Annotated in this window: 57 protein-coding genes (2 of these 57 cut by a window edge); 38 read left to right on the plus strand and 19 right to left on the minus strand. The window is 41.1% G+C overall.

Annotated features, from left to right (window positions below; genetic code table 11):
* The 4 genes from RF53_RS17075 to greB form a co-directional block, all read right to left on the minus strand.
* Positions 1-561 carry the 5' end (the start) of a Tex family protein gene (locus RF53_RS17075; protein WP_039038369.1) on the minus strand. Its footprint begins 1,764 nt before the window's first position, so the window shows 561 of its 2,325 coding nt (coding positions 1-561); its start codon is at positions 559-561; the stop codon falls past the left edge of the window.
* 166 nt (positions 562-727) lie between these two features.
* The gene (locus tag RF53_RS17080; protein WP_039038370.1) at positions 728-1,309 is read right to left on the minus strand and encodes a CBS domain-containing protein; all 582 of its coding nucleotides are present in this window, start codon (positions 1,307-1,309) and stop codon (positions 728-730) included.
* 52 nt (positions 1,310-1,361) lie between these two features.
* Positions 1,362-1,667, minus strand: coding sequence for a hypothetical protein (locus RF53_RS17085; protein ID WP_039038401.1), 306 nt, complete (start codon positions 1,665-1,667; stop codon positions 1,362-1,364).
* 110 nt (positions 1,668-1,777) lie between these two features.
* Positions 1,778-2,260, minus strand: coding sequence for a transcription elongation factor GreB (greB, locus tag RF53_RS17090; RefSeq protein ID WP_006793804.1), 483 nt, complete (start codon positions 2,258-2,260; stop codon positions 1,778-1,780).
* Between the two features lie 194 nt (positions 2,261-2,454).
* Here greB and ompR point away from each other — a divergent pair, with 194 nt between their 5' ends.
* Entirely contained in the window at positions 2,455-3,174 is a 720-nt protein-coding gene (gene ompR / locus RF53_RS17095) for an osmolarity response regulator transcription factor OmpR (RefSeq protein WP_006793806.1), read from the plus strand.
* 5 nt (positions 3,175-3,179) lie between these two features.
* Positions 3,180-4,496: a two-component system sensor histidine kinase EnvZ gene (gene envZ, locus RF53_RS17100; RefSeq protein WP_006793807.1), complete on the plus strand. Its 1,317-nt coding sequence runs from the start codon at positions 3,180-3,182 to the stop codon at positions 4,494-4,496.
* A gap of 62 nt (positions 4,497-4,558) precedes the next feature.
* Here envZ and RF53_RS17105 read toward each other — a convergent pair whose 3' ends face one another.
* Entirely contained in the window at positions 4,559-6,595 is a 2,037-nt protein-coding gene (locus RF53_RS17105; RefSeq protein ID WP_039038371.1) for a glycoside hydrolase family 97 protein, read from the minus strand.
* Positions 6,596-6,757: 162 nt separating this feature from the next.
* Between RF53_RS17105 and RF53_RS17110 the strand changes: the two genes are divergently transcribed.
* The 3 genes from RF53_RS17110 to RF53_RS17120 all read left to right on the plus strand — a co-directional run bounded on the left by RF53_RS17110 (position 6,758) and on the right by RF53_RS17120 (position 10,277).
* Positions 6,758-7,384 (plus strand): methylamine utilization protein, encoded by a 627-nt coding sequence (locus RF53_RS17110; protein WP_039038402.1) that lies wholly within the window; start codon positions 6,758-6,760, stop codon positions 7,382-7,384.
* Positions 7,374-8,606, plus strand: coding sequence for a hypothetical protein (locus RF53_RS17115; RefSeq protein WP_039038372.1), 1,233 nt, complete (start codon positions 7,374-7,376; stop codon positions 8,604-8,606). Before RF53_RS17110 ends, RF53_RS17115 begins: the two co-directional genes overlap by 11 nt.
* A 69-nt stretch (positions 8,607-8,675) precedes the next feature.
* The gene (locus RF53_RS17120; RefSeq protein ID WP_039038373.1) at positions 8,676-10,277 is read left to right on the plus strand and encodes a methyl-accepting chemotaxis protein; all 1,602 of its coding nucleotides are present in this window, start codon (positions 8,676-8,678) and stop codon (positions 10,275-10,277) included.
* Positions 10,278-10,328: 51 nt separating this feature from the next.
* Here RF53_RS17120 and speE read toward each other — a convergent pair whose 3' ends face one another.
* Positions 10,329-11,192 (minus strand): polyamine aminopropyltransferase, encoded by an 864-nt coding sequence (speE, locus tag RF53_RS17125; protein ID WP_039038374.1) that lies wholly within the window; start codon positions 11,190-11,192, stop codon positions 10,329-10,331.
* A 197-nt stretch (positions 11,193-11,389) separates the two neighbouring features.
* Here speE and speA point away from each other — a divergent pair, with 197 nt between their 5' ends.
* From speA to RF53_RS17145, 4 genes are read left to right on the plus strand one after another with little or no spacing between them, the layout of a single operon-like run.
* Positions 11,390-13,270 (plus strand): biosynthetic arginine decarboxylase, encoded by a 1,881-nt coding sequence (gene speA / locus RF53_RS17130; protein ID WP_039038375.1) that lies wholly within the window; start codon positions 11,390-11,392, stop codon positions 13,268-13,270.
* 57 nt (positions 13,271-13,327) lie between these two features.
* Positions 13,328-14,212 (plus strand): acyltransferase, encoded by an 885-nt coding sequence (locus RF53_RS17135; RefSeq protein WP_039038376.1) that lies wholly within the window; start codon positions 13,328-13,330, stop codon positions 14,210-14,212.
* An 18-nt stretch (positions 14,213-14,230) separates the two neighbouring features.
* A complete protein-coding gene (locus tag RF53_RS17140) occupies positions 14,231-15,151 on the plus strand; it encodes an acetyltransferase (protein WP_039038377.1) in 921 nt (306 codons plus the stop codon).
* Positions 15,148-16,404 (plus strand): mechanosensitive ion channel family protein, encoded by a 1,257-nt coding sequence (locus RF53_RS17145; RefSeq protein WP_039038378.1) that lies wholly within the window; start codon positions 15,148-15,150, stop codon positions 16,402-16,404. The genes RF53_RS17140 and RF53_RS17145 overlap by 4 nt, the downstream gene beginning before the upstream one ends.
* Here the strand turns inward: RF53_RS17145 and chrA are convergent.
* Entirely contained in the window at positions 16,367-17,521 is a 1,155-nt protein-coding gene (gene chrA, locus RF53_RS17150; protein ID WP_039038379.1) for a chromate efflux transporter, read from the minus strand. The two genes, RF53_RS17145 and chrA, sit on opposite strands and share 38 nt — an antisense overlap.
* Before the next feature lie 178 nt (positions 17,522-17,699).
* Here chrA and RF53_RS17155 point away from each other — a divergent pair, with 178 nt between their 5' ends.
* The gene (locus RF53_RS17155) at positions 17,700-18,332 is read left to right on the plus strand and encodes an OmpA family protein (RefSeq protein WP_008129859.1); all 633 of its coding nucleotides are present in this window, start codon (positions 17,700-17,702) and stop codon (positions 18,330-18,332) included.
* 35 nt (positions 18,333-18,367) lie between these two features.
* Here RF53_RS17155 and RF53_RS17160 read toward each other — a convergent pair whose 3' ends face one another.
* The gene (locus RF53_RS17160; protein ID WP_006794215.1) at positions 18,368-20,146 is read right to left on the minus strand and encodes an ABC transporter transmembrane domain-containing protein; all 1,779 of its coding nucleotides are present in this window, start codon (positions 20,144-20,146) and stop codon (positions 18,368-18,370) included.
* An 88-nt stretch (positions 20,147-20,234) separates the two neighbouring features.
* Here RF53_RS17160 and RF53_RS17165 point away from each other — a divergent pair, with 88 nt between their 5' ends.
* From RF53_RS17165 to RF53_RS17195, 7 genes are all read left to right on the plus strand, one after another.
* Complete coding sequence (locus RF53_RS17165; protein ID WP_039038380.1) at positions 20,235-20,633, plus strand: DUF3224 domain-containing protein; 399 nt, start codon at positions 20,235-20,237, stop codon at positions 20,631-20,633.
* Between the two features lie 17 nt (positions 20,634-20,650).
* Positions 20,651-20,833 carry a hypothetical protein gene (locus tag RF53_RS17170; RefSeq protein WP_006794217.1) on the plus strand — a complete coding sequence of 61 codons (183 nt, stop codon included), beginning with the start codon at positions 20,651-20,653 and terminating at the stop codon, positions 20,831-20,833.
* A complete protein-coding gene (locus RF53_RS17175) occupies positions 20,834-21,451 on the plus strand; it encodes a LysE family translocator (RefSeq protein WP_039038381.1) in 618 nt (205 codons plus the stop codon).
* Between the two features lie 156 nt (positions 21,452-21,607).
* Positions 21,608-24,487 (plus strand): TonB-dependent receptor, encoded by a 2,880-nt coding sequence (locus RF53_RS17180; protein WP_039038382.1) that lies wholly within the window; start codon positions 21,608-21,610, stop codon positions 24,485-24,487.
* Positions 24,488-24,509: 22 nt separating this feature from the next.
* Positions 24,510-28,814, plus strand: coding sequence for an alpha-1,6-glucosidase domain-containing protein (locus RF53_RS17185; RefSeq protein WP_039038383.1), 4,305 nt, complete (start codon positions 24,510-24,512; stop codon positions 28,812-28,814).
* Positions 28,815-29,160: 346 nt separating this feature from the next.
* Complete coding sequence (locus RF53_RS17190; protein WP_039038384.1) at positions 29,161-29,706, plus strand: PH domain-containing protein; 546 nt, start codon at positions 29,161-29,163, stop codon at positions 29,704-29,706.
* Entirely contained in the window at positions 29,693-30,574 is an 882-nt protein-coding gene (locus RF53_RS17195; RefSeq protein ID WP_235420637.1) for a hypothetical protein, read from the plus strand. The genes RF53_RS17190 and RF53_RS17195 overlap by 14 nt, the downstream gene beginning before the upstream one ends.
* An 81-nt stretch (positions 30,575-30,655) precedes the next feature.
* Here the strand turns inward: RF53_RS17195 and RF53_RS17200 are convergent, their stop codons facing one another.
* Positions 30,656-31,000 (minus strand): rhodanese-like domain-containing protein, encoded by a 345-nt coding sequence (locus RF53_RS17200; protein ID WP_039038386.1) that lies wholly within the window; start codon positions 30,998-31,000, stop codon positions 30,656-30,658.
* Positions 31,001-31,005: 5 nt separating this feature from the next.
* Complete coding sequence (locus RF53_RS19320) at positions 31,006-31,194, minus strand: YgaP family membrane protein (protein WP_006794224.1); 189 nt, start codon at positions 31,192-31,194, stop codon at positions 31,006-31,008.
* 131 nt (positions 31,195-31,325) lie between these two features.
* Here RF53_RS19320 and RF53_RS17205 point away from each other — a divergent pair, with 131 nt between their 5' ends.
* Genes RF53_RS17205 through RF53_RS17215 form a run of 3 tightly spaced genes read left to right on the plus strand, consistent with a single transcriptional unit; the run spans position 31,326 to position 35,972 of the window.
* On the plus strand, positions 31,326-31,628 hold the full coding sequence (locus RF53_RS17205; RefSeq protein WP_039038387.1) for an ArsR/SmtB family transcription factor: 303 nt from the start codon (positions 31,326-31,328) through the stop codon (positions 31,626-31,628).
* A 5-nt stretch (positions 31,629-31,633) separates the two neighbouring features.
* Complete coding sequence (locus RF53_RS17210) at positions 31,634-34,909, plus strand: efflux RND transporter permease subunit (protein ID WP_039038388.1); 3,276 nt, start codon at positions 31,634-31,636, stop codon at positions 34,907-34,909.
* Positions 34,899-35,972, plus strand: coding sequence for an efflux RND transporter periplasmic adaptor subunit (locus RF53_RS17215; RefSeq protein ID WP_039038389.1), 1,074 nt, complete (start codon positions 34,899-34,901; stop codon positions 35,970-35,972). Before RF53_RS17210 ends, RF53_RS17215 begins: the two co-directional genes overlap by 11 nt.
* Here the strand turns inward: RF53_RS17215 and RF53_RS17220 are convergent.
* Positions 35,965-36,642 carry a nitroreductase family protein gene (locus tag RF53_RS17220; RefSeq protein ID WP_039038390.1) on the minus strand — a complete coding sequence of 226 codons (678 nt, stop codon included), beginning with the start codon at positions 36,640-36,642 and terminating at the stop codon, positions 35,965-35,967. The two genes, RF53_RS17215 and RF53_RS17220, sit on opposite strands and share 8 nt — an antisense overlap.
* Positions 36,643-36,829: 187 nt before the next feature.
* On the opposite strand from RF53_RS17220, the gene RF53_RS17225 reads away from it, so the two are divergent.
* From RF53_RS17225 to RF53_RS17240, 4 genes are all read left to right on the plus strand, one after another.
* Complete coding sequence (locus RF53_RS17225) at positions 36,830-37,711, plus strand: ABC transporter ATP-binding protein (RefSeq protein ID WP_008130025.1); 882 nt, start codon at positions 36,830-36,832, stop codon at positions 37,709-37,711.
* A gap of 9 nt (positions 37,712-37,720) precedes the next feature.
* Entirely contained in the window at positions 37,721-41,299 is a 3,579-nt protein-coding gene (locus RF53_RS17230) for an ABC transporter permease/M1 family aminopeptidase (RefSeq protein WP_039038391.1), read from the plus strand.
* 170 nt (positions 41,300-41,469) lie between these two features.
* Complete coding sequence (locus tag RF53_RS17235) at positions 41,470-41,781, plus strand: Bor family protein (protein ID WP_010557717.1); 312 nt, start codon at positions 41,470-41,472, stop codon at positions 41,779-41,781.
* A complete protein-coding gene (locus tag RF53_RS17240; protein WP_039038392.1) occupies positions 41,778-42,107 on the plus strand; it encodes a Bor/Iss family lipoprotein in 330 nt (109 codons plus the stop codon). Before RF53_RS17235 ends, RF53_RS17240 begins: the two co-directional genes overlap by 4 nt.
* Positions 42,108-42,120: 13 nt before the next feature.
* Here RF53_RS17240 and RF53_RS17245 read toward each other — a convergent pair whose 3' ends face one another.
* From RF53_RS17245 to RF53_RS17280, 8 genes are all read right to left on the minus strand, one after another.
* On the minus strand, positions 42,121-43,359 hold the full coding sequence (locus RF53_RS17245) for an ABC transporter permease (RefSeq protein ID WP_006794233.1): 1,239 nt from the start codon (positions 43,357-43,359) through the stop codon (positions 42,121-42,123).
* The gene (locus RF53_RS17250; protein WP_006794234.1) at positions 43,352-44,059 is read right to left on the minus strand and encodes an ABC transporter ATP-binding protein; all 708 of its coding nucleotides are present in this window, start codon (positions 44,057-44,059) and stop codon (positions 43,352-43,354) included. The genes RF53_RS17245 and RF53_RS17250 overlap by 8 nt, the downstream gene beginning before the upstream one ends.
* Positions 44,059-45,225, minus strand: coding sequence for an efflux RND transporter periplasmic adaptor subunit (locus tag RF53_RS17255; RefSeq protein ID WP_039038393.1), 1,167 nt, complete (start codon positions 45,223-45,225; stop codon positions 44,059-44,061). The genes RF53_RS17250 and RF53_RS17255 overlap by 1 nt, the downstream gene beginning before the upstream one ends.
* 55 nt (positions 45,226-45,280) lie before the next feature.
* On the minus strand, positions 45,281-45,994 hold the full coding sequence (locus RF53_RS17260; protein WP_039038394.1) for a YIP1 family protein: 714 nt from the start codon (positions 45,992-45,994) through the stop codon (positions 45,281-45,283).
* A 521-nt stretch (positions 45,995-46,515) separates the two neighbouring features.
* Complete coding sequence (locus tag RF53_RS17265) at positions 46,516-47,202, minus strand: TorF family putative porin (protein ID WP_006794238.1); 687 nt, start codon at positions 47,200-47,202, stop codon at positions 46,516-46,518.
* A gap of 282 nt (positions 47,203-47,484) precedes the next feature.
* A complete protein-coding gene (locus tag RF53_RS17270) occupies positions 47,485-48,648 on the minus strand; it encodes a hypothetical protein (protein ID WP_010557712.1) in 1,164 nt (387 codons plus the stop codon).
* A gap of 139 nt (positions 48,649-48,787) precedes the next feature.
* Entirely contained in the window at positions 48,788-48,988 is a 201-nt protein-coding gene (locus RF53_RS17275) for a helix-turn-helix transcriptional regulator (RefSeq protein ID WP_008127823.1), read from the minus strand.
* A gap of 8 nt (positions 48,989-48,996) precedes the next feature.
* A complete protein-coding gene (locus tag RF53_RS17280; protein WP_039038395.1) occupies positions 48,997-49,422 on the minus strand; it encodes a hypothetical protein in 426 nt (141 codons plus the stop codon).
* 177 nt (positions 49,423-49,599) lie between these two features.
* Between RF53_RS17280 and RF53_RS17285 the strand changes: the two genes are divergently transcribed.
* The 14 genes from RF53_RS17285 to rpsM all read left to right on the plus strand — a co-directional run.
* Positions 49,600-51,570 (plus strand): AsmA family protein, encoded by a 1,971-nt coding sequence (locus RF53_RS17285; protein ID WP_039038396.1) that lies wholly within the window; start codon positions 49,600-49,602, stop codon positions 51,568-51,570.
* Positions 51,571-51,842: 272 nt separating this feature from the next.
* Entirely contained in the window at positions 51,843-52,211 is a 369-nt protein-coding gene (gene rplN, locus RF53_RS17290; protein ID WP_002959498.1) for a 50S ribosomal protein L14, read from the plus strand.
* 10 nt (positions 52,212-52,221) lie between these two features.
* Complete coding sequence (rplX, locus tag RF53_RS17295) at positions 52,222-52,536, plus strand: 50S ribosomal protein L24 (protein ID WP_006794243.1); 315 nt, start codon at positions 52,222-52,224, stop codon at positions 52,534-52,536.
* Positions 52,537-52,552: 16 nt separating this feature from the next.
* Positions 52,553-53,092 carry a 50S ribosomal protein L5 gene (gene rplE / locus RF53_RS17300; RefSeq protein WP_006794244.1) on the plus strand — a complete coding sequence of 180 codons (540 nt, stop codon included), beginning with the start codon at positions 52,553-52,555 and terminating at the stop codon, positions 53,090-53,092.
* A gap of 10 nt (positions 53,093-53,102) precedes the next feature.
* Positions 53,103-53,408, plus strand: coding sequence for a 30S ribosomal protein S14 (gene rpsN / locus RF53_RS17305; RefSeq protein ID WP_006794245.1), 306 nt, complete (start codon positions 53,103-53,105; stop codon positions 53,406-53,408).
* Between the two features lie 21 nt (positions 53,409-53,429).
* Positions 53,430-53,822, plus strand: coding sequence for a 30S ribosomal protein S8 (rpsH, locus tag RF53_RS17310; RefSeq protein ID WP_006794246.1), 393 nt, complete (start codon positions 53,430-53,432; stop codon positions 53,820-53,822).
* A 13-nt stretch (positions 53,823-53,835) separates the two neighbouring features.
* On the plus strand, positions 53,836-54,369 hold the full coding sequence (rplF, locus tag RF53_RS17315) for a 50S ribosomal protein L6 (RefSeq protein WP_006794247.1): 534 nt from the start codon (positions 53,836-53,838) through the stop codon (positions 54,367-54,369).
* Between the two features lie 9 nt (positions 54,370-54,378).
* Positions 54,379-54,729, plus strand: coding sequence for a 50S ribosomal protein L18 (rplR, locus tag RF53_RS17320; protein WP_006794248.1), 351 nt, complete (start codon positions 54,379-54,381; stop codon positions 54,727-54,729).
* A gap of 9 nt (positions 54,730-54,738) precedes the next feature.
* Positions 54,739-55,245 carry a 30S ribosomal protein S5 gene (gene rpsE, locus RF53_RS17325; RefSeq protein WP_006794249.1) on the plus strand — a complete coding sequence of 169 codons (507 nt, stop codon included), beginning with the start codon at positions 54,739-54,741 and terminating at the stop codon, positions 55,243-55,245.
* A 2-nt stretch (positions 55,246-55,247) separates the two neighbouring features.
* A complete protein-coding gene (gene rpmD, locus RF53_RS17330) occupies positions 55,248-55,430 on the plus strand; it encodes a 50S ribosomal protein L30 (RefSeq protein WP_002959482.1) in 183 nt (60 codons plus the stop codon).
* A gap of 4 nt (positions 55,431-55,434) precedes the next feature.
* Positions 55,435-55,869, plus strand: a complete 435-nt coding sequence (gene rplO, locus RF53_RS17335) for a 50S ribosomal protein L15 (protein ID WP_006794250.1) — start codon at positions 55,435-55,437, stop codon at positions 55,867-55,869.
* Positions 55,870-55,879: 10 nt separating this feature from the next.
* Positions 55,880-57,208 (plus strand): preprotein translocase subunit SecY, encoded by a 1,329-nt coding sequence (gene secY / locus RF53_RS17340; protein ID WP_006794251.1) that lies wholly within the window; start codon positions 55,880-55,882, stop codon positions 57,206-57,208.
* A 22-nt stretch (positions 57,209-57,230) separates the two neighbouring features.
* Positions 57,231-57,344, plus strand: coding sequence for a 50S ribosomal protein L36 (gene rpmJ, locus RF53_RS19325; protein WP_002959476.1), 114 nt, complete (start codon positions 57,231-57,233; stop codon positions 57,342-57,344).
* A 125-nt stretch (positions 57,345-57,469) separates the two neighbouring features.
* Positions 57,470-57,671: the 5' portion of a 30S ribosomal protein S13 gene (gene rpsM, locus RF53_RS17345; protein ID WP_006794252.1), read on the plus strand. 155 nt of this gene lie beyond the right edge of the window; the window shows 202 of its 357 coding nt (coding positions 1-202); its start codon is at positions 57,470-57,472; its stop codon lies off the right edge, out of view.

Below are 57,671 nucleotides of genomic sequence, written 5' to 3' on the forward strand. Positions count from 1 at the left end.
TGCACCGTTTTGGCTTATGTGACTTCTTAATTTAGCGAGTAATTTTGCATCTTCGGAAAAACGCTCCATTAAAATAAATTTAGCACCATCAAGCACGGCTTTTGTGTCATTAAAGCCTTTATCAGCATTAATGTACTGCTCAGCGTGTTGCTCAGGATTTAAACTCGCGTCGGTAAATAACGCATCGGCTAGGGGCTCTATGCCTGCTTCTATGGCTATTTGGCCTTTGGTGCGGCGTTTTGCTTTATATGGAAGATATAAATCTTCGAGTTCTGTTTTACTTTGCGCGCTAGTGATATCGGCTTTGAGCTCTGCGGTAAGCTTCTTTTGAGATTCGATAGTCGACAAAATAAAGCTACGACGCTCTTCAAGTTCTCGAAGGTAAGATAAACGCTGCTCTAGCAAGCGCAATTGAGTGTCATCTAAACCGCCGGTGACTTCTTTTCTGTAGCGGGCAATAAAGGGAACAGTTGCGCCTTCATCAAGTAATTTTGTTGCAGCAACAACTTGTTGTTGTTGTGCATTTAGCTCACTGGCTAAACGTGCAGAGATATCGCTCATGCAAAAACCTTTTTAAACAAAAAATAAGACCAGAAATAAATATCTGGGTCGGCTAATTGCTTGAATAATATCACATGAAGTTGTAATAAAAAGCTCTTAAAGCAAGCTATTTAACTTGCTTTAAGACGGTTGCTTTGGTTGAGATAGTTAAGCGATAAAACAACCTCTAATGAGGGTGGTCTACGCTTTCAAGTACGTCGCTAAACGAAGTGGCAATTGGGCTAATGTGCAGCGGAATATGTAATGTTTTAGCAATTTGGCGAGCAGAAATTAATCCACATATTTCGTTGTTGGCTGTTGTTACTAATAAAAACATCGCCCCTTGATGCTCCATTGTTTGTAAAGCATCGCCCACACAGGCATAACTTAAGCTTTGCATGCTGACACCCATTAGCTGGTTTATTGGGGTCATTACATGGCGAAGGCTCACTTCATTTCGCGGTGTATTTAAACGTTGAGCAATAATAGTAATTTTAGCACTTTGTAAATCAGCACTTGAAACAATACCTATTAGCTTGTGGTCGTCATCCATTACTAATACAAAGTCAGACTGCTGGCTGCTCGTTTGTTTTAGGGCATCAGCGATTGTTGTTTCGTGCTGTGCTCGAACAGGTTTTTTTTGTGTAAAGTTATTCACCATTTTTAAAGCGGGTGAGGCCAAATCGATTAACGGTTGATTGTCAGCAAATGATTTTGCAATAACACCATGAGAGATATTTTGGGTACGTAATTCTTTAAAGTTAGACATAATATCCACCTATTAGTTAAAAATTTAATTAAATTGAAAGTAATAAATTAAATTAAATAACAGGGGGCCCACGTTGGTACGCAGTGCTAAACGGTCTGCTAAAAGATGAACTCTTGTAAAAAGAGTGAGCGCCTTTAGGGAGTGGTTGAGCTGCCTTAAAGGAAGTGACATCAACAAATGAATCTTCGTCAAAGTCAGGAGTTGCCTGATCGGGAATATCTAAGGCAATTAAATTATTTAAAACGGTTGGGTGTTCAAGGTTGGTGTTTTGGTTGCTGGCATGCAAAGTCAAACTCACACTCATAAAAAGTGCAAACAATACGGCATTACTAAATATGCGCTGTACTACGTTTGACATAACCATTACAACCTTTGCTAATCTCACATTAAAATTATGTGCGAGCTATTTATATATAGCCTAATGAGATAATTTAAACAATCAAAAGTTAATATGATCTGAATCAAATACTACTTAGCCGTTTTTTGATACTCAATTGAGTTTATGTACCATTCTTTTTTTCCCTGCGGTGTCATTACTTCAAAATCGTCATCAACTTGTTTTTTAATAAGCGCCCGAGCCATGGGTGAGTCGATAGAAATATAGTCTTTTCTGTCGTAAATTTCGTCTGGGCCCACAATTCTGAACTTTTTTATGTCGCCTTGCTCATTTTCTATTTCGACCCACGCACCAAAAAATACTTTTCCGTCTTGTACAGGGGAGTAATCAATAATATTTAAATCGGGAATACGCTTTCGCAAATAGCGAACACGTCGGTCTATTTGGCGCAGCAGTCGCTTATTATATTGATAGTCGGCGTTTTCAGAACGATCGCCTAAGCTTGCTGCCCAGCTGACTATTTTTGTTACTTCAGGGCGTTTTACATTCCACAGGTGGTCGTGTTCTTGTTGCAGTTGCAAGTAGCCTTCACGGGTAATTAAATTTGTTTTCATCGACTTTTAATTATTAGCTCTAATGATGGGCACGGTAATAAACTTAGAAAAATTTGTCGAGCTTAAAGTGTTTAAAGCAGCCATTATTGTTGTTTGAAATGTTCAGTAACAATCTAAGGCCGTAATTAGTTTTTGATTATTTGGTTTTTCATTTATATTAATACTTAATTGGATATAAAAATAAGAAACAGGTAATGGGACACGAAACGACAAAAGTATTGGTTGTAGACGACGATATGCGCTTACGCAGCTTATTGGAGCGTTATTTAGTAGAGCAAGGTTTTATTGTAAGAACCGCCGCAAACTCAGAGCAAATGGACCGGCTTTTAGAGCGCGAAAACTTTCACTTAATGGTACTCGACTTAATGCTTCCCGGTGAAGATGGCTTATCTATTTGCCGTAGGTTACGCCAAAAAGAAAACGAAATCCCTATTGTTATGCTCACCGCTAAAGGCGACGAAGTCGATCGCATCATAGGTTTAGAGCTTGGCGCAGATGATTACATTCCAAAGCCATTTAATCCTCGTGAGTTACTTGCGCGCATTAAAGCCATATTACGCCGCCGCGCTAAAGAAGTGCCAGGTGCGCCCGCCGCAGAAGAAAACCTAATTGCCTTTGGTAAATTTACACTTAATTTAGCCACTCGTGAAATGAGCGAAGGCGATAAAACAATATCGCTAACCAGTGGCGAGTTTGCCGTACTTAAAGCGCTTGTGTCACACCCAAGAGAGCCGCTTAGCCGCGATAAACTCATGAACTTAGCGCGTGGTCGAGATTACAGTGCTCTAGAGCGCAGTATTGATGTGCAAGTGTCGCGCCTTCGCCGCATGATTGAAATTGATGCGGCTAACCCGCGTTATATTCAAACTGTGTGGGGCTTAGGGTACGTGTTTGTTCCTGACGGTGAAAAGTAGTTTTTATGGGATTTTTTCCACGTAGCGCGTTTGGGCAAACTGTATTTTTGGTGGCGGCGTTATTACTTATAAACCAAGTTGTGTCTTATGTAACAGTCAGTTTATATGTTGTAAAACCGACCATAGAGCAAGTGAACTTAATGCTTGCTAAGCAAGTTAAAACTGTTTTTATTGACTGGGAAGACGGTATAGAAATAAACGACGACTTATCAGAAAAGTTTTTTGAAATAACCGGTATTGATGTCATGACCCAGCGCGAAGCCATGCGCCAAGGGCTTGGTCAAACCCGTGAATACCCGATGCTTTCACGTAGTATGTCTGCGCAGTTAAATGGCTCGGCGCGGGTGCGTATTACGCAAACTGGCCCACTCGTTTATTGGATAGAGGCTCCGCAAGCGCCTGGCTACTGGGTTAAAATTCCGCTTTCAGGGTATCAAGAAAACAACCTCGAATTTTTAACGTTTTACTTATCAAGTATCGGCTTTTTAAGTGTTTTAGGTGGTTGGTTATTTGCGCGGCACTTAAACCGCCCGCTTAAAGCACTGCAACAAGCCGCTGTAAAAGTGGGTAAAGGCGATTTTAGCACCAAGCTAGAAGAGGAAGGCTCTACTGAAGTAATAGAAGTAACGCGTGCGTTTAACCAAATGTCGCGCGGTATAGCGGCCCTTGAAAACGACCGCCGCTTACTTATGGCAGGTGTGTCTCACGATTTACGCACACCACTTACTCGCATTCGTTTAGCAACCGAGATGATGAGCGACCAAGACGAGTATCTTCGCGAAGGGATTATTTACGATATTGAAGATATGAACGGTATTATCGATCAATTTATTGAATATTTACGTCACCACAAACGCGAAGAACTCAGTTGTGAAGATATAAACGCGTTAGTGGGTGAGGTCGTTAATTGCGAGTTAAAGCATCAGCGCTCTATTACCTTTAAAAGTAACCCAAGTATAGAGAGTATTCCGCTCAGCAGTGTGGCTATAAAGCGTGTTGTAACTAACATGATTGAAAATGCCATTCGTTATTCTGACGGCGATATAGAGGTACTTAGTTATTATAACTCCAATAAAAAATACGTGGTCATCGCTGTAAACGATAATGGCCCAGGTATTCCTGAAAGTGAATTAGAGTCGGTATTTGAACCGTTTAAGCAAGGTGATGCTGCACGAGGCAGTGAGGGCAGTGGCCTAGGCCTTGCTATTATTAAGCGCATTGTTGATATGCACGACGGCAAAGTAAAACTAGAAAACCGGCCTGAAGGCGGCTTAAGTGCACAAATTTACCTGCCTATAAAAATACAAAACTCTGCACAGTAACCTGTGCAGAGTTTGCTATTTGTAACGCTTAAATATCTGTAAAACTGATATAACCGTGAAGCCTAAAGTGCTTTAAAGCGGATGGCAGTGCCGCCGCTTGTTGCTAGTTTTAAAGTTAGCTTATCGTTTGCACTAACTACGCGCTTTTCGATATCTAAATCATACGGCCTGTTTTTCCATTCGGCGTTTTTGCCGTCTTGGTATATGTGCGCTTCAAACTTTTTACCCTTTTCTAAAAAGTCGAGTTTTACCTCAATGGTGCGGGCTTTTTCGTCAGTCACTGCACCTAAGTACCAATCGTTTCCTGAGTATTTATCGCGTTTTCGTTCTTTACGAGCGAATACAATAAAGTCGCCCACCTCGCCATCAAGCGCAATACTCTGCTGCCAATCGGTTGGTACATCTTGAATAAACTGAAAAGCATCAGGTTTAGCTAAGTAGTTTTTAGGTAGGTCGGCAGCCATTTGAATCGGGCTATACAGCACAACATAAAGTGCAAGTTGCTTGACAAGCGTTGTTTGTGGGCGGTTTGTATCATCGCCTAAGCCATTAAAGCCCATATCAAATATACCGGGAGTAAAGTCCATTGGCCCTGCCAGCATACGGGTAAACGCAAGCATAGGGATATGCTCTGGCGGGTTAGGCGGTGTGCCCCATGCATTAAACTCTTGCCCACGTGCGCCTTCGCGCGCAATCCAGTTGGGGTAGGTACGGCGCAGGCCAGTGTCTTTTATAGGTTCGTGAGTGTTAATACTAATTTTATGTTTAGCAGCGAGCTTTACGTTATAAAGGTATTCGTTAACCATAAATTGGCCATCGTGCCACTCATGGCGGGCAATGCCGTTTTCATCTATGCGTTTTATGTTTCCGCCATCGGCCACATAGCCCGTTTTAACTTGGCTTACGTTTGACTTTTCGTAAAGGGCAAAGGCATCTTTCATTTGATTGCGATAGTTAGTTACGTTGCCTGAGGTTTCGTGGTGGCCAATTAACTGCACCCCTTTTTGCTTACCGTAGCGGGTAAGCTCCTCAATATCAAAGTCGTCGTAGGGTTGTGTAAAGCTAAACACATCGCCATTAAAAAACCAGTCGCCATCCCAGCCTATGTTCCATCCTTCTACTAGCACGCCGTCAAAGCCATATTCTGCGGCAAAGTCCATGTAGTATTTGGTTGTTTGAGTTGTAGCACCGTGTTTTTCACCACTTCCCCATGTTTGCGTATTTATGTGCATACCCCACCAAATACCGACGTATTTACCCGGTTTTACCCACGAAACATCACCTAATTTGTTTGGCTCATTAAGGTTTAAAATAATATCGGAGTTAATCAGGTCGACCGCTTTGCTGCCTATTTGAATAGTACGCCAAGGTGTATTAAATGCGCCTTGCTTTTTTACTGCAATGCCGTCAGACCACGGTGTTAAATCGGCTTGAAAAACACCTGGTCGACGCTGGTTAAGGGTCATACCTGCATAATCGACAAGGGCTGCTTCGTGAATGCTAACGTGTACGCCCTCTTTATTTTTAAATGTAAAAGGGGTGTGTACTAAGGGAGCGTCGTTAACTGGGGTGGTGTTATAAACATATTCGTAACGGTTCCAGCCTCGGGCTGGGATCCACCACGCTGTTGCACTTTGGCTGTCGGCAATGGCAAATTCGGTAAGTTCTTTTGTGATTTCTATATTTTCAAAACCGGGTTGTTTAGGTATTTCGTACCTAAACCCTATACCGTTGTTAAACGCTCTAAATTTAACGGTAAATACGCCGCCTTGTGGTTTTTTAAATGTAACAGCAACTTCGTTATGATTGTCGGTAACGGTTTGTCGCTCGCCCCAGGGTTGTTGCCACTGGGTGTTTTGTGTGTTTTGTTGTGTGTGGGTTATTTTAAAACCTTCGCTAAAGGGGGCTTGTTGTTTAAATTTAAAACCAAGCGCGGAGCTATTAATAACCGGTTTGTTTTTAAAGTCGATTGAATAGCTTGGGGTCGTTAATTCGTCAGAAATAGTTATTTTAATATTGCCGTTGGGCGATTGTAATGTGGCTGTTTGTGCAAAACAGCTGCCCGAAAAAGCGAAAAGCAAAAGTGCTGATGTTCTCATTTAAGAGATCCTTACTGTGTCAGTGTGACTTATCAGAATAAAGGCTGTTGTTAACAAATACGAATATCTACATACGTATTCATTTATCAATAAAATAGAAAGAAATAAGTCACCTAATAGGTCTATACTGTAAATAATTTGAAAAATAAGAATAGTAAGATGATGTTCAAATATTTAACGTTAATTATTGTCATGTTATTAACTTGGCAGGCAAAAGCGGTTTCTATCACTGTTAACAATAATAAAAACGAGCCTATGGCTAATGCCGTGGTGTGGCTGACTTCTGAGGTGCTTTCTAGTCAATCCAGCCAAGTAGATACGCTTTATTCTATGGTGCAAAAAGATAGGGAGTTTACGCCGCGCATTTTAGTTGTACCACAAAATGCAAAAGTGGAATTTCCAAACGCCGATTCAATTTTGCATCATGTGTATTCGTTTTCTGAGGCAAAAACGTTTGAATTAAAGTTATATAAGGAACAACCCAAGGCGCCATTAGTGTTTGATCAAACCGGTGTTGTTGAGTTGGGATGTAACATTCATGACTGGATGCTTGGTTATATTGTGGTTGTTGATAGCCCTATTTTTGATATTACCGATAACAGCGGACATGTAAATTTAACCGTAGAGCCAGGTGAGTACACACTTAATGTTTGGCATTCAGGGTTTGGCGATATAAGCCATGTTGAGTCTAAAAAAGTCACCATAGGGCAAGCTCCATTTATATATAAAATTAAACAAGCGATAACTGAGCAGTTTGATTTTGCTACGGATGAATTTGATGATTATTAACCACATGCTCAAATATGCGGTTGTTAGTGGTGTGCTTTTATTTAGCGCGTCAATCAGTGCACAGGTTAAGGGGCTGCTACAAGTGCGTGCAGTTCAAGGTGATGCGCTAAAAAGTTTTCAAGACGGAGGCACCGGCTTATACCGACACGATGCTAAAAACGATAGCGTTTTATTATCGCAAGGTATTATTGACGTGCGCGCCGATTTAGCAACAAGTTGGTCTGCTCATGGGGTGTTAAACGTTAATCAGGACCCTGATGTAGGTTTAGGCTTAACACAAGCCTATTTTACATATAAACCATTAACTAGTAGCGCTTATAAGTGGCATGTACGAGTGGGTGGGTTTTATCCGCTAATGTCGTTAGAGAACCCAGATATTGGCTGGACATCTCCTTACAACTATACCAATTCAGCAATTAATAGTTGGATTGGTGAAGAGCTTAGAACCGTTGGCGCAGAGGTAACAATAAAACGCCCCGCTAAACGTTTTAATAGCCCGCATAGTTTTAGTTTAGTGGGTGCAACATTTAAAGGTAACGACCCTACAGGCACGTTACTATCTTGGCGTGGCTTTGCCATGCACGACAGGCAAACTACATTTAACGAAGGTATTAGGTTTGCACCCGTTGCAGCACTTAGCGAATATGCATTGCGTTGGCAGGCAAATCAGGTTTTACCATTTGAAGAAGTTGATGGGCGCTTTGGTTATTACCTTGGTGTTCACTGGGATTATTTAAAACAATCACAATTTAGAGTTTATTATTACGACAATAATGGCGATCCAACTAAACTGAACATTAGCTCAGGACAATATGCATGGAATACACGTTTTACCAGTGCTGCATGGTTATATAAATTTAATAATAAAACGCGTTTTATAACACAGGTACTAAGCGGTAAAACCGAAATGGGGCATAGCAAATTAATAGATAACGACTTTTATAGCCATTATTTAATGCTAAGCCATAAAGAAGGTAAGCATAGAGTATCGTTGCGGTACGATTACTTTAAAGTAACCGATAACGACACGACGGTATTTGACCCAAATGCAAGCAATGGCGAAGGGGTAACAGCCTCTTGGCGTTACGCGCTTAGCAAACATGGTCAAATTGGTATTGAAGGCTCAGCACTAAAAAGTTTTGTAGACAATAGAGCTGCAATGGGGCTGCAGCAGCGAGCTTCGCAGCAGCAAGTAATGATTAACACGCAATGGAAGTTTTAGGTTTTATCAACCTACTGCAATTTTAGGTTTAATTTGTAAGAGGCGTTTAGGGCCTTGCAGGGTGATAAAATGAATTTGCATAGTATTCGCGTTAAAGTGTCGTTTCCTATTGTTGTATTAGGACTTGCCATACTCTCGTTAATTGTGGGGTATACCTACTTAATAACCTTACAAAAAAATGCACTTGATGTGCAGTCTGAAAAGTTTATTAAGGCGCTGTCTCTTGCTTTAAACGCAGACCGCGACCTATACCAAGCTAAAGTGGCCGAATTAAATTTAGTAACTCATTCAAAAAATACAGAAAAGTACCAGGCAGAGCACGAAGAAAATGCAATGCAAGTTACTGATAAAATTAATCAGTATTTATCTTTAATGAAAGATTACCCCAGTATAGCTAAAGAGCTAAATGGCTTTGAAAACGACTTTAATGCTTGGCTTGCAGCGTCAAAAAGCTACATGGATGATAAAAATAGCCAAGCTAAACAAACGAATTCAGAGCAAGCATTTGCCACTTTAAGGATTAGGCTTGATAAAGCCGGTGAGCTGGCTGAAAAAACCTCGGAGCAAGAAATCATCACGCTTTCATCCAATATCATTTCAACAAAAATGATGATGCTGACAGTGGTTACTATTATTTTAATTGCAGCGAGTTGGTTTAGTTACAGTGTACCTAAACAACTTACTCGCCAAATTAATTATGTAACTAAGCGTATTAGTGATATTGCCTCAGGAGATGGCGATTTAACTGGCCGAATACAAGTAACGTCTAAAGATGAGTTTTCTGACTTAGCCACCGAATTTAATACTTTTTTAGATAATTTACAGCAATTAATACGCGATATATTAGAGCAATCTAAGGAGTTAAATGGTTTAGGTGTTGAGCTTAGCAAAGTGGCCACCCAAAATAACAGTGTAAACCAAGCCTTGGGGCAAGCGTCGGAATCTATTGTAAGCGCAGTACATGAAATGAGCACTGCTAGCAAAGAGGTTGCAGGGGTTGCACAGCAGTCATCAAGCGAAGCCGATAATTCGTTAAAACTAGCGCAACAAGGGCTTAGTGCGGTGGCTAATTCTAGTTCGCGAATTACCTCTCTTTCTAGCAACATGGAGCAAGCTATGGCGCGCTCTACGGAGCTGCAACAAAGTTCTGACAACATCGCCAAAGTCCTTGAGGTGATTCGTGCCATAGCAGAACAAACAAACTTATTAGCACTTAATGCAGCAATAGAGGCGGCACGTGCTGGCGAATACGGACGAGGCTTTGCGGTTGTGGCTGACGAAGTAAGGACGCTCGCTACGCGCACACAAGATAGTACCAACGATATTCAACAAATGATTGAGTTGTTTGCATCGAGTGTATCGCAGTCGATTAATGCTATAGGTGAGAGTAAGCAATTTGCAGATGATGCTGTGGAGTCGTTTTCGCAAACTAACGATATACTCAATGCTATGCAAAGTTCATCTACTAAAGTAAACGATATGGCTATGCAAACTGCGCAAGCTACCGAAGAGCAAACAACGGTTTCTGATGAAATAAGCCATAACTTATCATCACTTAACGATCAAACCTTAGAGGGTGGGTCGCTTGCGCGCACAACGCAAGATGTATCAAATAAAATGGAGCAGTTAACAGACGAGCTTAATCGATTAGTTAACCGGTTTAAGGTTTAACGTAACAAAAAGGGAGCGTGTAGAGCTCCCTTTTTAGAATATTAACACTGATTATTTTTTATCAAACGCGCGTTTCATAAAGTTAGGTGTTGCTAAAGCCCCATGGTGAATACCACTGTTGTAGTATTCACTTTGCGTTGCAACGTGTGCTGCGCCGTCTTCTCTAAAACCATTAAATGCTTCAGACTTACGAGCAAGTGTTACCGACCATAAACCACTTGGGTAAATAGGCTGTGGAAATGGCAATGTTTGTAAATCGTTAAAACCAACGCTTAACATCGCTTCACGCATTTCAACCAATAGTGGCATATGCATAAGTGGCGATTCACTTTGCTGTACTAAAATACCGCCAGGGCGAAGTGCGTTTAAACAGCTAGTGTAAAATGCATGGTTAAATAGACCTTCACCTGGACCTACTGGGTCAGTACCATCAACAATAACAACGTCGATAGACTCGCCAGCCACTTCGCGCATGTACTTAATGCCATCGTCAAACATAACTGTAGCGCGTGCATCGTTATTAGATTCGCACAGCTCTGGGAAGTATTTTAACGACATTTGTGTGACTACTTCGTCTATATCAATTTGCGTTACGCTTTCTACGCCAGGGTGTTTTAATACTTCACGTAACGTGCCGCAGTCGCCGCCGCCAATAATAACCACATTTTTAGGATTTGGGTGTGCCAAAAGTGCAGGATGGCTGATCATTTCATGATAAAAAAAGTTTTCGCGGGTTGATACCATAGTACAACCGTCGATGATCATTAAATTACCAAAGTCTGTGGTTTCGAACATTTCTACTTTTTGAAAAGGAGACTGTTTTTCATCTAACTTTTTGTTAATGCGTAATGAAAATGCGCTGCCGTCGCGGTCGCTAATTTCAGTAAACCACTTACTTTGATCTAAGTTTGCCATAGTTGCTGATACACTTTTTAGGTTAAGGTAAAAAAAGGGCAATTCTGCCAGTGCTTGGCGGTTTGCTCAATGACATTTTAACTGATTTAGCGAATAAAGTTAGTGAGGAGTGAGTGAAAGTTCAATTTTTGTTAGCCTAGGAGATAGCGACGTATTAAAATGCGCCTTTATACCTAATTGACTAAAGAAGAGTTGCCATGATCTGGGGTTTAGAAACAGCACGTGCTACTTATAATGTTGCTCATTGGAGTGATGGCTATTTTGATATTAATGCACAAGGCGAATTGGTTGCCTACCCCGACGGCGATCAAAGTAAAGCCGCAATCTCTTTAACAGACTTAACAGAGCAATTTAAACAGCAAGGGCTAACACTGCCTGTTTTAGTGCGCTTTACCGACATTTTAAAAAATCGTGTAGATACGCTTACTAATGCTTTTACCAAAGCGCGCAGTAACCGCGAATATAATGGTAAATACACCTGTGTTTATCCTATTAAAGTAAATCAGCAGCGCTCTGTGGTGAGTAAGTTATTGGCGCACCCAAGTGGTTTAGTTGGTCTTGAAGCGGGTTCAAAACCTGAGCTAATGGCTATTTTAGGTGTGGCAAAAGAGCCAATTACCATTGTATGTAACGGCTACAAAGACAGCGAATTTTTACGTTTAGCGTGCATTGGTCAGGCCATGGGGCACAGCGTAAAAATAGTGGTCGAAAAGCTATCAGAGCTAACCACCTTACTTGAAGAAATAGATAACTTAGGCATAGAGCCTGCAATTGGTATTCGCATACGCTTAAATTCGGTGGGTAAAGGTAAGTGGCAAAATACCGGTGGCGAAAAAGGTAAGTTTGGTTTAACTGCAGGGCAAGTATTAAGCGCAGTAGAAGTACTTAAAAAACACAATAAATTACACTTAATGCAAATGGTGCATTTTCATATTGGCTCTCAAATTGCCAATATTCGTGATATACACCGCGCACTTCGTGAGTGTGCGCGTCACTTTGCAGAGTTAACGCAACTAGGCGTACCACTGAATACGGTTGATGTAGGTGGCGGTTTAGGCGTTGATTATGAAGGGTCGGGCTCTCGCAGTGCGTGCTCAATGAACTACACAGTGGAAGAGTACGCCCGCAACGTAGTCAATGCGTTTGCGGAAGTGTGCGACCAACACGATTTAACCCATCCAGCTATTATTACCGAGTCAGGCCGCGCTTTAACAGCCCATCATGCGGTACTCATTACCGATGTGATTGACGTTGAAAAAGCACCTAATCATTTAAACCCTGAGCCACCGCTTGAAAACAGCGTGTTAGTGCTTGATGAAATGTGGCAATGTTTACAGCGTTTGAATCCGCGTATGGCGCTCGAAATTTATCACGATGCGATGCACTTATTTAGCGAAGCACACGATCAGTACGTACACGGTTTAGTAAGCATGCTAGAGTGGGCGAAAATAGAGCAGCTTTACTTTACTATTTTGCATCGCGTGCGTGCGTCGCTTAGCAATAACGCCCGCGCACACCGAGAAGTACTCGACGATTTAAATGAAAAGTTAGCCGATAAACTATTTGTTAATTTTTCACTGTTTCAGTCGTTACCAGATGTGTGGGGTATACAGCAGTTGTTTCCGGTTATGCCTATCGAAAACTTAACGCAACCGCTTACTCAGCGCGCCATTATTCAAGATATTACTTGTGACTCGGATGGGCAAATACGCGAATACGTTGAAGGTGCAGGTATTGAAACCAGCTTGCCAATTCCTGAATATAAGCATGGCGAACAATACCACCTTGCTATGTTTATGGTGGGCGCGTATCAAGAGATTTTAGGCGATTTACATAACCTATTTGGCGATACCGATTCAGTGCATGTTGAGCTAAACGACGACGGCTATGTATTAACCAATGCCATAAAAGGTGATAGCGTTAAGGATGTATTAAAGTTTGTTGATTACGATAGCGCTATTTTAGCCGAAAATTTTGCTTATCAAATTAATAAACTAGATGCCTCAGAGCAGTGTAAAGCGGGTTATTTAGCCGAGCTCAATGCGGGCCTTGAAGGTTATACCTATTTTGAAGATTAATTTTTAAGTATAAATGCGCAGTGTTTAATGCTGCGCACCGTTAAAGGAATAGAAGTAATGTCAGTTATTCGTAGTGTTTTTAGTCTTATTTTTTATGCATTAAACACACTTTTTTGGTTTATACCTATTTTTATTTGTGGCTTATTAAAGCTTATTCCTATTAAACCATTACAAAAGTTATTGAGCTGGATTGCCAAACAGTGCGCCACTATTTGGGTGTCGTTTAATACCTTAAACCAGCGGCTGTTTACACCAACAAAACTTAACGTGACGGGCTTGGATTCTCTTAAACTAAAAGATTGGTATTTGGTGATTGCCAATCATCAAAGCTGGGTAGACATTTTAGTATTACAGCGCGTATTTAATCGTAAAATTCCGTTTTTAAATTTCTTTTTAAAGAAAGAGCTTATTTATGTGCCTATTTTGGGCTTATGTTGGTGGGCGCTCGACTTTCCATTTATGACGCGCACGAGCAAAAGTCAGCTTAAAAAGAACCCTAAATTACGTGGCAAAGACTTAGAAACAACACGTAAAGCCTGCGAAAAATTTAAAGAAATGCCTGTAACGGTAGTTAACTTTGTTGAAGGTACGCGCTTTACACAAAGTAAACATGCAAAACAGCAAAGCCCATTTCCGCATTTATTAAAACCAAAAGCCGGTGGTATTGCCTTTGTTATGCAAGCAATGGGTGAGCAAATTTCTCAAGTAGTGAATGTTACCTTGCATTACCCTGACGGTATTCCTACGTTTATGGATTTTGCTGGCGGAAAAGTAAAGAATATTAATATACACGTGGATGTCATGCCGGTAAGTGATGAGTTAATTGGTGATTACACGGGTGATTCTGAATTTAGAGTTCGTTTTCAAAGCGAGTTAAATCGTTTATGGGAAGAAAAAGAACAAACGTTGCAATCACTTGACGCCCCAACAAGTACAAAATAACACGGTGAGCTTACAGTTATGCTAAAAAAATGGTTACCAAATTGGCTAAATGGCCTAATTGTAGGCTGCGTATTATTTACTAACCTTATAATTTTTGGCGTGTTGGTATTACTTTTGGGATTAGTGAAACTATTACTGCCTATTCATGCTGTTAATCGTTTATTACATAGCGCTTATCGGGGATGGTGTAACGGTAATCGGTTAGGTTTATGGCTAGGTTGCCCAGATATTAAAATTGATGTAAAAGGTGATTTAAACTCAAAAAGTTGGTACTTACTAATTTGTAACCATATGAGTTGGTTAGATATTACGGTGCTTAGTTCTATGCATGCGTTACCCGCTCCTAAGTTTTTTTTGAAAGATGACTTAAAGTATGTGCCATTTATTGGCACAGGTGCGTGGGCGATGGGAATGCCATTTATGAAACGTGTAAGCAAAGCGCAAATAGCTAAAAACCCAAAGCTTAAAGGGTTAGACATAGAGCGCACTAAAAACAGCTGTCGTAACTTTCGTAACCATCCAACAACTATTATCAACTTTGTTGAAGGAACGCGTTATACACCCGCTAAACATGCACAACAGCAAAGCCCGTTTAAGCACTTACTAAAACCAAAAGCAGGTGGAATTGCATTTGCACTTGAGGTACTTGGAACCCAGTTTGATGCTATGTTAAATACAAGTTTGGTCTATAGCGGTAAGTCAGATCATGTGTGCCGCAACTTATTAAAAGGTGAGCTAGACTCTATTCACGTATCAATTAATGTAATGGCTATTACCGATACTATGTTAGGTAGTTACCAAACAGATGAAGCGTTCAAAGCTAACTTTCAACAATATGTGAACGACTTATGGGTTGCAAAAGATAAGCAATTGGCAGGTATTTATGCTCAGCAAGCTATGCCAGATGCACAAATTAGTAAGGAAGCCAAAACACTATGACCAACACCCATATACAAGAGCTAATTGCCCCTTGGTTTGAAAACGTCCCCGACGCTGCTTTTTTTAGTGCACTAACGGCTACCGCCATTGGCATTTGTTCGTTACTTGTTGTGTATTTATTTACTCGCAGGCTTATGTTGCCAGGTATTCAAAAGGTGGTTACTAAGTTATCGCCTGAGCGTATTGGCGCGCTTTCTCCAATGTTAACTAAGCTTAATAAGCGTATTGCTGGGCTACTGTGTTGTGTGTTGTTTTTAGCCACCTTCGATAGTGTATATCCGGTTGGTGAGTTAGCGGCTGAAATACTTAAAACCATAGGGCAAGCCTTATTAATTATTTATACCGGTTTTATTATTAGCAGTATTGTAAGTCTTGCGGCTGCTATTTATAACCAATTAGACTTTGCTCGAGAAGTCCCCATTCAGGGCCTTGTGCAAGTTGTAAAGCTAATTACCTTTATTGTTTGTGGCATTTTAATTGTTAGTATTGTGCTTGAAAAATCACCGACGTATATTCTTTCGGGTTTTGGTGCGATTGCCGCCGTCACTTTATTAGTATTTAAAGATACGATTTTAGGGTTTGTTGCCAGTATACAAATTGCGGCTAACCGATTAGTTACTTATGGTGATTGGATACAAGTTGATAATTATGGCGCCGATGGTGAGGTAATAGACTTAGGCTTAAATACGGTAAAAGTACGTAACTGGGATAACACTATTACGACTATTCCTACGTACATGCTGGTGGCAGGTTCGTTTAAAAACTGGCGTGGTATGCAGGAGTCGGGTGGAAGGCGTATTAAGCGCTCACTCAATATTGATATGAACAGCATTTGCCTAGTAAACGACGAGTTTAGAGCGCAAATAGACGCCGCTATTCCGCTGCACGAGTATATTCGTGTATCGGCATTGCCAGAGCCTATGTCTAATTTAGGGCTGTTTCGTCGTTATGCCGAAGGGTATTTAAAGCAGCATAGTAAAATAAACTCTTCGCTTACTTTAATGGTGCGGGAGCTTCAACCTTTAAACCACGGTTTACCTATTGAGTTTTACTGCTTTAGTGAAGATAAGCGCTGGATTTCTTACGAACATTTGCAAGCCGAAATAATGGATCACTTACTTGCCGTGCTGCCTATTTTTGGATTGCGCGCTTATCAAAGTGTGAGTGGGCAGTTAAGCCCACCAACCAATGCAGGGCAAACTGAAAAGCCCAGTATTAAAGTGCCCAATAATGCTGTGCAAGACCCACACTAATAAATAATATTAATAGCCACCAAATAGGTGGCTTTTTAAGTCGTAGCCATGCAAAAGCTACAACAACTAACCCAATATGTAACCAGCTGTGCACTGCCGATGTCCAAATAGGTGAGTATAAAGCTGCGGCCAAAAAGCCCACAACGGCGGCATTAAGTGCGGCAATTGAACTAGCAAAACGCGGTTTATTAGCCAAGTTAAGCCAGCTTTTTTGAAATGCTAACATCAATAAAAAGCCGGGTGCAAAAATTAATAACGTAGCAACCAGTGCGCCAAATAAAGGCTGCGCAGTATTAAGTTGTGCACCTAAATAAGTAGCAATAGTAAACATAGGGCCAGGGATTGCTTGAGCGCTGGCATAAGCACTTAAAAATTGGTCATCACTCAGCGCAGGTACACCAGCTTGCAGTACGGGTAATACAACGTGCCCACCACCAAACACCATAGCGCCTGCTTGGTAAAAAGGCGCAAATAATGCAAATTCTTTTCCAAGCGGGGCAAAGCTAATAGCCAGTAATAATGCAAATAAGCTCAAAGCAACCCAGTTAATATTACTTTTTGTTTCGGTATTCGTATTTTGATTTGCCTCGCCTAATTTTAATAAAGGCCATATAGCACCAATAGTTGCAGCAATAACTAAAACTGCAATTTGCGTGCTTAACACGGGCAGTAGAACAAGCGCTAAGGTGCTAAACAGTGCAAGTAACTTAAGTACCGCACTTGTGCAAAAGCTTTTAGCCATAGACAGTGTGGCATCAGCTACGATGACCACGGCAAATAGTTTCAAACCTGCAATAATCGCATAGTAAACGGCATCAAATTGGTGTGCACTAATGGCCAGTATCACCATAATTAAAAAAGATGGCAGCGTAAAACCAACAAATGCGGTAATACCACCTAATATCCCTGCGCGTTCAACGCCAATAGCAAAGCTCACTTGGCTCGAACCAGGTCCCGGCAACGCTTGGCTTAAACTAATTAATTGCGCGTAGCGTGTGTTGGTGATCCAATTTAGTGTATCTACAAAGTGGCGCTTAAAATAGCCTAAGTGTGCCGCTGGGCCACCAAAGCTCATGCAGCCAAGTAAAAAAAACTGTCTAAAAATAGCAACTAGCATTGCGCTTGTATCCTTTTTTGATTTCATTAAATTGTCACAAAGGAAGATGACATATTTATTAAAACTCAATTTTTTAGGGTTAATAACAAAATTATAAGGTGATTGTTACGCACTTCATAGTTTGTTCATACAGGTAATTACATACTGTTGCTAAATTCTAAATGAATAGGACATCATCATGACATTATCAAAATCACTTTTAAGCGTTACAGTGGTAGCCGTATTACTTTCAGGTTGCGAAATGAATAACACCGGCAAAGGCGCGGCAATTGGTGCAGCTGCTGGTGGCGTGTTGGGTAAAGCAACAGGTAACCACAAAGACAAGCGTATATTTATTGGTGCTGCTATTGGCGCATTAGCTGGTGCTGCTGTAGGTGACTACATGGATAAGCAAGAAGAAGCGTTTCGTGATGAATTAGCCGGCTCGGGTGTTGAGGTGGTACGTGAAGGCGATAACTTGCGCTTGGTTATGCCCTCTAATATTACGTTTGCAACCGACCAATCATACATTTCAACAGGGTTTAACGATACCCTAAACGCCATTGCTAAAGTTATGAACAAGTATGAGAAAACCTACCTAAGCGTAGAAGGGCATACAGATAGCACAGGGCAAGATAGCTACAACATGAACTTATCGCGCGAACGTGCTCAAAGTGTAAAGGCTTACTTAGCTAACCAAGATATTATGGCAGCACGTATTAGCACTAGCGGCTTTGGTGAAACACGCCCAATTGCCACTAACGATACTGCAAATGGCCGTGCTCAAAACCGCCGTGTAGAAATTCAAATAGTGCCAAACACAGAGGGTTAACGCCTAGCCTGTGCGAATTTCAATCTGTTAAGACCCTAGTCTTTATTAAACTGTAATTCACACAGCTTTTGATACAACGGGTTGCTTGCTACTAATTCTTGGTGAGTGCCCGTTGCAATAATTTCTCCATTTTCCATGACTACAATCATATCTGCGTGGATAACTGTTGCTAGCCTATGCGCAATTATAAGCGTGGTTCTATTTTGCATTAAGTGCTCAAGCGCGGCTTGAACATGGTGCTCGCTTTGCGCATCGAGTGCGCTGGTTGCTTCATCAAGAAGGAGTATTTCTGGGTCTTTTAAAATAGCCCTAGCAAGTACAATACGCTGCTTTTGCCCACCGGATAACCTAACGCCTTGCTCGCCTAAAAAGCTGTTGTACCCTTGTGGTAATTGTTTAATAAATTCATCGGCATGAGCATGTTTTGCAGCAGCGTATACTTGTTCATCAGTGGCGTTTGGATTGCCGTAACGAATGTTATGCATTACATCTGAGCTAAATAAAATAGGGTTTTGTGCCACCATGCCCATTTTGTCGCGCAGAGTGTTTAAAGAGAGCGACTTAATATCAATATCGTGAAATTTTATTGCGCCACTAGCTGGGTCGTAAAAGCGCTGTAGTAGCTCAAATAAGGTTGTTTTACCTGCGCCAGATGGGCCAACAATAGCGACTGTTTGACCTTGCGAAATGCTTAAGCTTATTTTGTTAAGTGCACTGACATCCGGGCGAGACGGATAATTAAAGCTGATATTTTCAAGCGAGATTGCAGGTAAACTTGCGTTATTTTGTAGCTGAGCGTCTTGCGGGTTTTCAGGATTTTCAATTTCACTTTTAACGGCCAGTAATTCAAGTAAACGGGCAGCTGCACCTGCCGCTCTTTGTAGTTCACCGTACACTTCAGCAACCGTTGCCACCGACATTGCCACCATAATAGCGTAAAACACAAACGCACCCAGTTCACCCCCGGTCATAGTGCCTGCCAGTACATCACTGCCGCCAACCCAAAGCATTGCGCTAATGGCACTAAAGGTTAAAAATATTACAGCGGCAATTAAAAACGAGCGCTGTTTAATGCGGCTTTTGGCAACGTTAAAGGCTTTTTCGGTTTCAAGTGCAAAAGCATGTTGCTCTTGTGTTTCGTGGCTATAGCTTTGTACCACTTTAATATTTTGAATGATCTCGCCGGCATAGGTGCTTATATCGGCAATGGCGTCTTGACTAGAGCTTGCAAGTTTACGCACCTTTTTGCCAAATACCATCATCGGCACTAATACCAGCGGCACACACGCAACCACTACGAGCGTAAGCTTTAAGTTGGTAATTAATAACATTACTAAACCGCCAACCAGCATTAACGCGCTACGCAGCGCCATAGAAAACGATGAGCCAATAATTGATTGCAGTAAAGTGGTGTCGGTTGTTAAACGCGACATAAGCTCGCCACTGCGGTTTTCTTCAAAGTAGCTTGGGTGCAAGGTAACAATGCGATTAAACACGGCTTTACGAATATCGTTACTGACTCGCTCGCCAATCCACGACATTAGATAAAAGCGGCTAAAGGTGCCTACAGCCAATAAGCTAATTAAACCAATAAGTACCAATACAGCTTGTTGAAGTTGCGCTTGAGAGCCCGCAATAAAGCCATGATCTATAACAAACTTAACCCCTTGGCCTAACGATAAATTAACGCCAGCCGTTACTAATAAAGCGCCAAGGGCTGCTATAACCATCCATTTATAGGGTTTTATAAATGCAAAAATAGGCAATAAACTGCTAAAGGCAGCTTTTTCGGTTGCGGGGGTACTGTTTGGCATAGTGGATTCTTTTTATAAGTTGAGGTATAGATATGGCATCATTGGATTAAAAATCAATAGCTTTAAAAATCATCAATAAGGAATCGTTATGACAAGCAACATAGTAACAGGCCAATTTACGGTGGCATTAACCCCACTAGATGGCTATGCCAAAGGACAAAACGGCATTAATTTAGGGCGTATGTCGATTGATAAAACATTTACAGGCAAGCTTAATGCTTCTAGCCAAGGCGAAATGTTAAGCGCTATGACACCTGTTCAAGGCAGTGCTGGTTATGTAGCAATAGAGCAAGTAATAGGCGAACTTGAAGGCAAAAAAGGCAGCTTTGTATTACAGCATTTTGGCACTATGGATAAAGGCCAAGACAGCCTAATTTTAAATGTAATTTCCGACTCAGGCACTGATGAGCTAGAAGGATTAGCCGGTAGTATGAAAATACGCATTGAAAACGGTGTACACTACTACGATTTTCAATACACGTTATAAGATACACAGGGATTTAAATGCAAAAAGTAATCGAATTTAGAAAGACCCGCTTTATGGGTGGGGTAAATATAGCGGCGTTGAATGATCGCATACAGGAATTAAATCAAGATGGCTGGAAAGTAATTAGCGCAGTGCCAATAACCGGTTTTTATGGGCAAGTGCATGGTTATACATTATTTATTGAAATTGACGAGCTGTAAATGACACTCTCTATGTGGTTAGGCCTAGTGGCTATTTGTATGATGGGCGCAATGTCGCCGGGTCCAAGCCTTGCGGTTGTATTAAAGCATTCGCTCAACGGCAGTATGAAAAATGGCATGCTAGCGGCGCTAAGTCATGGTATTGGAGTGGGACTATATGCGGGAGCCTCATTACTTGGCTTGGGTGCGTTAATGCTGCAGTTTCCTACAGTGTATCAGGTGTTAGTGTATTTAGGCGCTGCCTATTTAGCTTACCTAGGAATTAAAATTTTATTGTCTAAACCCAACAATGATGAACTTAAAATACAAAATAGCGAAGTGAGTAGCATTAAAGCATTACAAGATGGGTTTGCCATTGCCTTTTTAAATCCCAAACTTGCTATTTTCTTTTTAGCCTTGTTTTCACAGTTTATTGATCCAGAAAATCTTACCCTAAGCATTGCAATGGTGATGTGTTTAACTGTATTTGTGATTGATACCGGTTGGTACTTACTTGTTGCCGCCGTAACAGAGTATTCTAAAAACCGTTTTGGGTTTACTAAACACAATCCATGGTTAGACAAAGTACTGGGTTTTGTATTTGTTGCCTTAGCCATTAGGGTGGTAGTGAGTATTTAAGCTATTGCTAGCTAAATTGCTCAAAATAGCTACAGCCTAAGCAGGCTATACTGCATACGTATTCATCACAAAACATTCACCTTTTGGTTACAATTTGTTGGTTGTGTTTTTACTGCACTGACACACCACACAAAACAATAACCAAAAGGCACACACATGCAAAAGTTTAAATTAAATGCGCTCATGCTGGCATTATTTGCCGCCAATAGTGCTATTGCAGCTACTGAAGAACCACCTGAAGAGACGAGTAAACCCGCTCAAGTTCAAACCGATTTAGAAGTGATTGAAGTGCGCGGCTTTAGTCGCAGCTTAATTCAATCGCTTAACCAAAAGCGATTTAGCGATACGGTGTCAGAACAAATTTCTGCTGATGACCTAGGCGCATTACCTGATATTTCAATGGCCGATGCACTGACTCGTTTACCGGGTATTTCAGCTGTGCGCACTGGCGGGCAGGCTGCACAAATTAATATACGCGGGCTGTCGGGCGGCTTTGTATTTTCAACACTTAACGGTCGTGAGCAGGTATCTACAAGTGGTAGCCGCAGTATTGAGTTTGACCAATACCCATCAGAATTAATTAGCTCTGCGGCAGTATATAAATCGCCAAAGGCATCGCTTATAGAAGGTGGTGTGGCAGGTACGGTAGAGCTTGAAACAGCCAGCCCACTCAATAATGATCAAACGCATAAATTTGTAGCTAATGTGCGTGGTATGTATAACGACCGTGCATCTGAGGTATCGGATGCCACTGAGTTTGGTGACCGAATTAGTTTTTCGTATCAAGGTAAATATTTAGACGATACATTAGGTGTAGCACTGGGGTTTGCGCGTTTATTTCAGCCAAGTGTAGCAACACAGTTTATTGGCCTTGCATACAACGATAGAAAAGATGTTGATGGCGTACCAAACGACACAAATGGCCCCATAGATAGCCCAGAAAGTGAATACATTAGCGAAGGCTTTGAGCTACAGCATTTAGGGGGTGAAGAAACCCGTAATGGCTATTTGGCTGCCATAGAGTGGGCACCGGTAGATAATTTTAAATTAAAAGGTGATGCGTTTTTATCGCGCTTTGATAAAGAGTCATTTGCCCGCGGTTTTAGGGTTAAATTAGGCGGCCCATCTGCAGCATACGCAAATGCGCAACTTGATGGTAATGCTGTAATTGGTGCTGCGGTTAATCGTACTTCACAAAGTTATACCCGTGTTGAAATAGTGAATGACGACAACCAAGATTTTGACGAAGTAGACAGCTTTGGCGTTAATGCCGATTGGCAAGTAACCGATAGACTAAATGTTAATGCTGATGTAGCGCTTTCTCGCGCAAAAAGTAATTTTAGAAACGGTTTGTTGTGGAGCTTAGTGGCTGAAGATGCCAATGCAGAAACGCCGGTATTTGATAACAACGTTGCAATTAACTATCAATTAAATGGCTTAAATTTACCTGACGTTGGGTTTAATCAGGCGGCCGCCTTTAGCGATATAGACCGAGTAATGGTCAGTAAATATGGTATTTACCCTGATCAAACCGAAGATGAAGTAACGGCATTTAGACTCGATTTTAAATACGAGCTAGAAAGCGATATTTTTAGCTCAGTAGAATTTGGTGCACGCTATTCAGATAGAGAATACAGCCGAAAGCGCTCGGTGTTTGAGTACGGTAACGACGGGGCATTTTCAACAACGCAGCCCCCTTTGCGTTTAACCGACGATATGGCATCAGTGGTTGATTGGCAGGGCGACTTTAGTTATTTCCCATCGTATTTAGCCATTGATTTAGATAAAGCACTTAATGCGTGGTTTCCAGATGGCACCCCAGAACCCGTTCAAACATGGGGCAACGCCGATGGCGTAGACGACGCGCAAGGTTACACAACGAACTATTCGTGGTCAGTGTTACAAAGCGGTTCGGTGTTTGAAGATGTGCTAGCCGCGTACGTGATGGTAAACATTAACACGCAAATTGCCGGCCTTGACCTATCAGGTAATGTGGGTGTGCGCCGTATCGAAACCGACCAATCAGCAACCGTACTTGAAAACGTAGCAGGCGATGCGCGCTTAGGTGCGCAAAATATTGTTGATGAGAACGGCATTGTTAATGACTTATACGCGCCTAATGTATTAGGCACTAAATATACAGATTACCTGCCTTCGCTAAATTTAAACCTGCAACTTAACGACAATTCACTTGTACGCTTTGCTGCGGCTAAAGTCATGTCGCGTGCACCAATTAACCGTTTAGCGGGCGATGCCAGCGCAAACGTAAGTGACGATGGTGTTATTAATGGTTCAAGTAATAACAACCCATTTTTAAAACCCTTTTATGCTGACCAGTACGACTTATCTTACGAATATTATTTTGAAGAAGGTAACGGCACTGTTGCTGCGGCGTTATTTTATAAAAATATAGACTCGTTTGTTGAAACGTTATCGATTGAGAACTTCGACTTTAAAGGTAATGGCTTTAATGTCCCTGATTCTATAGAAGATCCGGTCAGTGGTGAGCAAGTTGCTACAACAAACGGTATTTACACCACAGCAGTTAATAATGGCGAAGGTGGCTACATTAGAGGGCTAGAGCTTGCCTATACGCAAGTGTTTACCTTTTTACCAGAGCCATTTAATGGCTTAGGCGCTAATGCAAGTTACTCATACACCGAGAGTGAAATTGAATCGATCACCAGTTTAGGGGGCGATACTCTCGTTCAATCTTTACCTGGGCTATCTAATAATGTGCTTAATGCTACGTTATTTTATGCTTTAGACGATTTTGAAACCCGCCTTAATGTACGTTACCGCGATGAGTTTGTATCAGAGCAGGTTGCCATTAACGAACAAGTGGTCAATTTTGATGCTGAAACAGTCATCGATTTTCAAACGTCTTATCGCTTTAGCGATTCACTCACCATGCTTTTGCAAGTTAATAACTTAACCGATGAACCAACCCAAAGTTACTTTGGCTCAGAGCAGCGAACAGGCACTACTCAGTACTTTGGTCGTCAGTTTTATCTTGGTTTTACATACAGTCATTAATTAGCAAACGGAGCGTTTAAAAATGAAAATTATAACAATGTCTAAATATTTGCTAATAGCTTTAGGGTTAATGATATTAGCAGGATGTGGTGGGACAGATGAAGTTGAGTCGGGGCAGCAGCTTTTAACCTGTAATGTGCCACAAGTACCAAACGAAGCAGGCTCGCAATGTGTGGACCCTGAGCCTATAACGTGTGCAGCTCCTACTGTACCGGATGATAAAAACGAAAGCTGTGTAGTGGGCGCCGACTCAACATTGCCTGATCCTATTGTATTTGCTGGTGAAGGTGAGGCAGTTTTATTTTATAACCGTTTAGCCGACGATAACTACGAAGGTTACCGATTACATTCGTGGAATAACGATGTGTGTGATGCTTACGCACCTCCGTTTGACACGAGCGATTGGGCTAACGGCCATGAATACGATGGGATTGACCCAAACTACGGTGCCTACTGGATAATTGACCTCAAAGAAGGTTATAACGAGTGTGCTAACTTTATTGTGCACATTGGCACCGAAGGATCTGGTAAAGCGTTTGGTGATGTTGATTTAACCATGCCGCTTATGCAAGACGATGAAAAGTTTCAGCGTATGAACTTTACCATTCATGGTGAGCCTTCGGTGTTTGAATACCCTATTTTAAGCTTGGGCGAACGTCCGGTGGCGATAGATGGTGCATCAGCACATTGGATTGATTTAAATACAGTATTGTATAAGCCAAGTAATGAGCTTACACAAATCATTAAGTTACATTCTTCAGCAGCCGCTGACTTGGTGGTTGATTTAGACACTGGACTAAATGGTGAAACCGTTGAGCTGACTGCAAGCGAGTTAACTGATGAGCAAGCTGCAAAAGTACCACACTTAACGGATTGGACTGCTTATGAAGGTAGTTGGGATGCAGACGCTGCAAAGCAGCTTATAAAGCAACAGCTTGTTGTTGCAGGCTACGATGCCGATGGCAAGCTACTAGAAGCAACCTTTGTACAAACCGCTAAAGCACTCGATGCCCTTTACACACAAGGCGAAGACGATGCTAACGAGGCATTACTTGGCGTAAATTATGGCAATAACACGATTGATGTAGCTGTGTGGGCACCCACCGCGAATAACATGGTGCTAAACGTGTTTGATGATGCAAAAACACAAGTGCACTCCACGCCAATGACATTAAATACGCAGACAGGTATTTGGCAAGTAAGTTTAGATACGCAATATGACCGCCATTACTATCGCTTTAATTTTGATGTTTACCACCCACTGACTCAGCAAATAGAGTCGCTATGGAGTACCGACCCTTACTCACTCAATGTATCTGCCAATGGCTTATACAGCCAGCTGATTAATTTAGCCGATGAAGACACTAAACCAGAAGGCTGGGATGAGCGTATCGTGCCTACGATTACTAACCCAGAAGATGCGGTTATTTATGAAGGCCATGTACGTGATTTTAGTGTGCGTGATCAATCAGTAAGCGAAGCAAACCGTGGTAAATACCTTGCATTCACTGAACTTGAAAGCGTGCCAATGCAGCACCTTAAGCAATTAGCAGATAAAGGCTTAACACACTTTCATTTACTGCCAGTGACTGATATTGGCACCATTGAAGAAGATGCTTCACAGCGTGTGGAAATTACAGACACCTTAGGTAAATTATGTGAGCGTATTAACGATGAAGCTGATGCATGTAAAATCGAAGATAAAAACAGCACCATTGTCGATATTATGCAAAGTTACCTACCTGGCTCAGACGATGCACAAGCATTAGCCAGTGCGATGCGTGATTTAGATGGCTTTAACTGGGGTTATGATCCTCATCATTTTATTGCGCCTGAAGGCTCGTATGCATCAAGCAGCGATGGCATTGCTCGTGTAGTTGAGACACGCGCTATGGTGCAATCACTGCAAGAAGTAGGACTTCGTGTTGTACTGGATGTGGTTTATAACCATACAACATCATCGGGTATTTGGGATAAGTCGGTATTTGATAAGCTAGTACCAGGTTACTACCACCGCTATAGCGAAGTAAGTGGTGAAATAGAGCGCTCAACCTGTTGTGAAAACACAGCTACAGAGCATGTAATGATGGATAAGTTTGTTACTGATTCAATGGTTATTTTAGCGCGTGAATTTGGCTACGACAGTTTTAGATTTGATGTAATGGGGCATATGCCTAAATCATCAATATTAGCTGCGCGTGAAGCCGTGCAAGCCGTTGACCCTGACAACTATTTTTACGGTGAGGGCTGGGATTTTGGTGAAGTAGCCAACAATCGTTTATTCACACAAGCTAAACAAGCTGATATGGCAGGCTCAGAGGTAGGCACATTTAACGACCGTATTCGTGAAGCCGTGCGTGGTGGTGCAATGTTTAGCAATAACCCGACAGATGGCAACCTAGCCGAACAAGACACGTTACGGTTATCGCTGGCGGGCAACTTACAAAATTACATTTTAAAAGACTTTAAAGGTAATTCATCTAAAGGTAATAGCTTTACTTGGAACACTCAACCAACGGCGTATGCACTTGACCCTGCCGACAGCATTCATTACGTATCAAAACACGATAACGAAACGCTGTGGGATCAGTTGCAATACAAACATGCATCAAGCATGAGTATTGAGCAACGTGTGCGCGCGCACAATGTGGCATTGTCGATTCCACTTATGAGCCAAGGCATCCCATTTATGCAATTGGGCGCTGATTTACTGCGTTCTAAGTCAATGGACCGTGATAGCTATAATGCCGGTGATTGGTTTAATGCTGTTGATTTAACCAAAGAGAATAATAACTGGAACATTGGTTTACCAAACGCAGAGAAGAACCAAGAAAAATGGTCTGAAATTATGCCTATCTCTGCTAATGCAGATGCACAGGCAATGCCGCAAGACATAGCTTATGCAGGTGATGTATTTCAAGAATTCTTGGCTATCCGCAGCGCAAGCCCGTTATTTAGATTAACAACGGAACAAGATGTTATCGACCGTGTCGGATTTCACAATGTGGGTAAAAACCAGCAGCACGGCTTAATTGTAATGAGCATTGATGATGGTGAAGAACTCACAGACTTAGACCCAGCACTTGATGCGCTTGTCGTGATAATTAACGCAACCGAGCAAACTCTTAGCCATACTATTGCCACTGCAGCGGGTTTTGAATTACATGACGTATTAAAAAACAGTGTTGATGCAAGCATGGCCAGCGCCAATTTTGCCGAAGGCGATAACGAAGGCACATTCACTGTACCGCCTTATACGTTAGCTGTTTTTGCTAAAAACCAAGGTGAGAGCCAAGGTACTGGTTTAAGTGCAAATGCAACCGTAGGCGCACCTGATGTAGTACCTTATGGCAGCAACGCTGTGTTTGTTCGTGGTACGTTAAACGACTGGGGCACACGTGATGCATTTGAATATATTGGCGAAGGTGAATACCGTATAGCAATTGCACTCAGTGCTGGCGATTACGAATTTAAAATTGCCTCAGAAGATTGGTCTACGGTTGATTTTGGTGCGCTTTCTGATGCCGATAAAGACGTTGTAGAAAACCAAAGTGAGCCACTAACGCGCTCAGGTGCCAATATGACCTTTAATGCAGCCATTGATGCAACCTATGTATTTTCGCTTGATGCTTCAAACCCTGAAAATCCAACGCTTACTTTATTCAACGAAGAGCCATTTGTAGGCACCGCTATTTATGTGCGCGGTACGCTTAATGACTGGGGAGTAACCGATGAGCTAAGTTATAAAGGTAAAGGCATTTACACCTTTACTAAAACACCGAGCGCTGCAAGCTATGAATTTAAAATAGCGTCAGAAGATTGGAGCACGGTTGATTACGGCTCTGGCGAGGGGGATGCAAGTGTGATGATAGGCACAGCAGAGCAGTTATCGGTTGCGGGCGCAAATATGACCTTAGATATTGCCGAGCAAGGTGAATACCAGTTTGTATTTGATGCCAGTGATTTAAATAATGTAACGCTCAAAGTACTTAACGCTGAAATGTTTGCACAAACACCGGTGTTTATTCGCGGCAGTTTAAATGGATGGGGAACAGACAACCCACTGATGTACGAGGGTAATGCGGTTTACTCTACATCCATAGAGTTAGAAGCGGGCGACTATGAGTTTAAAGTAGCGTCTGAAGATTGGAGTACCGTTGATTATGGCGGAGCAGGTGATGCACCTGTAGCCACCATTGGTGAGCTTACTTCACTCGAAGCCATAGGTGCCAATATAGCATTAAATATTACCGAACAAGGTACTTACACATTCAAGGTAATAGGTCCAGATAGAGAAAATGTGAGCATACTTATAGATAAACAGTAGCAGTTATATTTTCCCAGACCTAAGCCGAGCATAATCCTGCTCGGCTTTTTTAATGCCTAATTAATGCCTCACTAATACATAATTAAAAGCATATTAAAAACGGGTGTTAATCCATGGTATTCGCGTTCTAATGCAAAAATAAACTTTATGTAAAGTGAAGCCAGTTCAGAACTGAGGTTGAAGATATTTTTTGTTTAAAGGGAGATTATAAAAGGAAGTGTGACAATTTATTTCAATGCAAGAAGTTAAATTGCATTAAAGTTACGGTTCACGTAACTTAAGTATCTAAAGGCGTAAAAACGACCTAGTACAGGGTATACGCTCTCATTAAATTAAGGATAAATTTATGAATAACCTCGTTTTAAAAAGCGCAACTTTCGACCCCAAAGTGCAGCAATATTGGATGCTAATGGCCGCTTTTTTTAGTGTGTTAGCACTCGTGACCATTCCGCTATTACCTATTGTTTTGGCGATTGTGTGGCTGGTGGGAGGGCGAATATTGGCGGCTATGTCGGCACAATTACTCACGCAAAAACTCGTTGTAAAACGCGGGATATTTTTTAAAGAAGAAAAATCAATACCACTTGAAAAAATAACCGATGTAGGCCTAAGTCAAGGCCCAATAATGCGCATGTTTGGGCTGTATCGTTTAAGTTTTGAAACAGCAGGGCAGTCTGGCCACGGTGCATTGGTGTCATTACTTGGTGTTGAAAATGCCAGTGACTTCAGAGAAGCCATACTTGAGCAAAAAGATAACTTAACCGCGAGCACACCAGCAATATCATCAAATGAAGAAAGCCCGCAAAGCCAACTAGAGCTAATACGTGCACTTACCTATAGCGTAAAAAACATAGAAAACATGCTTGTTACGCTAATTAATGAGAAAAAATAGCTTTTGCTATACAAAAAAGCACTTAATAAGGGCCTTAAAAAATATGCTGAGATATGGACTGTTTTTATGTTTGTTGATTAATGCGGCGGCTATTAAGGCGGGTGGTATGCCTCCTTATTTTAATGAGGATATAGACACAGAATATAGAGCATTGCTAAAGCATGCTGGAGATATATTACCTAAAAGTGATTTACCACTAGCGTATCTGCCGTTATTTTATCCTTTTAGTTTTCTTGATATTCACCCAACTAAATTTAAAAGTGAGAAAGATAAACAAGCGTTTGCAAACTTTAATTTAGGTGTTTTAGGGCGCAATTTTTTAAATATTAATAAGACACAACTCTCCAAATTACCTAATGTTACGATATGTAAAAAACAAGCATGTAAGGAAGAACGGTTAGGCTTAATTGACGACTTTTTAAGAGTAACGATAAATGAGCTTATTAAATTAAATCAGTCAAAAGATCTTAATCTTATTCAGCAAACTGACATGTTTGTTTATCGAATAAATAATACATTTTTCACGCCAGCTCAACTTGTTACTTATTATCCTTCTAAGTATGCGGGATTTGTTCCTTCAGCTAATTATAAAGTTTTTAAGTTAGGTGAAAATGAAGAGCTAATGAAGTTATCAGCAGAAACTCAGCAAGTTAGGGAGTTAATGGATGCTTATAATGTTGCTGCTATCACTAAAAATGATGACAAAAGTATGAGCATAATTTTTGGAGGAGTGAGTGATAACCATTGGGGTGTTGTTGTTAATTACAGTTCAAGCATACCAACTCAGGGTGAGTATAACCACATGGGCTTAGAGTATGACACTATTGAAAAAATAACAGAAACGCGCTTTTATTTTCAAACAAATTAAGCCCAACTTGAATCAGTAGACTCGACGATTTTTATCGTCGAGTCTACTAACTAAGGCCCTAATTATTTGGGTTTACCATAATTAAAAAGCTTCACACACTTGCGTTGCGTTACAAGTAATAACGGTGACGTTTTCATATCCTATACGTGTAATTGCTTCAGCACTTAATGTGGCGCGTGCGCCACTAGCGCAGTGCAGATAAATAGGGCGGGAAGCGTCTTTTTCTATTTCCATCAACTTCATTTCAAGTAAGCCACGCGGAATATTAATAGCGCCTACAGCAGGATTGGTAGCATGTTCTGCGGGTTCGCGCACATCAATAAGTAAGCCCTTGTTTTCGCTAATCTCTTGTTTTGCTTGTTCAGCGTCGATACGTCGTTGGTTAGGTGTAATAACTTTTAGTAAATCGGGGATAGAAGTAAGCATTATATTTATTCCTTAACGCCAAATTTGCGTAGTAGTGTAATCATAGGGCACCAGCTAGTGAAAGCCGATTGCATCAAGTTTAGGGCAATAAACACTGTAAAATATACCCACCTAGGATCGTGATAGGTTTGTAATAAAATTGAGATCACAATCATTATGCCAGCGATCAGACGAAGCGCATTATTGAGTTTCATTATAGTCGGTCACTTATCCAGTTAAATACCTAATTACTATAATCGTATTTTATATATTAGTAAATCCTAATATTAGACTTTTCTAATGTAACAATTTATACTGCGATCACATTAGATTATTAGAGCTTTATATGAATATTGATTTTACTGCTATGGCGGGGAACGTTGAGCAAGCAGAGCAGCTATTAAAAATTTTAGCTAATAAAAATCGTTTAATGATTTTATGTTCGTTGCAAGATACCGAAATGAGTGTGACACAGCTTAATGAAGCGGTGCCGTTAGCGCAGTCGGCACTTTCTCAGCATTTAGCTGCCCTTAGAAAAACGAATATTGTTGCTACTCGCCGTGATGGGCAAACTATTTATTACCGTGTGATTGATCAGAATGCTATTCATCTTTTAGGCACATTGTATGGTTTGTTTTGTAAGGGGTAGTGGTAATGAACATGATTGATAACGCAGTAAAAAGCAGTTTAACGGGTCGTATTCCGGTTATTATTTTTGTGTTATCAATTTTGTTTGGTCTGTTTGCTTTAAAACAAACGCCTCGCGAGGAAGAGCCGCAAATAGTGGTGCCTATGCTTGATATATATGTATCGGCTCCTAATGTAGAAGCGCCCGAAGTGACACGGTTGGTGACTCAGCCTCTTGAAAAGTTACTTTCCCAGCTTGGCGGTGTTGAACATATTTATTCAACCACACAAACTGGCGCTAGCGTGGTGACACTTAGGTTTGAGGTGGGGCATGATCGCGAACAAGCTATTTTAGATACCTACGCCAAGCTTAATAGTTACCAGCATACAATGCCTTCTGTTATTAAAAATTGGCAAATTCGGCCCATTGAGGTCGATGATGTTCCCATTGTTATGCTTGGGCTTTACAGCAAAGATCCACAACTCTATAGCGATTACGAATTAACACGATTTGCAAACGAAATTGTGAGTGCTTTACAACGTATTGAAAACACCAGCGAGGTAAAAGTGATTGCTGGGCGTAAACGCACGCTCACTATTAATTTAAACGCCAGCGCGTTGGCTGCTCACCAAACGACTATAAGCGATGTACTTTATGCATTAAGTGTATCTAATCAACTTACGCAATTAGGCAGTGTTGTAAATGGTCAGCAAAAAATAGCTTTGCAAGCGGGTGACGTTTTACGTAATAAGTCTGCAGTGGAGCAGCTTGTAGTGAATGTAGTAAACGGTAAGAGCGTTTACTTACTTGATATTGCAAGCGTGATTGACGGGCCTGGCGAGAGCGAACATTACCAATGGCTTGCACAATCTTCTAATGCTCAACAGTTACCCATGGTCACATTAAGTGTGGCTAAGCAAACAGGCACGAATGCCGTGGCGGTGGCAAACGATGTTCATCAAATGATGGCCGAGTTATCACGCACGCTTTTACCGCCAGAAGTGAGCTACTCGGTATTAAGAGATTACGGACAAACCGCCAATGAAAAAGTAAATAATCTAACATCAAGCTTAGTGTTTGCAGTATTTACGGTAGTGATATTTGTTGGGGTGTTTTTGGGCTGGCGCCCCGCCATTGTTGTTGGATTAGCGGTGCCTATTTGCTATGGCATTACACTGGCACTGGATTTTGCGTTTGGGTATACCATTAACCGAGTAACGTTATTTGCACTTATTTTATCGTTAGGTTTATTGGTAGATGACCCAATTACAGGCATTGATAATATAAGCCGCTTTTTAAATAAAAAAGGCAGCAAAAGGCAGCAAATAGTTGGCGCAATGAGCGAAATTCGCGGTGCGTTACTTATGTCAACTTTAACGATTATGGTGGCATTTATTCCGCTGGCATTTATTACTGGCATGATGGGGCCGTACATGGCACCTATGGCATTTAACGTTCCAATCAGCGTGATGGTATCCACCATTGTGGCGTTTTTTGTAACGCCATGGCTTGCGATGAAGTTACTCAAGCCCAATACAGATACCCACACTGAAATTGAGCCCCAAATCAGTATTTATCAAACGTTATTAAGCCCACTGCTCGTCTCAAAGCAGCGCGCAAAATGGGTATTATGGGGCACATTAATTTTGTTTATTATTAGTGCCATGCTACCAGTGATGCGTTTAGTGCCTTTAAAGCTATTACCGTTTGATAACAAAAATGAGCTACAAGTATTAATAGACATGCCAGAGGGCACAAATTTAGAAAGAACCGCGGCCTTCACCAAACAAGTGCAAACACTCACTTGGCAATTAAACGAAGTAAGTGAAATAGCAGCCTACGTTGGTAAGCCTTCAAGTATGGATTTTAATGCCATGGTACGTGGCTATTATCGCCGTGAAGCGACACATTTAGCAGAGCTAAGAGTGTTATTGATTGATAAGTCTGAGCGCGAGCATCAATCACATGCTGTGGTTATGCGCTTACGTAAACAGCTCGCACCTTTAGCAAAACAAGGCATAGTAATAAAAGTTGTTGAAGTGCCTCCTGGTCCACCCGTATTAAGTACTCTAGTTGCTGAGGTTTACCGAGATGATTTTGTTGATGAGCAAACTCATTACCAAGCAGCTAAACAATTAGCTGAACGTTTAAAGCAAGAGCCACACGTAGTCGAAGTGGATACCTCTATGGCTGCACCTTCACCTTTACAGCGTTTTGTAACCGATAAGAGCAAAGCGGCAATCAGTGCAATTTCTACTCAAAATATTGCTCAATCGTTAAGTGTTGCAACACAAGGTGAAACCATGGGTGTACTTTACGTAAGCTCTGAAACTGAGCCTGTTGATATTAAATTACAGTTACCATACAGCGAGCGTAATCAAATTTCGCAATTACTTGCACTGCAAGTCAGGGGTGATAGAGACTTAGCTAAAACCAGTAATGAATTTGGCTTACAAAGTGCACCTAGGCCATTAGTGTCGCTTTCAGAATTAGGTGAATTTACGCAACATCAGGTTGCTGACATTCGGGTTCGTAAAGATCAACGCGATGTAATTTATGTTATGGCTGAGCTAAACGGGCGAACGCCAGCAGAGGTTATTGCAGACGTAAATGCTGATTTTAACGCCGAGCCTAACTATTTTGAAAAAACACCGTGGATAAACCGCCACTTTTTTAACAATGGCGGTACTGCACCATGGCAATTACCTAAAGGCACTCATGCCAACTTTAGTGGTGAGGGTGAGTGGCGTATTACCATAGATGTGTTTAGGGATATGGGAATTACATTTGCCTTTGCACTTAGTGCCATATTTATTATTTTACGTGTTCAAACACAATCTGCGAGCTTGTCGCTAATTATTATGTCGGCTATTCCGCTCACGGTGATAGGTATTATGCCAGGTTTTTGGTTATTAAATCAGTTTGGTGAACGTGCTATAGCTGGCGCTCCTGAGCCGGTATTATTTACCGCCACAGCAATGATTGGGATGATTGCCCTTGCTGGTATTGTGGTTCGTAATTCGCTTATTTTAGTCGAATTTATTAATCAAGCCAGAGGCCAAGGTATGGCTATAAAAGATGCGCTGGTTGCTGCTGGAACAGTGCGCATGCGCCCTGTATTACTAACCGCAGGCACGACTTTATTGGGTAACTTAGTAATCACACTTGACCCGGTATTCAGCGGGCTCGCGATTGCGATAATTTTTGGTATTGTGGCGTCTACTGTATTTTCGTTATTTGTAGTGCCACTTGTTTATTATTTAGTGTTTGCAAGTTCAGAGGGTGAAGCGCATGCAGGGTAAATCAAAACTAATCGGCGCTTTAATCGCTTTATTGGTAATTATTATGGCTGTGCTTTACATGGCAGGCAGCTTTTCTGACCAACAAACGGCTGGTTTAAAAGAATCACAGCAAAGTAATTATCAGGGGCAGCGCGTCACCATTGCGCTGCAAAGCATCACCGGTATTGAGCAGGTACCGGGTAGTGTAATTGCTAAACAAAATACGCAAATTTCATCAAATGTTATGGCGCAGGTTGAGCAGCTAAAAGTACGAGCGGGCGATAAGGTCACTAAAGGCGATTTACTTATTACCCTCAAGCAAGATGATTTTAAAGCGGCGTTAGCACAAAGCGACGCGAATATTAACGCGGTGAAAGCATCGTTGACGCAAGCTCAAAAGCAATTAGCTAGAGTGAGTGATTTAAATGCTAAGGGGTTGGTGTCTGTTAGTGAATTGGATGATGCTAAGGCTAAATTTGATAATCTCACTGCTAATTTAGCCGCCGCTCAGCAGCAGCAAGCACAAGCAAAAGTGGCGCTAAATTATACTCAAATTATAGCGCCCATTTCAGGGGTTGTGGTTGAACGTTTAACCGAGCCCGGCGACACCGCCACACCGGGTAAGCCACTTATTACTGTGTATAACCCATTGCAATTACAGCTCGAATTTAATGTGCGTGAACAACAAGCTGTAAAATTAAAACTCGGAGATAGCTTAAATGTGGCCCTTCCACCTTTGGCAATAACAACACCTGCCGTAGTAAGCGAGATAGTCCCTGTTGCCGACAATAGCGCGCGTAGCTTGCTTATTCGCCTAGACACGAATGCACAGTTAGGGTTAATTCCTGGGCTTTACGCACAGTTGCAGTTGCCTACAAAAAGCGCTCAAGGTATTTTAATTGAGCCAAGTTGGGTACATGAGTTTGGGCAATTAAACATGGTGTATGTACTAGAAAAAGAAACGCCAGTTAAACGTTTCGTAAGGTTAGGTACAATGGTTAATAACAAGCACCATGTAATTGCTGGCCTTAAAGAGGGAGATGTACTTGCTATTGATTATTCCCCCTTGCACGGTATTAAATAAAACTGGCTATTTCATCAATCGATTTTTTATCTAGGGCGTGCATTGGTATTGTTGCATGCTCATCCGGATAGCCTGCAATTAATAGCATATAAGGGCGCTCGTTATCTTTATCGCGGCCACAAATGTCTGTTAAAAAGCTCATAGGTTTTGGGGTGTGAGTAAGTGTTGCAAGGCCTGCTCGGTGCAGAGCTTGTATTAAAAACCCCGTTGCTAACCCAACAGACTCATGCACATAGTAATTTGTATTTTTATCGTCAGTACTCACGCCGCCCTTTTTTTGACTAAACACAGCAATAAGCCAAGGTGCATGCTCTAAGTAGGGTTTGTTAGCGTCAGTCCCTAATGGTTTTAATGCATCCAGCCACTCCTCGCCTGCTCGCCCTTCGTAAAAAGAGCGCTCTAGCTTTTCAGCCGCGTCGCGTATTTGTTTTTTTACATCGCTACTGTTAATAGCCACAAAATGCCAAGGCTGGTGGTTTGCACCACTAGGTGCTGTACCCGCTGCTTTTATACAGGTTTCGATAATCTCTTTTGGCACTGGGCGGTCACTAAAACTGCGAATGCTATGGCGGCGCTGGCTTGTTTGTAAAAATTCATTTGCACGGGCTAACATTTCATCGTGTGAGTATTCTATAAAATCGGTCAATGGCTGGTTTTTATGTTCTTGCATGGCTTTTCGCTTCTTATCAATGGTGTGTGGTTTTTATACCCAGAGGCTCACTTCTTAGCAAGTGTTATTAGAGTGTGTTGCTGTTTATTTATTGTTACAAAGTTGGCCACAGCGTAACTTATGTTCCCGTTTTTAATGTGGTATAAAACAGTATAAAAATAATACTTACAATTCAAGGAAGTAAAAAATGCTATCAATAACAGGGTTATCAAAAACCTACGACAACGGCGTGCACGCTCTGCAAGGTGTTGATTTATCAATAGGTAAAGGCATGTTTGGGCTACTTGGGCCAAATGGTGCCGGGAAGTCATCGCTAATGCGTACTATTGCAACGTTACAATCTGCCGACGCGGGGGCAATTACCTTTGATGGTATTGATGTATTTAAAGACCCACAAGCACTGCGCCAACGTTTAGGTTACCTTCCACAAGATTTTGGTGTTTATCCGCGTGTTAGTGCTTACGACTTGTTAGACCATATGGCTGTTTTAAAGGGGATTCATAATAAAGGGGAGCGTAAAGAGTCGGTTGAAGGCCTACTAGCACATACTAATTTATATCAACATCGCTCAAAAGCGGTAAGTGGCTTTTCGGGCGGGATGCGCCAGCGTTTTGGTATTGCTCAAGCGTTATTGGGCGACCCTGATTTACTAATCGTTGATGAGCCAACCGCAGGGCTAGACCCTGAAGAGCGAAATCGCTTTCATAACTTGTTAGTAAGCTTAGGCGAGCAAAAAGTCGTTATATTATCAACCCATATAGTAGAAGATGTGGCTGAACTATGCCCTAATATGGCGGTACTGGCTGGTGGTAAAATTTTATTAGAGGGTAACCCGATTGCCCTCACCGACAAGCTGCAAGGCCAAATTTGGCGCAAAGCCATGAGCCAAGAAGAAGCGCAAGAGCTTGAGCCACAGCTACCTGTTATTTCTAAACGCTTATTTGCTGGGCAAACCATATTGCATGTATTAGCGGAACAAGCCCCTGAAGGTTTTCAATCAAGCCATGCAAACCTAGAAGACGTGTACTTTTCTACTTTGCTCAATCATCGTAATAGCCAAGTAGCATAAGGAGGCGTTATGTTTTTTAATATGCTCGCGTTTGAGCTGCGCTATTTTGTGCGCCAGCCTTCGTTTTATATCATTTCATTAATGTTCTTTTTTATGGCGTTTTTTATCAGCTCTTCTAGCAAATTTCCGCTAGGCGGCGCTAATGTACATATGAATTCGCCTTTTTCAATTATGATGTTGACCATTACATTTTGTGTATTTGCGATGTTTTTGGTAGTTAACTTTGTTGCCAGCTCCGCTATTAGAAATAGTGAAACTAAAATGGATGAACTGGTTTTTAGTAAGCCTGTTAATCCTATTCCTTATCAAACTGGGCGTTTTTTTGGTGCTTACTTAGTGGTGTTGGTTGTATTTTTAACCGTGCCGTTAGGCGTGCTTTTAGGGTCGCAATTTGGCTTATCAGTTGGGTGGCTCGATAGTGAGCTAGTAGGTCCAAATAAGTTTGTGTATTACGCCGCACCTTATTTTTATATTGCAGTACCCAGTTTGCTGGTGCTTTCGGCTATTTTTAACAGCGTGGCTGTCTATTTTAAAACCATGATGTCGGTGTATGTAGCAGCCGTTGTTATTTTTATCGCTTATCAAATCGCCAGTGCTTATTTTGATGATTTAGCATTTAGAAATATAGTTGTTTACGCCGACCCATTTGGGCTAGGGTCTTTAATTGATTTGACGCGTTACTGGACCGTGAGTGATAAAAATACAGAAGTGCTCACTCTCAGCGGTGATTTGTTAGTTAACCGTATTTTGTGGATTGTACTGGGCTTAGCTATGTTTTTTAGCCTTGGAAAATTAAGTAACCGCATAGTAGCTAAAAAACAGAAAAAGCAATTTAAAGTCTCTGCATTTGTGCAAAATAAACAAGCTGCACTGATTAATAATGCTAAAAATTACAAGTCTGCAGGAGCGAGTACGCAATCGCAGTTAATAATGCGCAGTATATTTGAACTTAAACAAGTTATATTTAGCGCGCCATTTATGATTTTAGCGGGTGTAAGTATTGTAACGCTTATGATTCCGCTGTTTGCGCCCATTGGTGCTTACGGTACAACTAACTGGCCAATTACCGCGAATATGGTCAATATTATTAGCGGTATTTCGGGTTTATTTTTGTTTGTTATTATCGCTTTTTATAGCGCTGAGCTTGTTTGGCGAGAACGTCAAAGTGGTATGGGCGATATTGTTGACAGCTTTCCAGTACACAACAGCGTTTTTTGGGTATCAAAAATACTGGCGTTAATAACAGCTATTTCAGGCTTGTTTCTTGTTGGAATGATACTAACAATTACAGTGCAGCTATTTAAAGGGCAATTTAATTTAGAGTTAGGGCAGTATTTATTCAGGATTGTTTATTTATCGCTTTTACCGTTAATTATGCTTACGGTGCTTGCCTTCTTTTTACAAATTATTAGCCCAAATAAATACGTAGGAATGGGGTTATTTATTTTGTACTACATAGTGCAAATGGTAATGGATTCGTATGGATTTGAACACCATATGTATCATTTTTCGAAAAGCAGTAGCGTACCGTACTCTGATATAAACGGCTATGGACACTTTTTGCAAGCAGCGCATTGGTACACATTGTATTGGGGCGCGTTAAGTCTTGTTTTGGCTATTGTAGGATTTGCGTTATGGCATAGAGGACCTTCACAAACGCTGCGTACACGCCTGTCTATGCTTCGTTATAATATGTCGTTAAAGGGGCAAGTAATTGTTTGTGTTAGTGCACTGGTGTTTGTTGGTGCAGGTTATAACATTTATTACAATACGCGTGTTTTAAACGAATTTACCACAAGTGATGCGTTTCAAGACAAGCAAGTAAGCTATGAAAAACAGTTTGCACAATACAAAGATTTAGCCGTGCCTATGGTGACAGATGTAGACTTAACTGTTGATATTTATCCTAAAAAGCGTGCTTTGAGTGCAGTTGCAAAAATTAAGTTTACTAATACATCTAATGAGCCAATTTCGCGAGTGTTAATAAGTTCACCGCAACACGCCAAAAGCTGGGATGTAACGATGGCTGGCGGTAAAATTGTTGAAAAATTACCAGCGCTTTATTCTGCATGGTTTGAATTTGATCAGCCCCTTATGCCAAACGAAATAAGAGAAGGGCAGCTGTCTGTCACTCGCGAGCATACCGGCTTTACCGATAGAGGCTCCGATACACAGTTAGTGGCTAATGGCACGTTTATTAATAACTGGGAGCTCTTTCCCAATTTTGGTTACAACCGTAGTTTACAGGTGGCTGATAAATTTGAGCGCCGTAAACATGATTTACCTGAGCTAGAACGAGCAAATAAACTTGAAGATAGCCAGTACTATACACAAAGTGATTTTGGTCAAGCCACGGGGTTTATTAATTTTAAAGCAACGGTAACGACCGATGAATCGCAATTTGCGATTACGCCTGGTTATTTACAAAGTGAAAGCGTAAAAGATGGGCGCCGAACCTTTGTTTATGAAATGGATGCACCTATTATAAACTTTTATGCGGTGCAGTCGGCCGAACTGGAAAGTAAAAAAGTTGAGCATAATGGTGTAAATATTGAGGTTTATTTCCATAAAAGTCATGCGTGGAATGTTGACCGCATGATTGAATCGGTTCAAGACTCGATAGATTATTTTACACAAGCATTTGGCCCATATCAGCATAAGCAATTACGTATTATTGAATTTCCTCGCTATCGCTCATTTGCGCAAAGTTTTGCTAATACTGTTCCTTATTCAGAAAGCATTGGTTTTGTTACAGACTCAAGGGATGAAAGTAAAATTGACCTGCCTTATTACGTAACTGCACACGAAGTAGCGCATCAATGGTGGGGTCATCAAGTATCAGGCGCCAATGTAGAGGGGAGTGAAGTTATGTCTGAAACGCTTTCACAATACAGTGCTCTTATGGTGCTTGAAAAACGCTTTGGCCCAGAAAAGCTACGTAAGTTTTTAAAATACGAGTTAGATAGGTACTTAATGGGCCGCACTGGAGAAGCGTTTGAAGAAATGCCGCTATATAAAACACAAGCCCAGCAATACCTTCATTACAATAAAGGATCTGTGGTGATGATGGCGATTTATGATCGCTTAGGTGAAAAACGTTTAAACGCTGCCCTTAAGGCATTTTTAAATGAGTTTAGATACCAATCAATGCCATACCCAACAACGCTTGATTTACTCAGTTATTTAAAACAAGACGCAACGCAAGCTGAGCAAAGCTTTATTGATGATCAGTTTAAATATATCACTTTGTATGAGCTAGAAATGAAAGAGGTTTCAATTTCAGACGAAGCCGACAGTGATGGCTTTTATAGCGTTACGTTAAACGTTGAAGCTGTTAAGCAACGTGCTGATGGTCAAGGTGAAGAAACAGAACAGCCACTCGACGAGTTAATTGATATTGTGTTGTTTAGTGACGATCCTGAAAACCTACTCGCTGAAGATTTTGTGATTTACTCACAAAAACACCAAATAGTAACGGGCACTAATATCATTGAGTTAAAGGTAAAAGAAAAACCTTTATTTGCAGGGGTAGATCCGTACGTAAAACTGGTTGATAAAGACAATGTAAATAATTTGGCTAAGTTTTAATAGCTGAAACTAAACTTACTCAAAGGCCGCAATTTTGCGGCCTTTTTTGTGTAAAAAACTGTTTGAAATCTGTAAGGTTAGCTACATTTTTCGCACAGCTTTTTACTCATTATTTTACTGGTTTACTGTAAAGTTTATTTACTGAAAGTAAGTACCAAGTAAGGACAAACATGAAATCATTAATAATGGGGTTTGTAGTATTAGGCTTAAGCGCCTGTTCTGCGGTTACCATACAGCCACACGCTATCGCAAAAATTACAAGTAAAGCGACCTACGAAGATAGCCGTCCATTTTATTTATGGGGATTAGTAGGAGAGGAACGTGTGGATGTAAAACAGATTTGTACAGATACACAAGCGGCTCAAATGCAGTCGCAACAAACATTTAGCGATGGTGCGTTGGGTTTAATTACGCTAGGCATTTATTCACCACATACCATAAAGGTATGGTGTGAAGAGCAAAATACGCAGGAGGCGTTATGAATCTTAAATTAATTTTATGCAGTATTACTTTTGCTATGTTAACTGGTTGCACAAATATTTACTTTGATAATGGTGTACCTGAAAAAGTTAATAACCAGTCGCACAATAGTTCTCAGTGGCATCATAATTTTGCTTTAGCTTTGTATGAGGGATCTGATGCGGTTGACTTAAGTGAGCATTGTCCACAAGGACAATGGCAAACGGTGCACACGTATAAGTCATTTAGTAATGGAGTAGCGGAGGTTGTAGTTAATCAGATAGGCCCGGCTTGGTACCCTAAAACAGTTGAAGTGAGCTGCACTAAGGTACCTTTTAAAGCTGAGTAGAGATTGATGCGGATTATTCGTATCGTAGTGCTTCAATAGGGTTTAGCCTTGCCGCTTTAATAGCGGGGGCTAAGCCAAATATAATACCGATAAGTGACGTAAAACCGAACGACAGCATCACAGCCCAACCAGGTATGTAAGCATCCGGCATACTGGGAACCATAAACGAAATCAATGCGGCAGCACCATAACCTATAGCTAAGCCAATTAGTCCGCCAAATAACGATAGCACTACGGCTTCCACCAAAAACTGTAGCATAATAAAGCCGGGTGTTGCGCCCAATGCTTTAAGAGTGCCTATTACACGGGTACGTTCAGTCACCGATACCAGCATAATATTCATTACGCCAATCCCCCCTACAACAAGGCTTATACCAACAATACCAGCAGTGATTGCCGTGGCGCTACCTGTAAACTTATCAACATTAGCACGGGCTTTTTCAGCGGTTTCAAATTCAAAGTCGTTTTCTTCACCGTCTTTTAATTTATGTAATTGGCGTAAAATACGCGTTATTTTAGCTAAAGTAAGCTCTTCATCGACCCCTTCTTTAAGTCTAAACATTATTTGCACGTTACTCGTGCTGCTAGCACCCTCTAACGCGCTCATGGTACTGATCGGAATATTTATATAATCATCTTGATCAAAGCCAAATAAGCTACCTTGTTTTTCGGCTACTCCAATGATCCTAAACCATTCGCCACCAAGTTTGATATATTCGCCTACGGGGTTATCGGGTAAATTTAACTTTTCAATAATAGAAGGACCAATGAACGCAACCCGACGGCGTTTTTCGTCATCTTCCGCGCGAATAAAGCGGCCTAATTCTGGAAACGTGCGGTATGCTTTTTGGTAATCTTGTTCGGTTCCCATCACGCGTGATGAATGGCTTTTATTTCCGTATTCAGCTCCACCAGAAAAACGCCACGTAAACATAAGTGCGGTCAGTGTTTCGGCTTCTTTTATACGTGCTTTTAGTGTTAGAAAATCGGAATAAGTCAGTTTTGCGTTTTTACCAACCATTTCTTGCTCGATGCTTGTAAATGGTTTGATTGAGGTTACATCGGGTGCCATGTCAGCAAGTTGATCGTTAATTTGTTTAGTAAAGCCCTGCATTACTGCAACCACAGTTATAACGGCTGCAACACCAATAATAATACCTAAACAGGTTAATGCGCTGCGCATTGCGTTGGCCTTAATAGCCATTAATGCTGCTTTTGTTCCTTCCATAATGGCAATGGCAGATTTAAACATGTTGTTTTTCTCCTTCGCCTTTTTTTACATCACTCACTACTTTACCATCTACCAAGCGAATAACCCGTTGGCAATGGTCTGCAATTTCTTGCTCGTGGGTTACTAAAATAATAGTGTGCCCCTCATTATGCAGTTCATCAAACAAGGTCATTATTTCTGCTGTGGTCTTGCTATCAAGATTACCTGTGGGTTCATCCCCCAGTAAAATATGTGGTTTAGTTACTAATGCGCGAGCAATGGCTACACGTTGACGTTGCCCACCCGAAAGCTGACTTGATAGGTGATCAACTTTGTCGCCAAGACCAACGCGTTGCAATGCTTCAAGTGCTTTTTGTTTGCGTTGTTTTGCGGGTATAAAACGATAAACCAAGGGCTGCATTACATTTTCAAGTGCAGATGCGCGAGGCAGTAAGTTAAAGCTTTGGAAAATAAATCCGACGCTCTCATTGCGTTGATGGGCAAGCTCGGTTTCGGTCATACTTTTTACAAGCTTATCTTTTAAAAAGTAATCGCCACTAGTGGGTGTATCTAAGCAGCCAAGTAAGTTCATTAAAGTTGATTTACCTGAGCCTGAAGGGCCAATAATGGCTACGTATTCATTTTCATTCATGACGATATTTACATCATCTAACGCTTTAAATACTTGCTCGCCCATTACATATTGTTTGTTAATGTGTTCTAACTTAATTACCGCAGACATTATAGTGTTTCCTCGTCTGCGTCATTTTTAAGTGAAACAACATCGCCTTCTTGCAGCTTGCTAATTGGTCGAGCGGGGCCAATAACCACATTATCGCCTTTGCTTAGCCCCTCTGTTATAGCTTGCTCAATGTCAGACGAAATACCAACACTTACTATTACTTTACTTACGGTATTATCGCTATTTAAGCGCCATACAAAGGTTTTACCCTCTTCTTTTTGTATTGCTTCAATAGGGAGCTTTAAACCATTTTCGGCAATACTGGTGGCAATTTCTGCTCGGCAACTCATACCCGCATAAAGTTGGCGATCTGTTGGGTCTAATAATACTTTAACTCTAAAAGAAAGCCCTTGCGAACCTGGTTGGTTTTTAGCTGATGTACCAATATTAATCACTTTGCCGCTAAATGGTTTGTTAGGGTAGGCTGCGGCATAAATATCAGCTTGTTGATTTAGTTTTATGCTGGCTATATCTGTTTCATCAACTCTAAGCTCTGCTAAAATAGCGCTAGGGTCGGCAACAAGCATAAGGTCTGAACCAATAATATTAGTTGTGCCTGCAATAACTGTTTCACCTTCTTTAATATTAACCGATGCCAGTAAGCCACTCATTGGCGCTCTAAATACACTTTTACTTAGGCGATCTTGTGCAATTTGAAGCGACGCTTGCGCTTGGTTATATGACTCTTTGCGTGATTCGATATCTATTTTTGCTAGATCGCGAGCACTTTCGATATTTTCAAAGCTTTCTTGATTTCCTAATCCAACATCGTATAGCTCTTTTTGCCTTTTTAATTGGCGCTCTAAATTAGCAAGGCGAGTTTGGCTATGTTTTATTTCAATTTCGGTAGCGCGTAGAACGGCTTGGTTTCGGTTTACTTCTGATTCGAAGGCCGTTGTATCAAGGCGCATTAAAATATCCCCTTGCTTAACGCTTTGCCCTTCTTCTACAAATACCTTATTGACACGACCAGTTACCTCAGAGCGCAATTGCACTTGGGTATTAAAAACTAGATTGCCCGACGCCATGATTGAATCAGCAATATTCCCTTGCTCAACCTGCGCAATATTCACTTGGGCTTGCTTTTTATCACCGGTCACCTGCTTAGAGACGATTAGGCCTACAAAAGCGACTATAGCTATCGTTATTATTATTGCTTTTTTCATATATACATCTGTCCGTGAATAAGTAGCGCAGAGGTAAAATACCTCTGCTTATTAATTACATTGCAGCAATAATTGCCCAAATACCAAAAATAACAAGTGTTGGAAGCGCCGAGAAAAGTAACGCTTTATTTGTTGAAAAATTTGTCCAACATTTTAAGCCAACCATTCCTAGTCCAATCCCCCAAAGACTACTTAGCTTTAATGATTCTAGTAATGTATAAAATGCGCTACTAGGTTCTAACCCAACAACAAGCTGATTAATTGAATCAAAGTTAAATACTGCTGTTTGAGATATTTGATCGGTACTTGCACTAAGTACAAGCGCTATCGTACCTAAACTCAGAACAATATTTGGCATTATTGTCCAAATAGTAAAACCATACCAAGCACCATAGCTGTGCTCTGACTCTGGGTCTAATTTAGCAATGAGCATATAATACACAGCCATTATCGCGGCTATGATTGCAGTACCTAATACGATTGATATCATGCTAACCCATACTTGTATTCCGGCGTTTTGTTCAATGCTTTGGCGAATCATTTTTTGCTCGCCAATTGTTGCATCAACACTTGCAGCTGCAAATTGCTCGTTAATCAAAAACTGCATATCAACGGTAGAATAAAAAATATAAATACTCGCCATTGAAACTAAAGAGATTGCTATAAAAGCAAGCCATGACCAACCTTTGGCGTGCTCAACACCATTGAAAGCTTTGCTTGGGCTAATGTAAATATCGAGTAGGGCGCTAAATGCGTTAGGTGATTTCATTATTATTCCTTAATAACCTATATGTGATTTGGTAAACACTTGATACCAATGGATAGATTAATAATATAGGAAAAAGTATGTACTAATTTTATTCAATTGTAACCGATTGTTAACAAGGGTGGGCATTATAAAAGTAATTAATAAAAGACGTATTGTTAAGCTCTATAGTTGCGAAGTGGTTTTAATATGATTGAGCCATAAGGAGTGGAGCTTAATAATCACGTTGTTATGGCTGTATCTAATGCAAATACAGCCATTTATTTAATTAGCTATCAGATAAACTAAGACCGCTAGGGTTATCTGTTGCGATATACAATGCTTTTAGTTTTTTATCACCACTTTCGGTTTCATTTTTACTGTCCTTAATAATCAAAAGGCTAAGCTTTGAAAAGTCCAATTTAACCTAATATAGTAAGAACCTGCCTTCCAGTTATACAATCATGAATACTTAAACAAATTTGCTTAAGTATAAAAAAAAGGGCCAAATGGCCCTTCAGTTGCAGCAAGTAACACATGTTTGTTTATAGGCTGAAGTCTACAGCGTAAGCAACGTAAACTTTTACATCTGACTCGTCCATATCAGTGTCTGATACGCCAAATGTGAATCCATCCTTTGATACAGACACACCGTAATCAATAATGTCTTCGTCACCAATAAAATCGCCAGAATAATGACCTATGTGTAAAGCCATTTCTGTACCATTGCTGCCTACGGCAAAGCCGTAATCAGCTGTCAAATAAAGTGAGTCGCCAAAGTCTGTACCGTCGCCACTTGCAGCAGAAGTAGCAAGCACTGATGCACCAAAGGTAAAGCCTTCAACACTGATGCTACCGTAAATTTCTGAAAAATCAGCATCTGCGCTTGATGCCGCGTCTGGGTAAGCATAATAAATGTAACCTACATCGTAGCTAACACCTTCGCTAATATCGCCACCAAAGCCTGCGTAAAAATCTAGCTCGTAGGTCATTTCGTCAGCCCAAGATGCATTAGATACCCATGTACCAGCATAAAACCCAGATTCGTCAGCGTAATCAATACCACCAGAAATAGCAGCGTCGCCGCCAGTTTGTTCTTGTCCACGCCATAAGTAATTTGAGGTAGCTGCTACATTCGCAGATACTTCAGCATTTACTGCTGTTGATGTAAGTGACGTTGCAGCCATTAATGCCACGGCGCTAAAAGCGATTGTTTTTTTTAGTTTTAACATGTTCCATTTCCCGTTATATGATTTTTTGCATAGGAAGGCTTTTTATTATGAAGTACCGTAGCCTTTTGATTTATGCGTTTTTATTGTTTAACTGAGAATAGAATTGCACTGTGTGTGCCAGCTTGATTTATTTTGTTTAAGATTTAAGTTTTATTATTTATTAACAATGGCTTGCGTTTGGGGTGGGTGGTTTAGATTATGAGGAAGAAATATTCTATCGCACATCGCTGGTGCATAAAATAATCAAGCTGCACCATGAAAGTACAGCTTGTTTAGAATTATTTAGCCAAATATGGTGCGCATTAGACTAATTGTTTCGTTTACACTGCGACCTTTTTGAACTTCGCTGATTATTGAGTCGCGTTTGCTACGAATATGCTCAGGAATATCATCGGCAGCCAAAGCGCGGTCAACTAAAATTTCAGCAGACTCTTTACCTCTGCGTTGTGTTTTACCCGTTTTAGTGGTGCTACGCTTTGGTTTATTAAGTAATTTAATATAGTTAGAGCTATCTGGTGTTTTGTTATCCGCGTAGTAAAAGAAGCACGGAATAAGCGCTTTAATTGACACTAATTGCTCTTCTAGTTCATTTGAAGCATTTGCCATTTTGTACCATGACATAGCTTGAATGCCTTTTACAATATCTTGCCAGTAACGCTCAAAATCACTATTTTTGAGTTTAGTAACCGCAAGCGCTGAGCATAACGCGTCTAAACGGCTATTTGTAATTGGCGTAAAAATATCAGGGCGACGCATTGCAAGTAGTCTTGTTGCCGGAGCAAGTGTTGGCTTTTCACTGCTATCAGTAAATATTTTGCTATAAGCAGCTACAAACTGTTGGTACTCGTAATGGGTAATGTCACCTTCAAGAGGAATATTAGCCAGTGCTTCATCAAACGCACCCGGTAAATCACCAATGAGTTGGTGGAAAACTTTAGCACTCTTAGTTGATGCAAACCACTCAACATCAAAATCGTAAGTGCTTGGATCAAGTGAAGCCATATGCTTGCCAGTAAAAGCAAGAAGGTCTTCAGGGATCATGTCTTTTAATGATTGCTCACGAATACTTTTTACGTAACTTGCTAAACGAAGTTGTTCATCAAGTGCAATAACATCTTTGTGTTGCTCTATAAATACACTTACCACAGGCCAAGGGGCTACACGAAGCGTTTTAACTTGTAAAAAGCTGATAGCCGAAATAAGCTGATCATGCAGTTTTTTAAGAACAGGTAGCTGTTGCGGCTCAAGTAAATCGTAGTTAATACGGTCTCTGCTTGCGTTTAATAGCTCGTAACACCAAGGTAAAAAATCATCAGGATGGTTTTCTACTTTCACGGCCATAAGGTTAAGGCTTAATTCTGAAGATTGTTTCAGAATGTTCTGATAGATTTGATTTTCTTGCTCGCCTAGTGTCATTTTTGACGGTGAAATTAGCAGTTTTTTCATGCCTTGTAGATACTCCGGATTTATATATATGTATTAGCATTGTTTATTTTAGCTCAAATACACTAATAACAACAGCGCTGTCCTGCGCGCTGCATTATTATGGTGTTTAAAATCGGGGGTAATCTAACCAGCTCGGTTATTAATCAGTCTCTTCTAATATAAAGAGGCTTTCAACTGATGCGTGAAAATGAGCTGCGATTTTAAGGGCTATAATGACCGATGGCGTAAATCGATTTGTTTCTACAGTGCTTATTGTTTTACGCGATACGCTTATAGCATCGGCAAGTTCTTGCTGCGAAAGCCCTGCCTCTTTACGAAATTTTGCTATGTTATTTTGCACTTTGACTCCTAATCACGGCTCTGCCAAAGTAATGAAGCACCATATACCAAAAGCATGATACTGAGATAAAGTATTGCCATAGTTGCATGCGAAACCTCGCTAGGTATTTCATCGCTTTTATAAAAAACGGCGATAAGGCAAAATCCAAATGCAAAACTTGTATGTTTATAGGCATTAATGTCAATGTTGTTTAGAAACTCATCTTTATATGCATATTTAAAATACATTTTTAATGGGAAGTCTGCTTTAATCATAAAAATAGCAGTTACAACCATATAAAATAAAACGCTCATTCCAACAACTATCATCTCTTCTATATTATGGTTAGTTAGTGAGTAAACACTGAGAAGTAAACAAACTACGCCAGCGCTTATACAAAACCATATATTTTGTCTCATAAATTGTTCTTCTGTTTTAATATCTTGTTGTTTCATAGTATTCATCCTGTAATAGTATTTGATTTCTTGTAACCTAAAGGTATCAAAATGTTTCAGGAACGATTCATATGAAATAAGTAAACTGCTTTTATGAGCTTTTTTTATCTACAGCAATGCTTTTAGGCTTAACACTCGCTATGATAAAAACATAATTTGACCGCTTAAAGGACGAACATGAAAACCTTACTCAAAATTTTTGGTGTAATACTCTTACTCTGTATTGCTTTAATTGTGGCAGCGCCTTTTTTAATTCCTACCGATACCATTTTTAATAAAGTATCAGAGGAAGTTCAAAAAACGACGGGAAGAACGCTAACAATTAATGGTGACAAAACGCTTAGTGTGTTTCCTGCACTAAAGTTAGAGTTGAATGATGTCCACTTTGCTAATATGCAAACAGGTTCGCGAGCTGATATGGCAAGTATGCAGCAGCTGGCAGTACATATACCTTGGTTCTCGTTATTTGGCGGTGAGTTTAAGCTTGATAAGTTTGTTATTAACGAACCAGATATTTTATTAGAGACAGATAAAAATGGTAAAGCTAACTGGCAGTTGTTTGATGCTGTAGCAGATCAACCTACAGAGCAAACTGAGCCTGGTGAGGCAATTAAGCTGCCTGCTAGCTTTGATATTGAGCTGGGTGAGGTCGCTATTTATGGCGGTACATTTACATATCTAGATGGTCAAACGGGCGCCAAGCAGAAAATTAGCGATTTAGAGCTGGCTATTTTACTTCCTTCATTACGTAAAACCCTTGAAGTTAAAGGGGGGATTACCTATATGCAGGAGCGATTTGAACTAGATGTAAAACTCGATACTCCTGCCAAAGCGATTGAAGGTCAGGCTTTTAATGTATCGCAAAATTTAGATTCGCGCTTGGTTGAATTGACATTTAATGGCTCAATCGCAAAACAAGGGCAAGACATAAAAGGTCAATTAGCACTCAATGGCGAGTCGGTAAAAAATATTGCCAAATGGCAGGGGGTTGCCCTAAATGCGAAAGATAATGCGTTTAATGCATTTAGTGTAAATGGTAAAATGCATTTACTGGGTGAAAAATTCAATCTTGAAGAGTTAACTGCAACGCTTGATGAACTTCAAATTAAAGGTAAAAGCGAAATTAGTTTAGGTAATCGTTTAGCCATTAATGCAAATGTAGATTTGGGGATGCTCGATCTTAATCCCTATTTGCCAGATGCCGTTGCTAAAAAAGAACAGCCGACTGAAGACGATAGCAAACCGGCAGAGCCAATTGTTTGGGATGACACTCAAATTGATTTAAGCGCCCTTAAAGCACAAGATGCTAATGTAGTAATTCGTTCTAGTGGATTAATAGCAAATGATATAAAACTGGGTGCGAACCAGTTTACAGTGGCGCTAAATAAAGGTGTAGCTAAATTAAGTTTAGATAGCTTTTCAGCCTATGAAGGCGCTGGTAAAGGTGCAATTACTATTGATGCTCAAAATGCGCCTTATAAAATAGCTACAAACTTTAATTTAACAGATATAAATGCCCAGCCGTTATTAACTGATGCAACCGGTTTTGACAAGGTACTCGGTAGAGGTTCTTTAAATTGGAATTTATCTACAGCTGGGCAAAGTCAAAAATCGTTTATCGATGCGCTAAATGGTAAGTTGATATTTGAGTTTGCAGATGGTGCTGTAAAAGGGGCGAACATTGCTGAAATGGTTCGTAAAGGTAAAGAGATTATATCTGGTAATTTTGGCGCCGCTTCTGAAGGGTTAGATACTGGCTTTGAAGAGGCAGAACAAACAGATTTTTCTGCGCTTACAGGTAGCTTTAATTTTATTAAAGGTGTTGGACGCAATACTGACCTTTCACTAATTAGCCCTCTGATTCGTATTTCCGGTGAAGGAGATGTGGATTTACCTCTCACTAAAGTTGATTACCGTTTGGTAACAGGGATTGTAGATTCAATAGAAGGTCAAGGCACTACCGATGACAGTACAGGCTTTAAAATACCGTTACGCATAAAAGGACCATTTCACGATGTGGGAATTAAACTTGATGTAAGTAATGCCTTAAAAGATGAAGCAAAAAAGAAACTAGATGACGCAAAAGAAAAAGCGAAAGAGAAAGCCAAAGATAAAGTAAAAGACAAATTAAAGGGACTATTTGGCTAAGTAACCACTAGTAAAATAAACAAGGCACTTTTTAAGTGCCTTGTTTATTTTATAACCATTGAAAAAATAGTCACATAGCTTTACCAACGTTAATAAAATCCCCTCAGTCCTTAAATTAATTAAAAAATAACCTATCGCTACATGCTCAATGCTGGTACAATTGCCCGCCCTTAAGAGACAACTCGTTTGTTTTTGAGTGGGATTTAATCGAAATGTCTTGATTTTAAACAATTTTAAGACACGTTGTAATTACTACACCGGAGGTCATTAACATGATCCAAATGCAAACTCAGCTGGAAGTTGCTGATAACAGCGGCGCTCGCAAAGTGCAGTGTATAAAAGTCCTTGGTGGTTCACACCGTCGCTACGCAGCGATTGGCGACATCATTAAAGTTTCTGTAAAAGAAGCTATTCCTCGCGGTAAAGTGAAGAAAGGTGATGTTAAAAACGCGGTAGTTGTGCGTACCAGAAAAGGTGTTCGCCGTCCAGATGGTTCTCTGATCCGTTTCGACAGCAACGCGGCTGTTATCTTAAATGATAACTTGCAGCCAATTGGTACACGTATTTTCGGCCCTGTGACTCGCGAACTTCGTAATGACAAGTTCATGAAAATCGTTTCACTAGCCCCAGAAGTACTGTAAGGAGCCAATCATGGCAGCAAAAATCCGTCGTGGTGACGAAGTAATCGTACTAGCAGGTAAAGACAAAGGTAAGCGCGGTAAAGTGCTTTCAGTTGTTACTGAATCTGGTCGAATCTTTGTCGAAGGCATAAACTTGATCAAGAAACACCAAAAGCCGGTTCCACAATTGAACCAAGCTGGCGGCATTGTTGAGAAAGAAGCGTCTATGGACGCATCAAACGTTGCGATCTTCAACTCGGAAACGAGTAAAGCAGATCGTGTAGGTTTCAAGATTGAAGATGGTAAGAAATTACGTATCTTTAAATCTACTGGTAAAACTATCTAATAGTTGGAGTAGAATGATGGCGAAACTGCATGAAGTATATAAAGACAAAGTAGTTGCTGAGCTTCAAGAGAAGTTTGGTTTCAGCTCTGTCATGCAAGTCCCTCAGATCGAAAAGATCACATTAAATATGGGCGTGGGCGAAGCCCTAGCTGACAAGAAAATTTTAGATCACGCTGTAGCTGATTTAACTGCAATCTCTGGTCAGAAACCTTTAATCACTAAAGCACGCAAATCTGTTGCTGGCTTTAAAGTGCGTGAAGGCTACCCAATTGGTTGTAAAGTAACCCTACGCGGCGAGCGTATGTGGGACTTTTTTGAGCGTTTGGTATCAATCGCTATCCCACGTATTCGTGACTTCCGTGGCGTAAGTGCTAAGTCTTTTGATGGACGTGGTAACTACAGCATGGGCGTACGTGAACAAATCATCTTCCCAGAAATCGATTACGATAAAGTAGACCGTGTACGCGGTATGGATATCACTATCACTACTTCTGCGAAATCTGATGAGGAAGGCCGTGCGTTGTTAGAAGCGTTTAACTTCCCATTTAAGAAATAAGGGTAGGGTTATGGCAAAGAATTCTATGAAAGCGCGCGAAGCAAAGCGCACAAAACTAGTTGCTCAGTATGCTGAAAAGCGTGCTGCACTAAAAGCTATCATCAGTGATGTTAATACATCTGAAGATGATCGTTGGGACGCGGTACTTAAGCTACAAGCTTTACCTCGTGATTCTAGCCCTGCACGTCAACGTAATCGTTGTAACATTACGGGCCGCCCACATGGTTTCCTTCGCAAATTCGGCATGAGCCGTATTAAAGTTCGCGAAGCAGCTATGCGCGGTGAAATTCCTGGCCTTAAAAAGGCTAGCTGGTAATAGAATCATGGGAGTAAGACTATGAGCTTGCAAGATCCTATCGCGGATTTGTTCACACGTATCCGTAACGGTCAATCAGCGAAGAAAGTATCTGTAACGATGCCAACTTCAAAGCTGAAAGTAGCATTAGCTAAAGTACTAAAAGACGAAGGTTACATCGTAGACTACGCAGTTAACGGTGAAGTTAAACCTGAGCTTTCTATCGAGTTGAAGTACTTCGAAGGCAAAGCTGTAATTGAAAATATCCAGCGTGTAAGTCGCCCTGGTTTACGTATCTACAAGAAACGTGACGAATTACCGAAGGTAATGGGTGGTCTTGGTATCGCTATCGTATCAACTTCTAAAGGCCTAATGACAGACCGCGCAGCACGTAGTGCTGGTGTTGGTGGTGAAATCATTGGCTTTGTAGCTTAATCGGAGGGGAACTATGTCTCGCATAGCAAAGGCACCAATTAATGTTCCTGCCGGTGTAGAAGTTACATTGAAAGGCCAGGAAATCACAGTTAAAGGCAAAAACGGTGAACTTACTCGTACTATCAACGACGCAGTTGAAGTACAAGTTAACGACAACGTTATTACAACTTTACCTCGTGAAGGCGTAGCAAATGCATGGGCACAAGCAGGTACTGCTCGCGCTCTAATCAACAACATGGTTGTTGGTACGCATGAAGGTTACGAGAAGAAACTTCAGTTAGTAGGCGTTGGTTACCGTGCTGCAGCTAAGGGTAAAGTTTTAGACTTAACACTTGGTTTCTCACACCCAGTTAATTTCGCAGTTCCTGAAGGAATTACGATTGAAACTCCAAGCCAAACAGAAGTTCTAGTTAAGGGCGTAGATAAGCAGTTAGTTGGTCAAACAGCTGCTAACATTCGTGCATACCGTAAACCTGAGCCTTATAAAGGTAAAGGTGTTCGCTATTCAGATGAGAATGTACGCCGTAAAGAGGCTAAGAAGAAGTAAGGTAAGACGATGGATAAAAAAACAGCTCGTCTACGTCGTGCTAAACGCACTCGTAGAAATTATATTGAACAAGGCACAACGCGTCTTGTTATCCACCGCACGCCACGTCACATTTACGCTCAAGTAATTAATGCTGAGGGTAATGTACTGGCTGCTGCTTCTACTGTTGAGAAGGCTATTAGCGAAACAGTTAAAGGCACCGGTAACGTTGAAGCTGCGCAAGCAGTTGGCAAAGCGGTTGCTGAACGTGCGGCTGACAAAGGCATCGAAAAGATTGCTTTTGATCGCAGTGGCTTTAAATATCACGGCCGTGTGAAGGCGCTAGCTGATGCTGCGCGTGAAGCCGGTTTGCAATTCTAGGAGTAGACAATGGCTAACGTAGAAGCAAAGCAACAACAGCCTGATCTAGCTGAAAAGCTAATCGCGGTAAACCGTGTGTCTAAAGTAGTTAAAGGTGGTCGTATCTTTAGCTTTACTGCACTAACTGTAGTTGGTGACGGCGCAGGTAAAGTAGGTTTTGGTTATGGTAAAGCACGTGAAGTTCCAGCTGCTATTCAAAAAGCAATGGAAAAAGCACGTCGCAACATGATCAATGTAGACCTAAATGGCAATACATTACAGCATCCTGTTAAGGGACGTCATGCTGGCTCACTAGTGTTCATGAAACCAGCCTCTGAAGGTACTGGTATCATCGCAGGTGGTGCTATGCGTGCAGTACTAGAAGTGACTGGTGTTCAGAACGTACTATCTAAATGTTACGGTTCTACTAACCCAATCAACGTAGTACGTGCAACGATTTCGGCTCTTGAGAATATGAATTCTCCACAGTCTATCGCTGCAAAACGTGGCCTTCGCGTAGAAGAAATACTGGGGTAACCATGGCTAATCAAACTGTAAAAGTAACACAAGTAAAAAGCTCTATCGGTCGTTTACCGAAGCATAAAGCTACATTACGCGGTCTTGGTTTACGTCGTATCAATCACACTGTTGAGTTAGAAGACACAGCATGTGTACGTGGTATGATAAACAAGGTTTCTTACATGGTTAAGGTAGAGGGTTAATTTCATGCATTTGAATACACTTTCACCTGCTGCAGGTTCAAAAACTGCCCCTAAACGTGTTGGTCGTGGTATCGGTTCTGGTCTTGGTAAGACTGGTGGCCGTGGTCACAAAGGTCAAAAGTCACGTTCTGGCGGTAAAGTACGCGTTGGTTTTGAAGGCGGTCAAATGCCTATGCAACGTCGTCTACCTAAATTTGGTTTCACTTCACGCAAATCGTTAGTATCTGCAGAAGTTAACCTTTTTGAAATCGCTAAAGTTGAAGGCGATGTGGTAGACCTAAGCGCGTTACAAGCAGCTGGTCTAGTTAAAAAGAACGTTCTTTTCGTTAAAGTTGTTAAATCTGGTGAAGTTTCACGCGCTGTTACACTTAAAGGTCTTAAAGCCTCTAAGGGTGCACGCGAAGCTATTGAAGCTGCCGGAGGCAAGGTAGAAGACTAAGGAAGTACAAATGGCTAAACCAGGTCAAGATACACAAAGTGCACAAGGTGGGCTTTCGGAATTGAAGCGTCGATTACTCTTCGTATTGGGCGCTATCATAATTTACCGTCTAGGTTCATTTGTGCCGATCCCTGGGATTGACGCCGCTGTACTTGCCGATTTCTTCGAGCAACAAAAGGGCACCATTGTTGAAATGTTCAACATGTTCAGTGGTGGTGCACTTGAGCGAGCTTCAGTGTTAGCGCTGGGTATTATGCCGTATATCTCGGCTTCGATTATTACGCAACTATTAACGCATATGTATCCTCCGTTTATAGAGCTTAAGAAAGAAGGTGAGCAAGGGCGTAAAAAAATTAGCCAGTACACACGCTACGGCACGCTTGTGCTAGCTACTATCCAATCTATCGGTATTGCTACTAGCTTACCGGGCATGATGAACGGGTTAGTTGTTAATCCGGGTATGGGTTTCTATTTCACCGCTGTGGTGAGCTTAGTAACTGGTACTATGTTCCTTATGTGGTTGGGTGAACAAATAACAGAACGTGGTATCGGTAACGGTATTTCAGTTCTAATATTTGTTGGTATTGTAGCTAACTTGCCGTCTGCTATTGGTTCGACAGTCGAAATGGCGCGCCAAGGTGATTTGAATGTTTTTGTACTACTTATGGTTGCGGTTATAGTATTCGCTGTTACTTATCTTGTAGTGTTTTTCGAACGTGGACAACGTCGTATTGTTGTTAACTACGCTAAACGCCAACAAGGTCGTCAAGTATTTGCTGCTCAAAGCACGCATTTACCACTAAAAGTAAACATGGCGGGTGTTATTCCACCAATCTTTGCTAGTAGTATAATTCTGTTCCCTGGTACAATTGCTAGCTGGTTCGGCCAAGGTGAAGGTCCTGTCGCTGATGCATTACAAGCTGTTGCTACAACGTTGACTCCGGGTCAACCTTTGTACTCACTTGTATTAGCTGCGGCAATTATCTTCTTCTGCTTTTTCTATACAGCGTTGGTGTTTAACCCTCGTGAAACTGCAGATAACCTTAAGAAATCTGGCGCATTTATCCCAGGTATTCGTCCAGGTGAGCAGACATCTAAATACATTGATAAAGTGATGACACGCCTGACATTGGCAGGTGCTTTGTATATAACCTTTATCTGTCTGGTGCCCGAATTCATGACTATGGCATGGCAAACGCCATTCTATTTCGGCGGTACATCAATTTTGATTATCGTTGTTGTAATCATGGACTTTATGGCACAAGTACAGACTCACCTGATGTCTCATCAGTATGATTCTGTGCTGAAAAAAGCGAACCTTAAAGGCTACGGTCGATAAGGTCAGTTTACGGAGTTGAGCAATGAAAGTACGTGCTTCCGTTAAGAAAATATGCCGTAACTGTAAAGTTATTAAACGTGCTGGTGTAGTACGCGTAATTTGCAGTGAGCCTAAGCATAAGCAAAGGCAAGGCTAAGTAAACAGTCGTGCAGGCTGAGATTTCTCGGCCTGTGTTTTTAGTAGTGATTTGGTCTTCGTTTGAGTATCCTTACGGGCTTTTCAAACTTTTGATTACCAAATTCGAATATAGGAGATGTGTTAGTGGCCCGTATTGCTGGCATTAACGTCCCTGATCATAAACATGCAGTTATTGGTTTAACAGCTATTTATGGCATAGGTAAGACTCGCTCTAAGGCTATCTTAGCAGCGACTGGTATCGCCGAGACCACAAAAATCGGTGAACTTTCTGACGAAACACTTGACGTACTGCGTGATGCAGTTGGCAAGTACACTGTTGAAGGTG

Source organism: Pseudoalteromonas sp. ECSMB14103 (assembly GCF_000813065.1).
Taxonomy (GTDB): Bacteria; Pseudomonadota; Gammaproteobacteria; order Enterobacterales; family Alteromonadaceae; genus Pseudoalteromonas; species Pseudoalteromonas marina.

Bases quoted from the DNA above. Each gene is read 5' to 3' on its own strand.
- RF53_RS17080 (WP_039038370.1), bottom strand. From the start codon at position 1,309: ATGTCTAACTTTAAAGAATTACGTACCCAAAATATCTCTCATGGTGTT.
- RF53_RS17085 (WP_039038401.1), bottom strand. From the start codon at position 1,667: ATGTCAAACGTAGTACAGCGCATATTTAGTAATGCCGTATTGTTTGCA.
- greB (WP_006793804.1), bottom strand. From the start codon at position 2,260: ATGAAAACAAATTTAATTACCCGTGAAGGCTACTTGCAACTGCAACAA.
- ompR (WP_006793806.1), top strand. From the start codon at position 2,455: ATGGGACACGAAACGACAAAAGTATTGGTTGTAGACGACGATATGCGC.
- envZ (WP_006793807.1), top strand. From the start codon at position 3,180: ATGGGATTTTTTCCACGTAGCGCGTTTGGGCAAACTGTATTTTTGGTG.
- RF53_RS17105 (WP_039038371.1), bottom strand. From the start codon at position 6,595: ATGAGAACATCAGCACTTTTGCTTTTCGCTTTTTCGGGCAGCTGTTTT.
- RF53_RS17110 (WP_039038402.1), top strand. From the start codon at position 6,758: ATGTTCAAATATTTAACGTTAATTATTGTCATGTTATTAACTTGGCAG.
- RF53_RS17115 (WP_039038372.1), top strand. From the start codon at position 7,374: ATGATTATTAACCACATGCTCAAATATGCGGTTGTTAGTGGTGTGCTT.
- RF53_RS17120 (WP_039038373.1), top strand. From the start codon at position 8,676: ATGAATTTGCATAGTATTCGCGTTAAAGTGTCGTTTCCTATTGTTGTA.
- speE (WP_039038374.1), bottom strand. From the start codon at position 11,192: ATGGCAAACTTAGATCAAAGTAAGTGGTTTACTGAAATTAGCGACCGC.
- speA (WP_039038375.1), top strand. From the start codon at position 11,390: ATGATCTGGGGTTTAGAAACAGCACGTGCTACTTATAATGTTGCTCAT.
- RF53_RS17135 (WP_039038376.1), top strand. From the start codon at position 13,328: ATGTCAGTTATTCGTAGTGTTTTTAGTCTTATTTTTTATGCATTAAAC.
- RF53_RS17140 (WP_039038377.1), top strand. From the start codon at position 14,231: ATGCTAAAAAAATGGTTACCAAATTGGCTAAATGGCCTAATTGTAGGC.
- RF53_RS17145 (WP_039038378.1), top strand. From the start codon at position 15,148: ATGACCAACACCCATATACAAGAGCTAATTGCCCCTTGGTTTGAAAAC.
- chrA (WP_039038379.1), bottom strand. From the start codon at position 17,521: ATGCTAGTTGCTATTTTTAGACAGTTTTTTTTACTTGGCTGCATGAGC.
- RF53_RS17155 (WP_008129859.1), top strand. From the start codon at position 17,700: ATGACATTATCAAAATCACTTTTAAGCGTTACAGTGGTAGCCGTATTA.
- RF53_RS17160 (WP_006794215.1), bottom strand. From the start codon at position 20,146: ATGCCAAACAGTACCCCCGCAACCGAAAAAGCTGCCTTTAGCAGTTTA.
- RF53_RS17165 (WP_039038380.1), top strand. From the start codon at position 20,235: ATGACAAGCAACATAGTAACAGGCCAATTTACGGTGGCATTAACCCCA.
- RF53_RS17170 (WP_006794217.1), top strand. From the start codon at position 20,651: ATGCAAAAAGTAATCGAATTTAGAAAGACCCGCTTTATGGGTGGGGTA.
- RF53_RS17175 (WP_039038381.1), top strand. From the start codon at position 20,834: ATGACACTCTCTATGTGGTTAGGCCTAGTGGCTATTTGTATGATGGGC.
- RF53_RS17180 (WP_039038382.1), top strand. From the start codon at position 21,608: ATGCAAAAGTTTAAATTAAATGCGCTCATGCTGGCATTATTTGCCGCC.
- RF53_RS17185 (WP_039038383.1), top strand. From the start codon at position 24,510: ATGAAAATTATAACAATGTCTAAATATTTGCTAATAGCTTTAGGGTTA.
- RF53_RS17190 (WP_039038384.1), top strand. From the start codon at position 29,161: ATGAATAACCTCGTTTTAAAAAGCGCAACTTTCGACCCCAAAGTGCAG.
- RF53_RS17195 (WP_235420637.1), top strand. From the start codon at position 29,693: ATGAGAAAAAATAGCTTTTGCTATACAAAAAAGCACTTAATAAGGGCC.
- RF53_RS17200 (WP_039038386.1), bottom strand. From the start codon at position 31,000: ATGCTTACTTCTATCCCCGATTTACTAAAAGTTATTACACCTAACCAA.
- RF53_RS19320 (WP_006794224.1), bottom strand. From the start codon at position 31,194: ATGAAACTCAATAATGCGCTTCGTCTGATCGCTGGCATAATGATTGTG.
- RF53_RS17205 (WP_039038387.1), top strand. From the start codon at position 31,326: ATGAATATTGATTTTACTGCTATGGCGGGGAACGTTGAGCAAGCAGAG.
- RF53_RS17210 (WP_039038388.1), top strand. From the start codon at position 31,634: ATGAACATGATTGATAACGCAGTAAAAAGCAGTTTAACGGGTCGTATT.
- RF53_RS17215 (WP_039038389.1), top strand. From the start codon at position 34,899: ATGCAGGGTAAATCAAAACTAATCGGCGCTTTAATCGCTTTATTGGTA.
- RF53_RS17220 (WP_039038390.1), bottom strand. From the start codon at position 36,642: ATGCAAGAACATAAAAACCAGCCATTGACCGATTTTATAGAATACTCA.
- RF53_RS17225 (WP_008130025.1), top strand. From the start codon at position 36,830: ATGCTATCAATAACAGGGTTATCAAAAACCTACGACAACGGCGTGCAC.
- RF53_RS17230 (WP_039038391.1), top strand. From the start codon at position 37,721: ATGTTTTTTAATATGCTCGCGTTTGAGCTGCGCTATTTTGTGCGCCAG.
- RF53_RS17235 (WP_010557717.1), top strand. From the start codon at position 41,470: ATGAAATCATTAATAATGGGGTTTGTAGTATTAGGCTTAAGCGCCTGT.
- RF53_RS17240 (WP_039038392.1), top strand. From the start codon at position 41,778: ATGAATCTTAAATTAATTTTATGCAGTATTACTTTTGCTATGTTAACT.
- RF53_RS17245 (WP_006794233.1), bottom strand. From the start codon at position 43,359: ATGTTTAAATCTGCCATTGCCATTATGGAAGGAACAAAAGCAGCATTA.
- RF53_RS17250 (WP_006794234.1), bottom strand. From the start codon at position 44,059: ATGTCTGCGGTAATTAAGTTAGAACACATTAACAAACAATATGTAATG.
- RF53_RS17255 (WP_039038393.1), bottom strand. From the start codon at position 45,225: ATGAAAAAAGCAATAATAATAACGATAGCTATAGTCGCTTTTGTAGGC.
- RF53_RS17260 (WP_039038394.1), bottom strand. From the start codon at position 45,994: ATGAAATCACCTAACGCATTTAGCGCCCTACTCGATATTTACATTAGC.
- RF53_RS17265 (WP_006794238.1), bottom strand. From the start codon at position 47,202: ATGTTAAAACTAAAAAAAACAATCGCTTTTAGCGCCGTGGCATTAATG.
- RF53_RS17270 (WP_010557712.1), bottom strand. From the start codon at position 48,648: ATGAAAAAACTGCTAATTTCACCGTCAAAAATGACACTAGGCGAGCAA.
- RF53_RS17280 (WP_039038395.1), bottom strand. From the start codon at position 49,422: ATGAAACAACAAGATATTAAAACAGAAGAACAATTTATGAGACAAAAT.
- RF53_RS17285 (WP_039038396.1), top strand. From the start codon at position 49,600: ATGAAAACCTTACTCAAAATTTTTGGTGTAATACTCTTACTCTGTATT.
- rplN (WP_002959498.1), top strand. From the start codon at position 51,843: ATGATCCAAATGCAAACTCAGCTGGAAGTTGCTGATAACAGCGGCGCT.
- rplX (WP_006794243.1), top strand. From the start codon at position 52,222: ATGGCAGCAAAAATCCGTCGTGGTGACGAAGTAATCGTACTAGCAGGT.
- rplE (WP_006794244.1), top strand. From the start codon at position 52,553: ATGGCGAAACTGCATGAAGTATATAAAGACAAAGTAGTTGCTGAGCTT.
- rpsN (WP_006794245.1), top strand. From the start codon at position 53,103: ATGGCAAAGAATTCTATGAAAGCGCGCGAAGCAAAGCGCACAAAACTA.
- rpsH (WP_006794246.1), top strand. From the start codon at position 53,430: ATGAGCTTGCAAGATCCTATCGCGGATTTGTTCACACGTATCCGTAAC.
- rplF (WP_006794247.1), top strand. From the start codon at position 53,836: ATGTCTCGCATAGCAAAGGCACCAATTAATGTTCCTGCCGGTGTAGAA.
- rplR (WP_006794248.1), top strand. From the start codon at position 54,379: ATGGATAAAAAAACAGCTCGTCTACGTCGTGCTAAACGCACTCGTAGA.
- rpsE (WP_006794249.1), top strand. From the start codon at position 54,739: ATGGCTAACGTAGAAGCAAAGCAACAACAGCCTGATCTAGCTGAAAAG.
- rpmD (WP_002959482.1), top strand. From the start codon at position 55,248: ATGGCTAATCAAACTGTAAAAGTAACACAAGTAAAAAGCTCTATCGGT.
- rplO (WP_006794250.1), top strand. From the start codon at position 55,435: ATGCATTTGAATACACTTTCACCTGCTGCAGGTTCAAAAACTGCCCCT.
- secY (WP_006794251.1), top strand. From the start codon at position 55,880: ATGGCTAAACCAGGTCAAGATACACAAAGTGCACAAGGTGGGCTTTCG.
- rpmJ (WP_002959476.1), top strand. From the start codon at position 57,231: ATGAAAGTACGTGCTTCCGTTAAGAAAATATGCCGTAACTGTAAAGTT.